We start from the raw sequence: 57,671 nt of genomic DNA on the forward strand, positions 1-57,671 counted from the left end.
CAGGCACCACCCGTGGACATTTGTCCACGGGTGGTGCCTGACACCTTTACAATTTTCAACTGGCCGATGGGAATTTTATTTCAACTTTTGTTCCTAATTTTTCTTTACTGCTAAATGTAATGATGCCCTGGTGTTGTTTTATGATTTTATGGCTAATCATTAGGCCGAGGCCTGTTCCTTTTTCTTTCAATGTATAGAATGGTTCACCTAATCGAGGAAGTAATTCTTCAGGAATCCCGCACCCTTGGTCCTGAATAGAAATAATACATTCATCATCTGGTCCTCTTTGAAGCTTGACGTGAATTTCTCCCCCTTCTTTCATTGCTTCCATTGCATTCTTTAAAATATTAAGAAAGACCTGTTTTAATTGATTTTTCTCACAGGTAATAAAGTAGGATGTTTCATCAAAATCCAGTTTGAATTGGATATTACTCATCATAGCTTCAGGCGCTAGAAGTTCAAGGGTATCTTCGATCAAATCGAGGATATTCGTCCTGACTAATTGAAGCGCTTGCGGTTTTCCCAAAGTAAGCAGTTGGCTGGTAATCGTTTCAATACGATTCAATTCACTTAAGAGCAAATCATCAATCGAACTATCCCCTCTTTTATGAAGCTGCATGAAGCCTTTTATAGTGGTTAGAGGATTCCTTATTTCATGGGCCACGCCTGCCGCTAACTCCCCGACAATTGATAGTTTCTCCGAGCGCAAAAGGATATTTTCTGCCTGCTTTCGTTCAGAGATATCTCTGCTAATAATAACAATATTAGCTATGAGATTATTCTCTCCCTTTACAGGCATACAGCGTGACTCAAATTCAATCCAATGTCCGTCTTTGTGCTTTAATCGGAATTCCATTGATTGTGATTCTTTTTGGTCAAACATCAATTTAACTGTACTTCGAAACCGATTCACATCGTCAGGATGAATGAACTTGCATAATTCGAAACTCTCCAATTCACAGCGTTGAAATCCTAAAACTATTTCGTGTGAAGGAGAAAAGTAACTGATTGCCTGCTCTTTATCCATAACCATTATAAGGTCTGATGTATTCTCAGCGATAAGGCGGTATTTTGATTCACTTGCCTCTACCAGTTTATACATATCTGTTAACCTATTATTTAATCTATGCAGCTTTTCATATGACTCTATGAGTAATGCGCCAATGATCACCCCTAACATCACAAATAATAAATATTGTAAATGAAAGATAGGGTTATCAATAAATATCTTAAAAGTAAAGACCGTAATCCCATAAATCACAATATAAGCAGCAAATATTATGACGATCCTTTTAATCGCCGTAAAGCGTTTAATAAAGAAGTAAATAACTGAGAAACCAAACATCAACAATCCCCAGCCAATAAGAACTGGTTCCCATTGACCGCTTGTCCACAGTCTTGCGAGTAATGAAAACAGTCCTGTAATTAATCCTGCGAGTGGACCAAGGTAAGCAAATATAAGAATAATAGGTGCATACCTGATATCGTAAGAATAGCCTTGCTGCTGGAAAGACAGCATAACGAGAAGTACGGAAACCACCCCCGCATAAACAGATCCCCAGGGGCGAGCTAGTTTAAATGGTTTATGCTTAATGAATGAGGAGATGACTAAAGGTGTACTAACCAATAGTGAAAAGATTGCAAGATTAAAAATATAGTCTAACAAGATCATTGTGCTTCCACCCACTCTAACTGTTCTCGAAATATTCCCTTTTATCATAAACTAGAGTCGTGCCTATTACCATAGTAATGATAAGCTTTTAAAAAAGGAAATTACATCTTGATTCGAACGGGTATTTATTACTATTTAATATCATATAATTTGCACTTTTCATAAAAACTGGTTTTCCCAATTTTAAGTACTTTAGCAGCTTCCTGCTTATTGCCATTCGTTATGTGTAAAGCATTAAGGATTGCTTCCTTTTCCACCTTCGCAAGTATTTCTTTTAATGAAGAAATCTGTAATTCCCCTTTTAACGCCTGCTGATTATTCGAAGGATGGGCTGCAGGAATATAATTATTATCCATTTCCATGTCCCGCAGGTATAATGGCAGATGGGCAACTTCAATCGTTTTTCCATCTAAAACATTAATGGAACGTTCCAATACATTCTCAAGTTCCCGGATGTTTCCCGGCCATGAATGCTGCATTAGTCTTTCTTCTACGTAAGGAGACAGCGCGATCCCTTTACGATAAAATCTCCTCTCTAATTTTTTCAATAGATTTTGGGAAATAAGCGGAATATCCTCTTTTCGTTCTCTTAGGGGAGGGATATCTATCTTGATTACATTTAATCGATAGTACAAATCCTGTCGAAATTTCCCTTCCTCCACCAACACCTCTAATTCACGGTGTGTAGCAGCGATTATCCGGACATCTACAGCTATTGATCTTTGACCACCAACTCGCTGCACCTCTTTTTCCTGCAATACCCTTAAAAGCTTACTTTGCATCGAGAGTGGCATGTCACCAATTTCATCTAGAAAGAGTGTCCCATTATTAGCAATTTCGAACTGACCCTTCTTGCCGCCTTTCTTTGCCCCTGTAAATGCACCATCTTCATAACCAAATAGCTCCGATTCGAGTAAATGTTCTGGAATTGATGCACAATTGATTGCAACAAAAGGCAGGGAGGCACGCATGCTGCTATTATGAATGGCATGTGCAAATAATTCCTTGCCTGTTCCTGATTCCCCAATTAATAGGACGGATGAGTTGCTTTCAGAAATTCTTTCTGCTAGTTTTTTCGTTGCCGCAAAAGCTGGGCTATTCCCAATTAAATGGTTGAAATGGTATTTACTTTTCAACTCTTTTTCAACTTTTGTTTTATAATATTTTAATTCTTCCACTAGTCCTTGTATCTTTGTTTTATACATTTGCCATTCATCTGGTGTGCGAAACATGACTGTTCCCACCGCTCCTACTATTTTCCCATCTTCAATTATAGGGAAACGGTTAGCAATCATTTCACTTCCATTGATGGGATGAAGGGCAGCAAGCTCTTTTTGTCCTGTTTTGGCGACGATGTGCATACGTGAATTTTCAATGACATCCTGTACTGGCCGGTGGACGGAATCTTTCACGGTTGTTCCTAAAAACTCGCAATATGCTTCATTTATATAAAGAATAATCCCTTTGTGATCCACCACAACTATTCGTTCTGCTAATAAATTAATAATTTGCTTATGCCAATTAACAGGGATTCCCTCAAACCCTTCGAACATTCTTATCCCACCTTTGCACATTAGACATTGTCATTATATCAAATAACGACAGAGGATTGAGGAATTGGAGGTATTTCAATAAAAGTGAAAATCCTATTCGAACAATCGAATAGGATTCATTATTTCAATTATTGAGCCGTGTAGCCTCCATCTAGAATGACCGCTTGGCCAGTAACGCCTCTTCCTTTATCGCTTGCTAGAAAGACAGCATAATCAGCAATTTCTGATACCGATAAGAGCCTCCTTTGCGGAACTAGCGGGAAGAGTACTTCTTCAATGACACGATCTAGGCTGACATTTCTCGTTTTTGCCAAATCTCCTAATTGATTTCTGACGAGCGGTGTATCGACGTAACCAGGACATAAAGCATTTACAGTGATTCCATCGGCTGCGCCCTCTAATGCAGCAACCTTGGTTAAGCCAATGACACCGTGTTTAGCACTATTGTAGGCAGCCTTACCTGCAAACCCAATAACACCATTAATGGAAGCCATATTGATGACTCTTCCAAAGCCTTGTTTCTTCATGATTGGGAATACATTTTTAATCCCGATGAAGGGGGCTGTTAACATGATTTTGACAAGTAATTCAAATTTTTCAGTAGGAAACTCTTCAATTGGTGAAACATATTGCATTCCTGCATTATTGACTAAAATATCTATGCTTCCGAAAGTTTGATAAGCAGCCTCGAGACTATTTTTAAATGCTTCCTCATCGGTCACATCACATGGGGCTGCTAGTGCTTCAAATCCTTGCTCCCTTAGTTCAGAGGCCACTTCTTCACTTTTACTAGCATTTAAATCAGAGATAACTACTTTTGCTCCTTCCTCTGCAAAAGTCTTCGCAATTTCTAATCCTATCCCACTTGCAGAACCTGTAATAAACGCTGTTTTTCCATCTAATGCCTTGCTCATCCGAGCATCCTCCTTAATAACTAGAAAACTATGATTCTATATTTACCATTTTTAGATAATTCCAAATAAGGTGTAGAGACCAATAACAAAGAAAACAGCCACTGTTTTAATGATCGTAACAGCGAAAATATCGCGGTACGATTGCTTGTGTGTTAATCCAGTAACAGCAAGTAACGTGATAACAGCACCGTTATGTGGAAGTGTATCCATACCACCGGATGCCATGGCAACAACACGGTGCATTACTTCTGGCGGAATATTTGCCGCCGCAATTGCCTGGTTGTACTTATCAGCCATTGCACCTAACGCAATCCCCATACCACCTGAGGCAGAACCAGTAATCCCTGCAAGGGAACTAGTTGTAACCGCACCGTTAACGAGCGGATTTGTAAAGGTGCTGGAAATTCCATCACTGATTTTTGTAAATCCAGGAAGAGCAGCAATAACTCCTCCAAAACCATATTCTGCTCCTGTGTTCATGGTGGCAAGCAAGGCTCCGGCAATACTTAGGTTTAAGCCTTCTTTAAAGTTTATCTTTACTCGCTTCCAATCAAAAGCAAGTGATGTAATAATCCCAACGACTAGAGCCATTTCAATTGCCCAAATCGCGGCAACAGTCGGAACATCTACTACATACGCCTTTAGACCAATTGCAGAAAAATCAAAACCGTTCGGATACCATTTTGGAATGTATGTGATGAACAGTTTATTGGTAACCCCTACTAAGATAAGCGGTACAAACGCCATAACTTGTTTTAAAACTGATTGCTTAGATGTTAAATCTGGAACCGCCATATCCTTTTGATTGGCTTCAGCCAATGCCGCCGCATTCTCTGTTCCAAACCCAAAGTAACCTTCTCCTGCCTTTGCAGCCTTTTTCCTACGTGTTTCAAGATATAAGAGACCTAGGCCTAATACAAAAATAGCACCAATAATTCCAAGAGTTGGAGCGGCATAAATATTCGTTTTAAAGAATTGAATTGGAATAACGTTCTGAATTTGCGGTGTCCCCGGCAGGGCATCCATAGTGAATGTGAAAGCACCAAGTGCAATCGTCCCTGGGATTAAGCGCTTTGGAATATTCGCTTCCCTGAACATTTGGGCGGCAAACGGATAAATAGCAAAAACAGCTACAAATAAACTTACACCGCTATATGTTAAAATTGCACCTAATAATACGATGGTTAGCATCGCACGTTTTGCACCAAGCCAGCGGACAATCGTCTTCGCAATGGATTCTGCAATCCCTGACATTTCAACCACTTTACCAAAAATCGCTCCTAATAAGAAAACAGGGAAGTACGATTTAATAAATCCGACCATTTTTTCCATGAAGACGCCGGAAAAGAATGGTAAAACATGGATCGGGTCAACAAGTAATACTGCTAAAAGTGCACAGATTGGAGCAAATAAGATAACAGAAAACCCTCGGTAGGCAACAAACATTAATAGCCCAAGCGATAAAAGAATAATAAATAATTGCATTTAAATCCCCCTTATAAGTTTAGATTGAACTTCATTTCATTTCGTAAGCGTTTGCAAATTGAAGTCTACTATTTTAACTGCAAGTTCCATGCCAATTTTGTTTATTAATTTTAAAGAGTATAAATTTTCAGTATTATCACACTGTTATTATACTAAATTAATACGGAAACCACTAAGATCCACCAATGTATCGATCTTTTATTCCGAAATTCTGGAATAATTTACGAATGTGATTCCGGGAATGCGGAATTTTCCGTATTTCAGGAATTTACTTTAAAACGAAAGAACAGTCCCCAACTACAAAAAAGCGAAGAGCATATTCATGTGCTCCTCGCTTTTTTGCGTCATGGTAAATGAGTTTCTAATCCTTAGTTACTTTTATATAACCAATATCTTCAACGATTTCTTGGCCTTGTGGTCCCTGCATCCATTCCAGGAATGGATGGATTGTTTGCATTTTTTTGTTGTCATTCACTGTGATCGCATATAAGGAGGCCGTGAAAGGGTATTTTCCACTAGCGATGTTTTCAGGACTTGGTTCAATCCCATTAATCGCCAACAGCTTGATATCTGTATTTGCCTTCATTCCCGTTGCAAAGAACCGAAACGAAAATCCAATTGAATTGTCATAGTTTCGGTAGTCGGCTACCTGTTCAATAATCCCGCCCATCCCTTCAGGTACATCTTCTTTTAGAGGCTTCATGATAGGCGTATCACCCATGATTTTTTCCAGAAGCGTTTGACTCCCCGAATTTTTAGGACGCTGGAAAGCAATAATTTTTTCATCCTTGCCGCCTAGTTTTGACCAGTTTTTAATTTTTCCAGAGTAAATGCCTTTAATCTCTGAAACAGATAGGCTATCAATCTTATTATCTGGATTTACGAAAAAGACAAATGCTTCCTTCCCAATTGGGGTCATGACCAGTTCTTTACCTGCCTCTTTCGCCATTTGCTGCTGTTCTTTTGATGGCTCTGCACCAAAGTAAATATCGACATCACCTGTTAAAAGCCGCTCATAGGCATAAATGGTATTAGTAAAGGTGACGACTTCCTCATTTTCTTGAACCACCTTTTCAATATTTTCATAGGCTGCATTGGCAAAAGCGGAATACACCGGGAACGCAGCTTCTGCCCCATCTAAAATAGGCATTTCACTTGGGTTTTTAATCGTGAAAGTTGAAGCAGTTTTCAACTTTGGCAGAATATTATCTGGATTATTCACATCATATGGATAAAGGTCTGTACTCGAATATCCTCCTCCATATTCAAACCCGTAGGATGGCAGGACCGTTTTACTGCGATGCCATTGAACAGCGGCACCAGTACCGATTGCAAGCATAAATATCATTATCACTGACAGCAGTTGCTTTTTATTGAAGGCTGGGAGCATTCTCCCCATTAATACGGCAAGCGCTGTTCCTAAAATAAAGGAAAGCTCGTATGCTAATGGTGCCCCCAGAAATAATCTTCCTTCTCCCATAAGCATGGCAATAAAATAGTTTGGCGCGTATACCAAATGAAAAATACTATAAAACAACCAAGCATCTGCACCGTAAAACCCTTTGCTAATCAGCATAAATAGGGCCCAAAGGACCGCCGTATAGGCAAGCGGAACAAGAACAAGGAGCAGATAGTTCTTTATGTATTCCTGCTTCAAGTGCTTCTTGCTTACGAGGAACCCGGTCAAACACCCCGCAACAATTAATCCAGGAAGTGCTGCAAGCAAAGTATTATCAAATTCCGTCATAATCGCGAATGCGAAAAAGCTAAAAACTAGTGGTACGATGCCAAAATACAACAATAAGAACTTTACTATTTTCCCCATGTCTCCGCTCCTTTTTATTGGTTTTTTCGAGATTATATAATAGTGTAATTTTACACTTTTATAATAAAATTTACAACATATAACTTTTGAGGGATATATGAATAAGTGCTTCATGTAAAAAAAGACCCTTCCGCAAGCGGAAGGGTCACTTTAAAAATTTACTCAACTGTACCTATTTTGAAAGCATTGTTAGGACTGTATCCAATAAAACATTGATCCCCTTTTCGCAGTCTTCCCACGTTGTTAATTCTTCCTCACAATGGCTCTTTCCATTAATACTTGGAACAAACAACATCGCAGTAGGTACGAAGCTGGCAATGAACTGGGCATCATGTCCTGCACCCGAAACCATTCTTTTATTGGAATAACCAAGTGCCTGGGCGGACTCTTCTAGTGCCTTACAGATTTCTGGTTCGAACCAGACGGTGTCCCGCCCCCATAATTTGGTTGTTTTTACCTCGCAGCCTTCATTAAGTGAAGTTAAATTTGGGAGTGATTCGATGAAGTTTTTAACTGTACGGACAATTTCCATATCTTTATGGCGTGCCTCAAGGGTAAAGACGACCTTGTTCGGAATGACCGTATGGATGCTTGGGTACACGTTCACCCTGCCAATCGTGAAAACTAAGTCTTCATCTAATCCCCCCAACCGCCTGCGGATTTCATTGATTAAGTTATTTGCAGCGAACAGGGCATCTTTTCTCATATTCATTGGGGTGGTGCCGGCATGATCAGATTCCCCTGTTATTTCAATCTCATAGCAGGCCATTCCGACGACACACTCTACAACACCAATCGAGAGGTCCTCTTTTTCAAGGATCGGGCCTTGTTCAATATGAAGCTCTAATAGGGCCGCGGCCTCTTTCAACCGATTCTCTACTTCCCCCTCGTAGCCGCTTGCCTTTAAAGCCTCACCAAAGGTAATTCCCTCTGAATCTACCTTTTTCAGCATTACTTCCTTATCAAATTTACCAGAGAGCACCCCTGAAGCCATCATGGATGGTTCAAACCGGGCTCCTTCTTCATTTGTAAAATTAACGATCGTTATTGGTATTTGTGGTTTTATCTGATTCTCAACCAACGTCCTAACGACTTCTAAGCCAGCTACAACTCCTAAAACACCATCAAATCGGCCGCCTTTTTTCACCGAATCCAAATGGGAACCAATGAGAATTGGCGGTTTATCCTCAATTCCAGCTAGTGTTGCATACATGCAGCCCATATCATCAATCGTGACGGTCAGACATAATTCCTCACAGCAGGAACGGAAATAGTCCCTTACTCGAATATCCTCTTTTGATAAGGACAACCTTGTGACCCCATTGTTTTGGGTCCGGCCAAAGTTTGCAAATTGTTCTAGTGTCGTTTTCAGTCTTTCTCCATTAATCAATAACTTTTGTCTTTGCATGATTAAACACTCCCTTTTTTTAAGTGAGATTACGTGCATGATTCATTGGTTAAAAAATCTCATGGAGGATTAAACCGGACATTTGCGGAATATGATCATTATGCAGCTCTTAGCCCAAATTTTAGCTTATTTTAAAATTTTATGTAAATATTCAGTCAATATATTCATTATACACTACGGCCAAGCCCTGTCATTAGACAGAACATAAAATCTCACATACAAATTGTTTGATAGTTTGTATGAAAAAAGGTGTCAGGCACCGCTCTTGGACAACTGTCCACGAACGGTGCCTGACACCAACACCATTAAACTTATTTTTTCTTTGCGTGTTTGCGCATGTCGAATGCTACTGCTACGACGATGATAAGTCCTTTTACGATGAATTGGATGTATGGACTTACACCAAGGAAGGCTAGACCGTAGTTGATGATTTGGAATATTAATACCCCGGTTACGACGCCTGGTACAGACCCGATACCACCTGATAGTGATACACCACCGACTACGCAGGCTGCGATGGCATCTAGTTCGTACATGTTTCCTGTATTGTTTGTTGCACTACCAACACGACCAGCTTCAAGCGTACCAGAGAATCCATATAATAAACCTGCAATCATATAGATAATGATCAGGTTTCTTGCAACGTTAACACCTGAAACCTTTGCTGCTTCAGGGTTTCCACCGATCGCAAACATGTTTTTACCTAATTGTGTTTTATTCCAAATAACCCAGATAACTGCAGTTGTTATAATTGCATAAATGACAAGATATGGAAGTTCATAGGATCCAATTGGAATCCCGCGTTGGGCAAATGTTGTAAATTTTTCGCTTAATCCACCAATCGGCTGTGCGCCATATGGCGGGCGGTCAAAGTAAATAGAAGTGATTCCGTATACACCAATCATCATACCTAATGTGGCAATGAATGGCGGCACATGTAACTTGGCTACAATTACACCATTTAATGTAGAAATTAAACCCGTTGCAATCATGGCAATTAAGATTGGGACAATTAACGGCAATTCTGGAAGGTTCGGATACATTTTATAAGCATAATCACCAGCTTGCAGCAAAGATGCAGACACCACAGCTGCTAGCCCAACCATCCGTCCAGCAGATAAGTCTGTTCCAGCGGTAATCAGAATTCCAGCCATCCCAAGCGCAATAATGATCCGGGAAGATGACTGACTTAGGATATTGATAAGATTTGTCACTGATAGAAAGTCAGGAGAAGCGATTACGATTCCAATGACTAGTAAGATTAAAAATACATATATCACATTATCAAAGAGCAACTTGGTTATATTGCCTTTTTGTGTAGCTGATTTATTCATTTGCATCTCCTCCTAATACAAAGCTGCTAAGCTCATGATTTCTTCTTGGGATGTTGTTGCCGTTTCGACAATCCCAGCTGCTTTACCATTACTCATAACTAAAATTCGGTCAGAAACTCCTAGAAGCTCTGGCATTTCTGAAGAAATCATGATAATTCCTTTTCCTTCAGCGGCTAACTCATTGATTAACTGGTAAATTTCGAACTTTGCCCCAACGTCAATCCCTCGTGTCGGTTCATCTAGCAATAAAATTTCCGGTTTGGTTAACAGCCAGCGTCCAATAATAACCTTTTGCTGGTTACCCCCTGAAAGACTGCCGATAGATGTTTTTTGCGATGGGGTTTTTACTTTCATTGAATCAATCACCCATTGCGTATCATCAGCAACTTTTCGGTCCGATAGGAAACCGCTTTTAGTTTTATATTGCTTCATATTTGAAATAATCGAGTTAAAACTGATACTCAAATCAGGGAATATACCCGTTGATCTTCTTTCTTCAGTAACAAGGGCAAAGCCGTTTTTGATGGCGTGTTGCGGCGAGTGATTTTTGACCACCTTGCCATTTAATTCAATCGTTCCTGAGGTTATCGATCTTATCCCAAACAATGCTTCAACAACCTCTGTCCGTTTGGATCCAACTAAGCCGGCAATCCCTAATATTTCTCCTTTTCTTAGTTCAAAACTTACATTAGAAAAAGAAGGTTGTGTTTCTGCCGTCAGATCAGAGACTTTCAAAATGACATCCCCAGGCTTGTTTGCCTTAGCGGGGAAGCGCTGCGATAAGTCACGGCCAACCATCAGTTTGATGATTTCGTCAGTGGTGAGATCTTTCGCGCTTTTGGTCGCAATATACTGACCGTCACGCATGATGGTTACTTCATCAGAAATCTTCAAGATTTCCTCCATTTTGTGAGATATATAGATAATTGCTACATTCTCACTTTGCAGTCTTCTAATGATTCTAAATAGATGATTTACTTCAGTCTCAGTAAGTGATGAGGTTGGTTCATCCATAACGATGATTTTTGAATGGTAAGAAACAGCCTTGGCAATTTCGACCATTTGCATTTCTGAAACAGATAGCGTACTCACCTTACTGCGTGGATCAATATTGATGTCAAGGCTTTTGAAAATCGCTGCTGTATCCTCATACATTTTCTTTTCATCTATGAAAATACCTTTTTTTGGATAACGGCCGAGCCATATATTATCCATAACATTCTGTTGACGAACCTGATTAAGTTCTTGGTGCACCATTGATACGCCATTTTCAAGGGCCTGCTTTGAATTGGCAAAGGAGACTTCTTTTCCATCAAAAAGGATTTTGCCTTCATCCATCGAATAAATCCCAAATAGGCATTTCATTAGTGTTGATTTTCCGGCACCATTTTCGCCCATTAAGGCATGTACTGATCCGGGCTTTACTTTAAGGGACACATTATTTAAAGCAAGTACCCCAGGGAATCGTTTGGTTATGTTTAGCATTTCAAGTAAGTTGGTAGTTCTGGATTCTGACATGAGCGAACCTCCTTGTTAAACCATTTGAAGATAAGACACAGTTTTAGGTGCCTTATATGAATTTTTTATAAACATACGGTGTCCAGCTCCAATTTCGAAGGAGTCTTACTCCGAACGAAAGAAAAGCGATCCCTTTTCCTTCGTTCGAAGAGCGCCAAGGGGCTGTGCAGCCCCTGGACAAGGCGCTTCCACTTTTCTACTTATAAGCGTCTTTACCCACTTGGATATTATCTTTTGTAATTTCAATGTAAGGAACACGTACGGCTTTATTATCATCAAGCTTCCATTCTGTTCCGTCTAATACGTCTTTACCCTTTGCTGCATTTGCTGCAAGATCAATGGTAGCTTTACCTTGGTTTTTAGCATCGTTTAAGACAGTACCAACCATTTTGCCTTTTTCAATCATTTCAAGTGCTTCTGGAATCGCGTCTACACCTACAACTGGCATAAACTTGTCGCCAGAGAAGTAGCCCGCTTTTTCAAGAGAAGCAACCGCACCTAGGGCCATTCCATCATTATTAGCGATGACAAATTCAATCTTATCGCTGTACTTAGCTAACCAAGCATCCATTTTTTCAGTCGCTTTTGTTGCATCCCACATCGCCGTATCCATTGCTAATTCTTCTACTTGGATACCTTTCTCTTTTACAGTATCCACTGCAAATTTTGTACGTGCTTCTGCATCTGGATGTCCTGGCTCACCTTTTAATAATACGTATTGAAGTTTACCATCTTTGTTTTTATCATATTTATCTTTGTTAGCTTCCCAAGCTTTAGCAATAAGTTGCCCCTGAAGAACACCTGATTCTGAAGATGTAGTTCCAACATAGTAAGCTTTATCGTAGCCTTTTAATACGCTGGCATCTGGCTCTTTGTTAAAGAAAATGACTGGAATATTTTTTGGTTTCGCTTTGTCGATAATTGTTTGAGCCGCTTTTGGATCCACAAGGTTAATGGCAAGAGACTTAGCTCCTTTGGCAATAAGTGTATCGACTTGTTCAATTTGTTTTGCTTGGTCGTTTTGAGAGTCGTTCAACATTAGCTTTACATTATCTTTAGCTGAAGTTTCCATTGCACGGCGCACATAAGACATAAAGTTGTCATCAAATTTGTAAATGGTCGCACCAACTGCTGGAAGACTATCCTTGCCTGAACCAGAATCCTTACCACTAGTTGAATCACTGCAGCCTGTTGCTAATAGAATACTAGACGCAACTGTCAAAGATAGAATTAACCCTTTTTTCTTTTTAAACATGTTGTCATTCTCCTTTTACTATTTAGTAAAGACTCTGGTAAGCATCTAATCTGCTTAACTTAGCCTCCATGTAAGCCCTTACCTATATGTTAGCATCGGACGAAACTTTGCAATAGTTCAAAACACTAGCACTAATTTGCGATTACCTAGATTATTTTGCAAACGCTTGCAATCCAAATGTAATATTTGTAAAAAAAGAGACCAACCCATTTTGCGGATTGGTCTTTTAGTAAAATTATTAATTTACAGAAGCCTTACGGAATTCAGTAGGAGACAAACCAGTATGCTTTTTAAAAACACGGCTAAAATAATTCGGATCTTTATAGCCGATTAAATAGCAGATTTCCTTTAAACTTTTTCCGGGGTCTGCCATTTCCGATTTTGCCTTTGAAATCCTTTTCTCTGTTAAATAATCGATAAACGTCAAACCGAACCGATCTTTAAATAATTTACTGAAATAAAAAGGACTAAGTTCCACATATTCAGCAACTTGTTCCAAAGTAAGGGAATCGGCATAGTGAATTTCAATATATTCCTTTGCTTTATGCAGCATTCCTTTGGCATGATTGTTACGCCAGACCTGTACATGCTGGACTACCGCCAACAGATGGGCTTTTCCCTTTTCTACGATCTTCATTGCTTCTTCCGTTTCATCAATAGATGGGAGTTGTTGATAGCTGATTCCTAAATCATGGAGCATTCGCGAAATCAGAACAAACAATTCATCAAAAGACTTTTTTAGCAATGGAGCACTTAATTCATTATTTTCCGTAGGCATCGTGACAAATGAATCAAAAGTTAACAGGACTTGATTCACATCTCCCTGCCGGACGGCATCCAAGAGCTTTTTCTCAACCTCAAGTATCCCAGATTGATCTGGCCGTTCTGTTGATTCTTGTCTGTCCGAAAAAAAGTACCTTTGATTCGGGCTTTTTAGCAGTTGTTCTAATGCCATGACTGCTTCATGGTAGGAATGATTCAGTTCATGTGCATAATGGTAAGGTCGGCCAATTCCAATCCGCAATTGACCTTTGAAAGATTCTTTATTAAAAATCGCAAATAGCCGTTCAATAGTAGACCTTACGATGGATTTAAACTGGCTTTTTTCTATCGTTTTTTGGGATAGGAATAAAACTGGAACTTGGTTGTCCGTCATCGGCCCAAAAATAGCCTCTTTTTCTTTTACCAAAGATTTTACGTTTTCCTTGAGCCACAAATACCAAGATTGTTTTTCGTTTGTCGTTATTTCGCTTTCTTGTATTGGCTGAAAGGAAAACAGCGTTATATATCCACTTGTAATTTCAACACCTAATAATTGTCCCCATTCATCAAACGTAATGTCCTGGACTTGATTTACCAAAAGCGATGATACCCATTCCTTTTGGGCAATGGAAACAGCACGATTAAGATTTTGCCTTAAGTTTTCGTGCTCTTCCCTATGCTTCCGTTCTTCAACGATTTCCTCCGAGACACGGTGTAAGCTTTCAAGAATATCCTTTTTACTGCTCGGCTTTAGGATGTATTCCTTTACCCCCTGCTGCATGACTTCTTTAGCATATTCAAAGGTATTAAACGCCGACACCATGATAAACCGAATACCGGGGGCGAATCTTCTAATCGCTTTTACTGCTTGGACTCCATCAACCCCAGGCATTTTTATGTCCATAAACATAATATCAGGTTGATGTTCTTTAGCCATTTCAATGGCTATTCTTCCATTGGGAGCCTCTCCTATGACCTTGACTGTATCCGAAGAGTTGTTAATAATTTTTGTTAATGCCTTTCTCTCCAGTATTTCGTCATCTACTATAAGTATTTTCAACAAGCTCTTGTCCCCCTTTACCTACCTCAGGAATGGTCAGTCTAAACGTGGTCCCTTTCTTCAATTCTGATTCGATCTCCACTACGTCGTTTCGCTGGTAATAGAGTTGAAGCCTTCTAATTACGTTTTTCACTCCAATCCCATTGGAATGGCCCTTTGACTTATCAGGAACAAAAGACTCTTCTGCTGCTGTTCCTTCCACATAATTGAGAAATCTTTTTTTAGTAGCTTCACTCATCCCTTCCCCGTTATCGATAACTTCCACGTAAATTCGGTCATTGTGTCGGTATACATTCAGGCGGATCTCTGCATTTTCTTCATATTCCTCTACCCCATGAATGAAGGCGTTCTCAATGAGTGGCTGCAAAATTAAAACCGGAATCTCAATATCCAAACAGTCTTCCTGGATATCTGTAATAAATTGGATCCGCTCTCCAAATCTCGTTTTTTGAATATAAAAATACTCACTGACAATTCTCACCTCATCACGAAGAGTTGAGGCCTTATTCACATCTCCGAGATTGTACCGCAGTAATGCCGCAACAGCTTCAATCAATCTGGACGTTTGTTCTGCTTCCTCTAAATAAGCCAGTTTTGAAACCGTATTCAATGTATTGAATAAAAAGTGTGGATTGATTTGATTTTGCAGACTCCGCAGCTCCAATTCCTTTAACAGCTTATCCAATTCCGATTTTTGTTTGATCTCCTTTACCAATTGCCTTAGATTCGTGCGCATTTGGTTAAAGGTTTCCGTTAATGGCTTTAACTCGTCCTTTGAGGTAATTTTTATATCTTCTCCTGATAGATTTCCTTTTGAAATTTCCTTTGCCGCTTTTGATAGCAAACTAATTGGCTTCGTAATCCCGCCGGAAATCCATAACGCTAACAAGGTGCTAAGGAAAAAAGCAGCCGCAAAAAGCGAAATCGACATCAATTTATAATAATGGTTTTGCTGCTCCATCTGGCCATAAAATTTTTGATAATCTGTCAGTTTATTATTTAACAAATCCAGAGTGCTTTCCTGAAGAAAACCATTAATCTTTAAAACCTCATTAAAATGATTCGAATATTTGTTAATCTCGTCCTTTTTAAAAGCCCCTAAAGTTGCATCACTTTCGTCTATAAAGCTATCGATCATATTTTTATAATTTGTAAGATTAATTTCATTTGTATGAATTACTTCATATAATCTATTTTGATCCTTGATTAGCTTCAGCTTTTCTTTTTGAAAATCTCTTAGATAGGAAGGCTGTTTGTCTAAAATATATGCATGCAGCTTTTCCGTCATTAAGTTGGTTCTTTGGGAGATATCATTCAACAACAGAAAGCGTTCAAAACTGTCGTCATATTCCGTTACTAATTTTTCACTGCTGTTATAAAAAAAGAAGCCGACAGAAGATAATAAAACAACAAGCACAATAAAATATAAAAGCAGCTTTGATCTGATACGAAATAACATCACTTTCTTCCCCCCATTCCTCTGACAGGAAGGTCCTCTACACCGATAATTCGAGTATTTGTATGGACAATAGGAGGTACTCTTTTTCCCTCAATAATATTAATCATCATTTCCACGGCACCGTATCCCATTTGATATGGCTCTTGAACGACCGTTGCCTTAATGGTTCCCTGCCGAATGTATTTTATGGTTTCGGGAAGTGTATCGAATCCAATAATGTATATTTGATTTTGCTTTTTATATTTTTCTACCACATGTGCTATTTCAATGCCGTCCAGAGCGCTTGTTCCAAAAAATGCATTCACTTCAGGGTGTTCCTGCATGATTTGGTTAGCCTTTTCTGCAGCTTTCACCCGGCTAATCTCTGATTCTTCCAAAGCAATAATATGAATCCCTTTTTCAGGTTGAACGGCATCCTTAAAGCCCTGTACCCTTTGAATTTGGTGATTCCTAGTAAAGCTGCCGGTAATTATCGCTACATTTGCTTTTCCCTTTGTATCTTTAATTAAGGCCTTCCCTGCCAAAAATCCAGAATAATAATTGTCTGTCCCAATATAAGCCTGCCTTCTGCTATTTGCTGCATCTGTATCAACAGTAATGACAGGTATTCCCTTTGCTACAACCTTATTGATAAGTGGGCTAAATTGGTCATCGCTCAGTCCCTGTGTCATGATTCCGTCCACTTTTGCTGCCGCCGACATTTCAATTGTTTTTAAATGATCGTCCAGATTGGATTGTTTTGGTCCGGCATATTCTAAGAGAACATCGTGTTTTTTAGCTGCTGCCTTTGCCCCTTCTTCAACAAGCTTCCAATAATCATTATCTAACTCCTCTGGAACAAGAATAAAATGGTAGTTATACTTTTTTACTGCCTTTTCCTCTTTGGGCAAATGGTGGGTAACGACCTTATATCCGTAAAATATTGAAAATGAGCAACTGACAAGAAAAAACAAACTTCCTACTGTATAGGCAACGATGGATAACTTGCTCATATAACATCCCCAATCCTCGTGCATTGTTAATGCATATTATACGGAACTTACCAATTTTCGACAATCTCCAAAAAATGAAAATATTTTGACTAGAATCCTCATTTTTACCAAAAGATAAACAGCCTTCATTGACTTTCAATGAGGGCTGCTTATCCATGTTTATTAAAAATTATTTGGTAAGTCGTTCAAAGTCAACTTTAGGCGCTAATGCCTCGTTCACCTTTTCAACGACGATGTCGCGGTCTACCGTAAACGTGACTGTTCCTTTAATGTCTTCTGAGGATGCACCAACTTTTACAGTATAGGTGCCTTTTTCAAGAACCCATGCATTTTTCTCTTCATCGAAGGAGGCAAGGTCTTTGGCATTAAGTTCGAATTGAAGCAGTTGACGTTGGTGCGGCTTCAGTTCTTTTGTTTTATCAAAAGCTTTGAGTTCCACAGCAGGTTTTTCAAGCTTTCCATCCGGAGCGGAAACATAGACTTGAACGACCTCTCTACCGGCTAATTTCCCTGTATTTTCTACCAAAGCTGATACCTTTAGCGTGTCTTTGAATTTCTTGCCCTCGCTGATATTTACATGACTAATATTGAAATCAGTATAGGATAATCCATAACCAAATTCATAAGCAGGCTTTACATTAAACGTCGTGTTGTAACGGTAACCGACATAAATGTCTTCGTTATAGACTACCTGTGTTGGGTTCTCAGCAGGTGTACCAGGGAAGCTATCGGCCGATGCCACATCACTGTATTTTACAGGGAAGGTAGTTGGCAGTTTTCCGGACGGATTGACTTTACCGGAAATCACATCGGCAACCGCATATCCTGCTTCTTGACCAGGCTGCCATGCTAAGAGGATTGAGTCGACCTTATCCCGCCAGCTGGCTACCTCGATCGGTCCGCCAATATTTAGAATAACCGCTACTTTTTTGCCTTGCTTATGGTATTCTGCGGATACGTTCGCAATCATGTCTTGTTCAGCATCACTCAGTAGGTAATCCCCTTTTTCCACTTTACGGTCTGCACCTTCTCCAGAATTTCGGCCAATGACAATGACACCAACATCCGTGGCCTGAGAAGCTCCAGAAATTTCGTCATCTGCTAGAGGCTTTTCAGGAATAGCTGGAATTAACTTACCAAAATCTTCTCCCCATGGACTTGGTTTTATTTTGTATTGCTCCTGCGAGCGAAGTGTATCGATATATGTTTTATATTTACCTAATTCATTTTGGTTTAACTGGTATCCAGCACTCTTTAGACCATCTACAATCGAGGTGGTGTAAGCCGCATTAACATCTCCGCTTCCTGTTCCACCTTTAACGGTTTCAATTTGGGTATTACCAAATAATGTGATCTTCTGATCCTTGCTGATTGGTAAAGGCATTTTGTCGTTCTTTAAAAGAACCATCCCTTCAGCAGCCGCTTTTCGAGCTGTTTGGGCGTGGGCCGCTAAGTCTGGCTTGTCTGTATTTTGGTACTTTTTAAACTCAGGCGTTTGGATGAGGACGTTCAGAATGTTCTTGATATTCCGATTTAGCACCTTTTCGTCTAAACTTCCACTTTCAACAGCCGTTTTAATTAAGGTTGACTGGTTTGCCGCACCTGGCATTATCATGTCATTTTGTGCTTTCATTTGTTCAACAGGATCATTCCCGCCAAACCAGTCAGTCATTACAAAGCCTTTATAGCCCCAGTCATTACGTAAAACGGTTGTTAATAGGTCTGCACTTTGGGATGTGTATGTTCCGTTTAGTTTGTTATAAGAACTCATTACGGACCATGGATTAGATTCCTTAACAGCGATTTCAAATCCTTTTAGATAAATTTCGCGTAATGCTCGTTCTGAAACTACCGTATCAACGTTCATCCTATTCGATTCTTGGTTATTGGCTGCGAAGTGCTTGATTGTGGCACCGACCCCGTTGGATTGTACCCCATTCACCATCGCTGCAGCCATTTTTCCTGAAATTAAAGGATCTTCTGAATAGTATTCGAAGTTTCGGCCGTTTAATGGATTACGATGGATATTTAGCGCTGGTGCTAATAACATATCGACACCATATTCTTTTACTTCATTTCCTTGAGCTTTACCAATAGCTTCTACTGTTGCTGTATCCCAAGTAGAGGCCAGCGATGTTGCGATTGGGAAAGCGGTTGCATAGTAGGTTTGAGTTTGTCCTGTTCTGGTTGGTCTGATTCTCAGGCCTGCCGGACCGTCGGCAAAACGCAGTTCAGGGATTCCTAACCGAGGAATTCCATATGTACCACCTACTGCTCCAACTACATCCTCAAAAGCAGGCGTTCCAAATCCAGGCATTCCTACCCCTACAACGAATTTTGATTTTTCCTCGAGGGTCATCGCTTGAATCACACGGTCAATCGATGCCGCATCTGTTAAGTATGGCGTTGATGTCTGTTCAGTAGAAGTTAGAGCTTGCTTTACGGATGTTGGATTTTGACTTTGAGCGGATGCAATGTCATAGGTGAGTCCTGAGAGAAGTAATGAAGATGTAAGAGTAAATGCTAGAAATTTTGACTTTTTCTTTTTCCTTAGTTTTTTTAACATAATGCTAATTCCCCCTCAAATTAGTTTAACCTTTTTACACAAGAAAAATCGAAACGCTTACATTTGCTAGTTTAACTTAAACAAACTTTCTGACAATTAATAATCTTCTGGATTATATTGCGAATATCTTCACTATTTTGTTTTACTCAAAAAGTGTTAGAATGAGCCTCCTTTACCGTTATATCAACCTATATCTAAAGTCCTGTCGGAAAATGTCTAACAAATATGTAGAATTACCCTTGATTTTTTATTAATTTATTGAATATTCAGTCAATGACAAATTAATCTAGTAAATCACAATTTTATGCTACCTCTTCTAACTTATCGAATGATATTTTACATGTTAACTTTTTTGTTGTAAGGGTTTTCATTTATAAAAGGAGTGGTTAGGTTTGAAAAGTTATTACAAAGTTCTAAGTTCATCCATGTTTAGTTTAATGCTATTGTCATCAGGTATTTCAGGCGTACAAGCAGCGGAACAGCCACAATCGCAAGTTAATGGCGCGTCGGTTACTACAGACAATAGTGCTGTACAAACCAGTGCTGTACAGGAGCAAACACCGATGTTAGTAGACCAAGCTTCCATTCCAGCAGTTATTCAGGCGATGACGCTGGACGAGAAGGTCGATTTGATTGGAGGAGCTGGAGCGGCAGTAACAGGGGCTGCTGGTGGAACGTTTGCTATTCCAAGGCTTGGTATTCCAAAGCTTACTTTTGCTGATGGTCCAGCGGGGCTCCGGTTTGGATCCACAGCCAATAAGTCGACAACCGGTTTCCCCATTCCCTCGGCATTATCTGCAAGTTTTAATAAGGATCTAATGTACCAGGTTTCTAGTGCGATGGGAAAAGAAACCCTGGATTACGGCATTGATGTCATCTTAGGACCAGCATTGAATATTCATAGAGATCCAAGAGGCGGAAGAAACTTCGAATATTATTCAGAAGATCCACTCTTAAGCGGTGAAATGGCAGCTGAGTTTACAAAAGGGGTCCAAGACCAGGGTGTTGGCGTAAGTATGAAGCACTATGCAGCAAATAATCAGGAAACCAATAGACAATCAGTCAATGAGGTTATTTCTGAACGCGCCTTAAGAGAAATTTATTTAGCTGGATTCGAGCGGGTAGTAAAAGAAGCGAACCCATGGACAGTGATGAGTTCCTATAATTCTATTAATGGACCTTTCTCTGCTCATAATTCTTGGCTGTTAAATGATGTTTTAAGAAGCGACTGGGGCTTTAACGGTATGGTCATGACCGACTGGGGCGGCTCTAAACAAAATGGTATAGCGATGTTAAATGGCGGAAATGACTTGTCGATGCCAAGCTTGAATGCCGTTGGTAAAGCGGCGGTAAAAGCAGCCATCTTAGATGGTACACTTCAAGAGGAGAAACTTGATACGGCCATCGAGAATATTCTTAATTTAGTCGTTAAGTCACCGACATTCAAAAAATTAAGTACCGTTGATGATACGAAACAAAGTGTAAGTTCTGACCTTGCAGCAGCTAATGCAAAACTTTCACGAGAGGCAGCACCGGAAGGCATGGTTTTATTAAAGAATGGAAATAAAGCACTTCCTTTCGATAAAAAAGTGAAAAAAGTCGGTTTAGTCGGCAACTCCTATACCATGCCAAGCTGTGGTTTTGGTACACCTGCTTCTGCATGTACAACAGATAATGCCGCTTCAAAAATGTTCTTGATGGGAACCGGAAGCGCCTATGTAACACCAACCCATTCCGTACAACTTCCAGAAGGCTTGAAAAATGGTGGATATATACCTGTTAACACAAATGCCAGCGGTGCTGAAATGAATGAAAATCTTACCGCTGAAGATGCTGCATATATGGCACAGAATTCAGATATTGGTGTGATTGTGATTGCTAGAGGATCTGGAGAAGGGGCAGATGGAAATTCAACAACCTTTGAACCGTCAGAAAAAGAATCACAACTAATCGAAAAAGTTTCTGATGCCTATCACGCCGTTAATAAAAAGGTTGTCGTGGTCTTGAATGTCGGAGCTCCATTTAACACCGTTAGCTGGAGAGATTCTGTCGACTCCATTTTATTATCTTGGCAGCCAGGTATGGAAGCAGGTAATGCCCTCACAGATGTTCTTTCCGGTAAAGCGAATCCATCAGGGAAACTTCCGGCAACCTTCCCAGTAAAATTAGAAGATTCGCCAAGTTATGCGAACTTCCCAAGCTCGGACGGTAATTCAAACTTAGTAAATTATAAGGAAGATATTTACGTTGGTTACCGCTACTATTCTACCTTTAATGTTAAACCAGCTTACGAGTTTGGTTATGGACTATCCTATACAACGTTTGATTATAGCGACTTTAAATTAAATAAAGATACGTTATCGAATAAAATTAAAGTCCAGTTTAAAGTGACAAACTCCGGTTCACTGGCTGGAAAAGAGGCACCACAACTATATGTAAGTGCACCTGACGGTAAGTTAGAAAAACCAGCGCTTGAGTTGAAAGCATTCGGAAAAACCCGGGAGCTTAAGCCAGGTCAAAAAGAGACCTTCAACTTCTTTATCGATCCAAAGGATATTGCTTCATTTGATGAGTCTACTTCCTCTTGGATTGTTGAACAAGGAACCTATCAATTCAAGATTGGCGCTTCTTCTTCCGATATCAGAGGGACGCTGAATTTTAAAGTGGACAAAGATATTATTGCCGAAGTAGTTAATGACAATGGTCCTGATGTGCAATTAGAAACACTATCAAAATACAATCAGTAGAGTTATATGAACATCCCCAAAAATAACAGTGTGGAGGTAAAGGAAGATGCTTAAAAAAATGAAAAAAAGAGCAATGGTAGCCGCAATGGCTGCAGCCATGACTTTATCACTCAATACAAATGTTTTCGCTAAGGAAATCAATACTCAGCCAACATCCTATCAAACCGTGACAGAAATTGAAGATTGGGGAGCCGCAACCACCAAGGTAATTGTCAATATTGGGAAACCGATTCCAAAGGACTCTGTTACAACAGATACCTTCAACGTACATGTGGCCAGAAGCGATAAACGGTTAAAAACATCGTTCCTAGAGGAAGGGAACCGAACCATTACGAAAGCATACGTAGCAGATAAAGACGGCAATCCTGCGGTCCAAACAGGGAAATATGTGGTCTTAGAAATGAAAATTGGCCCTGAAGTATCCCTAGGTTCCCCTCTTAACTATGATTGGGCGACTACTGGTTTTAATGATTGGGTTGATATGAAATATACCATCACACAGCAAAAAGATATTGAAACAAGTGCAGGAACGATTTCAGGATTAGTTGTCGACCAATTCGCTGGGGAAACAAGAGAACTGGTAGATGATTTTTCAACGGGGAAAGCAACTTATGAAAATGTTAGTTTAACATACGCTGACTATACTCCGGCGAAAGACAATCATAAAAACCCATTAATTATCTGGCTGCATGGTGCTGGAGAAGGCGGATCAGACCCAACGATTGCAATCTCTGCCAATAAAGCAGCAAACTTTGCTTCAAAGGATATTCAATCCTACTTTGACGGTGCCTACGTTCTGGCTCCTCAAACACCTACTTTTTGGATGGACGGTTATACCGGAAGAGGGGATGGAACCTCCAAATATGAGGATGCTTTAATGTCCTTGATTAAGGATTATGTAGCTAATCACAAAGATATTGATTCCAGTCGAATATACATTGGCGGAGACTCTAACGGTGGGTATATGACCATGCTGATGGCGAGGGATTATACCAATTACTTTGCTGCTGCATTCCCAACTTGCGAAGCATTAAAGGACACGTTAATTACAGATGCTGAAATTCAAAAAATGAAGGATCTCCCAATGTGGTTCATTGCCGCTAAAACCGATCCAGTAGTTATCACAACACAATATGTTGAACCTACGTATCAACGCTTAGTTGACGCTGGCGCAGACAATGTCCATTTATCATTATTTGATAAGGTAGTCGATACATCCGGTTTATACACTAAAGCGGACGGAACTCCTTATGAATACAACGGACACTGGTCTTGGATTTATGTATACAATAATGCTCCAACAGACATAATCAACGGAAAAACAACTACCATTATGGAATGGCTGGCAGCTCAGTCTTTAAATAAATAAATGGTGTCAGGCACCACAAAAAGACAACAGACCGATTTTTCCACCACAGGTGGACAAATCGGTCTGTTTTAATTTTTTCTTAGGTTAGAAGCTGCTGTTACGAATGATTAGTTCGGTGGCGATGAATATTTTCTTGGCTGTTTTTCTGCCTGCGATTCTTTCCAAAAGTGTGTCAACGGCGGTTTCACCCATGATTTCGGTATGTACCTTAACAGTGCTTAAGGATGGGAAAACATATTTAGAGATACTGATATCATTGACACCTATGATGTTCACACGATCAGGAACGGAAATCCCTTCCTCCAACAGCGCCCTTAATGCGCCAACCGCAAGTGAATCATTACCTGCAAAGAAAGCCGTCGGTAATTGATCCCCCTGTTCGTGAATCGCCTTCTTCATCAACGCATGGCCATCATCAGCAGTAAAGTTACCTACATACATATACTCTTCATTGGGCAGTCCTTTTTCTGCTAAATAGCGCTTGAATGTCACCTCTCTTGGGTCTTCAATCATAGAGGTTTTATCCTTAAACACTTCTCTGCCGCCGATATACCCGATTCTCTCATGACCCTTTTGAATAAAATGATCGAGCACTTTTTTTGTAGCACGTTCAAAATCAATAACAATCGAATCAAACCGATCTTCATCTGGTGAGGTATCAACAAAGACAATATTTTTGGTAAACTTAACGAGATCATTCACTTGCTTCCTGCTAAATTTTCCAATCGCAATCAGCCCTTGAATATCGTCATCTTTCAGATCACCATAGTTGTCTTGAAAATATTTATCGATCTGAATCCCATGCTGCCGGCATTGGTTTTCAACACCCAGCCGGATGGACATGTAATATAAATCTTCCAGCTCTTCTTTTTCCGTATACCATTGTAAAAGAGCAATCTTACCCGAATCCTGCTTGCGGACTGGTTTCTTTTTATATGATAGTTCCTCTGCCACTTCGAAAATTCTTTTCTTCGTTTCATCACTGACAGAAAGTGTAGTGTCATAATTTAAAACACGGGATACCGTTGCAATCGATACCCCTGCTATTTGTGCAATATCTTTGATGGTAGCCATGAATCAGTCTCCTAATGTATTAGCAAAAAAACGATACACTGTTCTAGAATGGTATACTTCCTCTGGATTTAAAATGACAGAAGGAAACTCTGGATGGTGAATTGCATCAGGAAATCCTTGCGTTTCCAGACAAACACCCAAATAATTCTCCGCTCTGACACCTGAAATTGAGTAAGGACCTTCTAGGAAATTCCCTGTATAAAGGACGACGCATGGCTGATCGGTCGTAACAAGGAGCGAGCGGCCGCTTTCATCATCGCTTAGGATCATCGTATTTTCTCCCTCTTGTCTAAAAACAAGCGGGTGGTCGTAACCCTTCCCGACAAGCACGTTTTGGGGATAAGATGAATTCAGCCCAGAACTCAACCTTCTGCCATGCTTGAAATCAAAGGGAGTATTTTTAGAATCAATCAACTTACCAGTAGGAATAAGATCGTCTCTCAACTCTAAAAATCGATCACTATCTAATTTAAGAATGTGCTCCGAACAATCTCTTTTTATATTTCCGCTTAAGTTAAAATACGAGTGATTTGTTAAGTTGACTAACGTTTTTTGATCCGTTTCGCTTTTATAACTAATATCGATTTCATTTTTATTGTTTAGAATGTACGTGACAGTGGTGTCTAAATTACCTGGATAGCCTTCTTCTCCGTCTGGACTATGGTAAAAAAACTTCAACCCGACAGCATTTTCTTTCTCAATGATTTCAGTTTTCCAAATCACAGAGTTAAAACCCTTCTTGCCTCCGTGCAGATGATTAGGGTAGTTATTGTCTGCAAGCTGATATTCTTTACCGCCCAATTCAAAACTTGCACCGCCAATTCTTCCAGCTACCCGGCCGCAAACTGCTCCGAAATACGGTGACCATTCTGTGTAATCTTCGAAGTTATCAAAACCAAGTACTACATTTTCAAAGTTTCCACGGCGGTCAGGGACGATGATTTTAGTAATTACACACCCGAAATTCAGACAAGAGACCTCCATGCCATAATCGTTGACTAAGGTATATTCTGTAACAGGCTCTCCCTCGTAACTGCCAAATATTCTATCTAATATTTTCATCGATATCACTCCATATTTTTACAAAGAATTAATAAAACGCTGGAACCCAGCTTGCCCTGCTTCGTCCCGCTTGAACACTCCTGCATCTTCCAAGACTCTTAAAAATTTCCTTCCTACTTCTTCTCTTACCAGGCTTTCCACATTCGCATCATTGGCAACATCTTGATAGCGGGATTTTAACACTTCCGCCCATTCTAAATGGTATTCGGCAATATCTGCCTCTTTACCGAGGATGTACTTCTCCACTTCTCCAAGTTCAGCCTTTAATCGTGCAGGTAAAACTGCCAGTCCCATTACTTCAATTAGGCCGATATTTTCTTTTTTAATATGATGTACATCGGCGTGAGGGTGGAAAATGCCCAGTGGATGCTCATCACTTGTTCGATTATTACGAAGCACCAAGTCCAGTTCAAACACATCCCCATTTTTCCGTGCAATCGGCGTCACTGTATTATGCGGCGTCTCTCCAGTTCTCGCCAAAATTTCAAGCGTCGCATCACTGTAATTTTTCCATTGCTCAAAAATATGTGAACCTGCTTCAACCAACTCACTAATTTGAGAAGAGCGAAGACGAATGACGGACATTGGCCATTTTACAACAGAACACTCAACATTTGGATGTCCAGCCATTTGAAATGTCCAATCATCTCCTGCTTTCGCCATCGCAAATTGATAATTTCCACCTTGATAGTGATCATGGGTTAAAATTGAACCGCCGACAATTGGCAGATCCGCATTAGAGCCAACAAAGTAATGAGGAAATTGCTCAACAAAGCTCAATAACCGTAAGAAAGACGTGGCACTAACGACCATATCGGTATGTTTTTCTGATAGGACAATACAATGTTCATTGTAATATACATACGGTGAATACTGGAGATACCATGGCTGATTTAATAGATTGACGCGAATCATTCGGTGATTGGAGCGTGCAGGGTGTCCGACTCTGCCTTCGTAGCCTTCATTTTCAACACAAAGTAAGCATTTCGGATAATCCGTTTTTTGTACCGACCGCTCAAGCGCGATACTTCTAGGATCCTTTTCAGGTTTCGATAAATTAATGGTAATGTCCAGTTCACCATAATCTGTGACGGTTTTATACTCAATATTGTTCCGAATCCGCTTCATTTGAATGTAATTGCTATTTTTACTTAACTCATAAAAATATTCTGTTGCTGCTTTTGGATTCTGTTTATATTTTTCATAAAACACATGATTGATCGTCGATGGACGTGCGATAAAGCAGTTCATTATTTTACTAGAAAATATCTCTTTTTCATCAAATAATTCTTCTATTATCCCTTGATTGCATGCATAGTCCACGATTAAATCGAGTAAATCAGGGATTTCAAAGCGGCCGCTCTCCGCCAGATTTACTTCCTTAAACTCGGCTAGCTTGAGCAATGCCAGAATTTGATTGCGCACATAGATTTCATCTTCCCGCTCAATAAGTTGAGTGGCAATCGCTTGATTAATTAATTGTTGTATTAGTTGATAAATCATTATGATCCCCTCTATTTCTGATATCCATTAGGGTGATGCTGGTGCCAGTTCCAGGCATTGCTGATAATTTGATGAATCGATGTTCTCGTAGGATTCCATCCCAATACCTTTTTGGCTTTTTCCGAAGAAGCTATTAAGGTACTCGGGTCTCCCGATCGACGTTCACCGATTTTCACAGGGATATCAATACCTGTCACTTCTTTAGCTGTCTCAACAATTTCTTTTACCGAGAATCCTTGACTTGATCCTAAATTAAAAATATTACTTTCGCCGCCATTTTGCAGATAGCGGAGTGCTAAGATGTGGGCATCAATTAAGTCCTCGACATGAATATAATCTCTGACACAAGTGCCATCAGCTGTATCATAATCCTCCCCAAATATCGTCACTGCTGTTCTTTTCTTTAATGCCGCTTCGAGGACAACTGGAATCAGATGGGTTTCAGGATTGTGGTCCTCACCAATTTGCCCGTCGCTTCTTGCCGAAGCCACGTTAAAATAGCGAAGTGATACAAAGTTAAGATCAAATGCCTTTTCACACCAAGACATCATTTTTTCCATTGCCAGCTTGGTTTCGCCATACGTATTCGTAGGAATGGTTGCGGCCGCTTCTGTAATCGGCACCACTTTTTGCTCTCCATAAACAGCTGCTGTTGAAGAAAATACGATGTGCTTGACGGCAAATTCTTTCATCATTTCAAGGACAATTTGTGTTCCGTATACGTTGTTATCAAAGTATTTTAATGGTTCTACCATCGATTCACCGACAAGAGAATTGGCAGCAAAATGCATAATCGCGTCAATACTTTCTTTTTCAAAAACAGAACGCATAAACTCGCGGTTGCGGATATCACCTTGATAAAAAAATGCATTTGGATGAACTGCATCCGCGTGGCCAGTTTGCAAATTATCAATGACAACGACTGAATACCCCTGATCAATTAACTGGTATACAGCGTGTGAACCGACATAGCCCGCACCGCCTAATACAAGAATGCTCATTTAAATCGTTTCCTCCAATCGAATTTCTTTTGCCCCATCACCAATGCTCGCTACATAAAATTCAGCCTCGTAGCCAATCTTGACAAGATAAGCTGCTCCTACATTCTCAATAAAGTTATCAACTTCTCCATTTCTAACAATCGCAATTGCACAGCCGCCAAATCCTGCACCAGTCATTCGCGCACCAAGAACGCCTGGCTGGTTCCATGCGGCCTCTACTAAACTGTCCAGCTCAATTCCAGTAACTTCATAATCATCACGTAAGGAAATGTGTGATTGATTAATGAGTTGTCCAAATGCTTCTAGATTACCTAATTTAAGTTCTTCGAGCGCCTTAATTGTTCTCATGTTTTCGTAGACTGCGTGCTTTGCCCGTTTACGAACAGTTTCATTAGTAATTAGATACTGATTTTCATCAAACTCTGCTTCAGATAATTGACCAAGCGCATCAATTGGCAGCTTTTGCTGAAGCTGCACGAGTGCCTCTTCACACTCCCCTCTTCTCTCGTTGTATTTCGAATCGGCTAATTCCCTGCGTTTATTTGTATTCATAATTAAAATCTTGTAATCTTCAAGGTGAATCGGTGCGTATTCATATTTCAATGTTTGACAGTCCAATAAAATACCTGCATCCTTCATTCCCATGCCAATCGCAAACTGATCCATGATTCCACTATTTACACCAATAAATTCATTCTCTACCCTCTTGCCAATCTTGATGAGATCTAGGCGCGGGATTTCTAAATTAAATAGGCCATTTACAAGCACTCCGGTTAAAAGCTCAATGGATGCTGACGAAGAAAGTCCTGCACCATTCGGAATATTCCCCTCGATTACACAATCAAATCCGAATGGAATATCATATCCCGCCTCGAGAATATAACGGATCATACCTTTGGGATAATTAGCCCAATTATGGTTCTTCTCATAGTCTAGTTCGCTTAAGTTAAATTCGATGATTCCTTTATCAGGAAAGTTGGTGGAGTACAGGCGAATCACTTTGTCCTCCCGCATCCTTGCTACAGCATAGGTACCATAGGTAATCGCACATGGAAACACGTGCCCGCCATTGTAATCTGTATGCTCACCAATTAAATTAATCCTTCCAGGAGAGAAAAAGGCTTGCTTGGGCAATACTTGAAACATATCTAAAAATACTTTATTAAGTGTGATTACGTTCATTTCAAATTCCTCCAGTAGTCAGGGACTTGGTAGTTAACTTTTTATTTTCATCATAATTTTACTACCCTTAGTAAAACTCTTCAAGTATTTTACTAAAAGTTTACTTAAAAATCACAAATATATTATGAGTATAATATGGTATTAGGTACTTTTCACTTGGTATTTGTGTTAAAATTAATAGTAATAAATAAGAAAATAATACCTTTTTAAACAACTGCTTAAGGGTACTAATGATAAAAAAGGCGTGATGTCATTTGAGTTTCGACCCCAAAACTGGAAGTTTCGAAAAAATGAAGTTACTTAATCAATCAACCGTTTTAAACATGATTCGATTAAAAGAACCAATTTCAAGAGCAGAAATTGCCAAATTAACAAAATTAACCCCACCAACTATAAGTTCATTGGTTGCTGAATTGATTGAAAAAAATCTTCTAGTAGAGGAACAATCAACAAGCGCAACGTCAGGCGGGAGAAAGCCCATTCTACTCCGGATTAATTACTCCGCTTATTATATAATCGGAGTTTATGCCGCAGCAGAGGTAATTCGTGTTATTTTAACCACAATGGACGGAAAGATTGTAACCGATTTCAGTAGAGATATTACCGAACTGCCAACTAAACCTGAATTTATGACCATGATGATAGAGTGCATTCATCATGTGCTGCAAACTAAACATATAGATAGAGAGTTAATCCTTGGTATTGGCATTGCCATGCATGGACTTGTTGATTCAGAGCAAGGCGTGGCCATTTTTTCTCCACACTTACATTTGGAAAATATACCTCTGAAAGAAAGAATAGAAGAAGAATTCAATATCCCTGTTATTGTCGAAAATGATGTACGAGCATTAGCAATTGCTGAAAGCTGGTTTGGGCAAGGGAAAGGCGTCTCCGATTTCATCTGTATTAGTGTGGGACGAGGGATTGGTTCTGGAATCTTTATAAATAACGAAATTTATAAAAGCACTTTTTATACAGCTGGAGAAGTCGGACATACTATTTTAGATGTGAATGGCCCCCTATGCGAGTGCGGTAATAATGGATGTTTAGAGGCCTATGCATCTGAAGTTGCTATCTTAAAAAAAGCTAAGGAAGAACTTAAAAATCATCAGGATACAATTCTCACAGAATGGTTGAAAAATAGCAGTACTGAGCTCTCCTTAAACATGGTCTATAAAGCTGTTAAGGAAGGGGATCCATTTGCTATATCGCTATTAGAAAAGGCCGGTCAATCCCTTGGACTAGCCGCAGCTAATATGATTAATATTTTAAAGCCTTCGAAAATAATAGTAGAAGGGGGTATTTTCGAAGTAGGAGATTTTGTTTTGTCCCAACTAAAAAAAAGGATAGAGAAATATACTTTTAAAAGCTCTCATGAAGAAATTAAAGTGGTTTGTTCCAAATTAGGGAAAACCGGTATGGTATTAGGGGCCGTGACATTAGTATTAAAGAAACTATTTAAAGCATAAGGTTAATAAAAGAGTTGGATCATAGGATTCAACTCTTTTTTTGTTCAATTTGTAAAAGTGTATTTAGTAACGGAATAGTATAACTGATCCTTTTCTAAAATTGCAGGTGGGAAATGTGGATGATTGAGCGAATCTGGAAGACCCTGTGTTTCTAAACATAAACCAAGGTACTTTCTTGAGGTAATACCTCGAATTGAAAAATCGTCTGCTAGCTGATTACCAGTGTAAAGAACGACAGCAGGCTGATTCGTTTCAATCATTAATCCTCTTCCACTCTCTTCCTCATACAGATAGATTTCCTTATTTTGATTATCCTCTAGTAGAAAAGGATGGTCATATCCATTTCCTGCAAGTATATTCTGAGCGTCATTTGTAGCAGTTCCATCGATAATCTTCCGTCCGAATCGAAAGTCAAAAGATGTATTTTCTACAGATAGAACCTCCCCTGTCGGTATCAACTCCTCATTCAACTCAAGGAATTGATTACTTTTTAGAGTTAACTTATGATTAAGAGCGTCTCTTTTTAAATTGCCGCTTAAATTAAAATAAGAATGATTGGTGACATTAACTACGGTTTTTTGATCGGAGACACCTTCATAAGATATTTGAAGCTCATTATTGTTATTTAAGGTATAGGTTATTTTCATCTTTAAATTTCCAGGATACCCTTCTTCCCCATCCTTGCTTAAATAAGTAAATACAAGGGCCATAGAATCTTTTTCTTCAATTACCTCTGTATCCCAAATCACCTTGTCGAAGCCTTTTATCCCGCCGTGCAAATGATTATCGTAGTTATTCTTTGCGAGATGATACGTGGTACCATCTAATGTAAATTCAGCATTAGCTATTCTGCCCGCATGCCTGCCGACCACAGCACCGAAATATGGAGAATGCTGCTGATATTCTTCGATTGTATCAAAGCCCAAAACCACATTTTCAAGTGTCCCGTTTCGATCAGGAACGAGGATCTTGGTAATCGTGCAGCCATAATCGATGGTACTTACTTCCATACCCTGATCATTAATCATCGTAAAAGTAGTTATTGTCTGTCCTTCAAGTTCTGCAAATTTTTCTTGTAACAAGTTCATTATTTAAACTCCCTTCGTTCCCGATGGTATAAAGAAAACTCGCCGACTGGCGAGCCTTCTTGAAATAATTTTATAAAAGCAAGCAGAATAACCTAACTTAAGCTTTCACAATATTAGAATGCCACATATCATTTATTTCTCTAATTTTTGCTAACTCACATTTTGGTTCTCTGTTATAAGATAACAATCCGTTGATTTCCTGCTCTACATCTGTTAACTGTGTATAACAATAGCCATGTAGACTCTTAGAAGCATAGACCGCTTCCATTACTCTGCGATAATCTGCAATAAACTCCTGTTCATCCTTCACAGATGTATAGCCCCATCCACTGTCTTCACCAACTTTGAAGCCAATTCCTCCGAATTCTGTTAATAAGATTGGTTCACCTTTATGTTCAAATCCGTCCGCATAGATTCCACGGCCAGCTGGTTTTGAGTTTAATAGATTCTCTTTTGTGAGCAAGGACTCTTTAAAATCCTCATATTTTACCTTTTCATCATTTGATCCATGATTGTAATTGTGAATCGCACAAATATCCGTTTCTGTAAGCTCCCATCCATCATTTGAGATGACTAAACGTGTTGGATCAAGAGAATGAATAAGGTGGTACATCGCTAAAGAATGGTGCTGCTGCTGTTTGTTAGCTTTAATAAAAGGCACTCCCCAGCTTTCGTTGACAGGTACCCATGCGACGATAGATGGATGATTGTAATCCCGTTCAATGATTTCAATCCATTCTTTGGTTAATCGAGAGGCAGCGTCCTCGCTATAGGACGGAAAGGCTGCACATTCTCCCCAAACCAGAAATCCTAATTTATCTGCCCAATAAAGGAAACGAGGATCCTCGACTTTTTGATGCTTTCTGCAGCCATTAAAGCCCATTTCTAAAGCTAATTCAATATCCTTTTTCAAATCGTCATCCGTTGGAGCGGTTAATAATCCTTCTGGCCAATAGCCTTGATCAAGAACTAATTTTTGATAATAGGGCTTATTATTTAAATAAACCATTCCATTTTCAATATGGATCTTTCTCATACCGAAATAGGATTCCACTTCGTCTAAAATTACCTGATTATCTTCATCTTTTAAAATGAATTTAATATCAAATAAATTTGGATTCTCTGGTGACCAATTCCAGCCGATAAGGTGAAAAGAAGTTCTGAAAATTTGGCGATTATATAAATTAATTGAACGCTTATTATACGGTTCAAATACCTCAATCGTATCCTTTGCTACCTTTTCACCCTGAAAACTAATTTCGATGTCTGCTTTTTTGTTAATAAATTCACCTGAGACCTCAAATTCTACAATTATATCTCCACGGTCAATGTCGGGTGTTAATCTTAATTTTGAAACATGTGTAGGACTAACCGGTTCAAGCCATACGGTTTGCCATATCCCCGTCGTTCTCGTGTACCAGATCGAATCCGATTGTTCAATCCAGAATTGCTTTCCTCTGGGAATCGTCTCATCGGTAGATGGATCTTCGACTCTTACAACAACCTTTTCATTGCCCCATGTTAAATGATCAGTAATGTCGACAGAGAAAGAAACGTTGCCGCCTTCATGAAAACAAGCATACTCTCCATTGACATAAACCCATGCACGGTAATCTACTGCCCCAAAATGCAGGAGAACTCGCTGATTATTCCAGCCTTTAGGCACAGTAAAATCTCGGGAATACCATACATAATCATGGAATGATGGATCATTAATACCGCTTAGTTTTGTCTGATAGGCAAATGGAACATTAATTTTCCGATCAAAAGTGTCCCCATTTTGAAACCACTTTTCCTTTAATCCAACATTGTTATCGTCAAAAGCGAAGTCCCATTCGCCATTTAAATTAACCCAATCTTTTCTGACCAATTGCGGTCTTGGATATTCATTACGAGGTACTGACATGCTGTTCTCCATCCTTCCTAATAAAATAATCCTATTTAATTCCCGATTGATTCACGCCTTTTATAAAGGAACGTTGACCAATGATAAACAGTAATACGGCTGGTATGGTTGCAATGGACGTTAAAGCCATTAACCTGCCCGGTGATGAAACGAAACTTCCTTGCTGCATAATGGCAATACCAGTTGTAATAGTTCTCATTTCTGGAGAATTTGTAGTTACAAGCGGCCATAAGAAGTCATTATATATACCCATAAATGTAAAAATAGCTAATGTCCAAATAACTGGTCGTGCAGATGGCAGAACGATTTTTACAAATACCTGCCATTTATTTGCACCGTCTAGGAATGCTGCCTCCTCTAGTTCCTTTGGAAAGCCTCGAAAATATTGATAGAGAAGAAAGACACCAAATGAATTTGCAGAATATGGAAGAATTAGTACTGCATAGGTATCTAATAGACCGAACTTATTAAACTCCATATATAGTGGTAAAAACGTAATAACCCACGGAATCGTCATTGATCCAATAAAGATGCTAATTAACAATTTTTTAAAAGGAACATCTAAACGGGCCAGACCGTATGCTGCCAGTGTATCTACAACAAGAACAATTAGAGTTCCAATAATCCCAACAAATAAGGAGTTGCCCATCCATTGTAAGACAGGTGTATCTGAATTTCCTCCTAAGCTATACTGATAATTTTCAAGAGTAAATACTTTCGGAATCCACTTTAGACCTGCCGTGAATGCTTCCTGATCTGTTTTAAAAGAAGTAGCCAGCATCCATAAAATTGGAACGATAAAAATCAAGCCAACGATAATCGCAAGAATAACAATGAAAATTTTAAACGGTGTTTTTTGCACGCTGAACTACTCCTTTCGGTTTGTGATTCGGAATTGCAATATTGAGATAACGATCATAATCAAGGCCATAAGTAATGACATGGCGGCTGCATTCCCTAATTGCCGCTGCTTAAAGGCTTCATCGACAATATTCATTAACAGAACTTTTGTTGAAGTCCCTGGACCTCCCCGTGTCATTAAATATGGCTGCCCGTATATATTAAAGGAGGCAATCGTTGATGTAATGACGACAAATAGCATCGTAGGTTTAATACTAGGTAACGTGATATGCACAAATCGCTGCCAGCGGTTGGCGCCATCAAGAGAACCCGCTTCATATAGTTCTTCAGAAACATCATTTAGTGCATTGATAAAAATAACCATGTTAAAACCAATCGTCCACCATAATGTCGCAATAGCAAGTGAAATCCAGGCCCACGGCATGTCTGTTAACCATGGAATTAATGGCAGATTCATCTTTTGTAAATATTGATTAATTAATCCACTGTTTGTATCAAGAATCCATAACCAAATAATTGCTACGACCGAAACAGAAACAGAATAGGGAATAAAGTAAACCGTACGAAAAAAACCTTTAAATTTACCAGGCAGTGCATTTACTAACAATGCTAAACCTAATCCCACTACAACCAATAAAGGAACACTATATACAACGAATTGGAAGGTGTTTTTAAGACCCTCGAAAAACAGTTCATTAAGATATGAATTAGAGTCAAAGATTTTTGTATAATTCTTAAATCCTACAAATTCATGGACAGGGTTTAATAAATCCCAGTTATGCAAACTTATCCATGCTCCATAGCCAATAGGAATTAAAAGAAAAACAACAAATAACAGCAAGTAAGGGATTACAAAAAGACTTGAAGTCAATTGGGATTTCCAACTTGTATTTCTCATTTACCTTCCTCCTTTCTATTACCTACTAGTGGAAAAACAAGAGACGAACAGGTATTCAACCTACCGTCCGCCTCCTTTAATGATTACTTATTCATTACTTGTTCTGCCTTTTTATTCGCATCATCTAATGCTTTTTGCGGATCCTTCTTGCCTAGAAGAGCAAGGTTAACTTCAGCCCATAGTGGGTCAGACAATTGACCCCAGTTGGCAACGACAGGAGCAAACTTAGCATATTCAAATTCTGAAGCTACGATCGGCTGTTGCTTCATACTTTTAAATTCTTCACTTTGTTCATAAATTGCTTTTGAAGCTGGTGCTTGTCCTGATTTTGCCCACTCCATTGTGTTTCCAGCAACATATTTTAAGAAATCAGTAATACCATCTATTTTTTTAGAATCTGTTACAGTAGCAGGAATCACGAAATTATGTCCATTCGCATAAACCGCTTGTTGTTTAGTGCCTAATTGTGGTACAGGAGCAACACCATAGTTTATTCCAGCCTTATCCCACTGCTCCATCATCCACGGGCCATTTAGGTGCATCGCGTTTTTACCTTGTAAGAATAATGTTACTTCACCATCTTGTTGAACATTTTCAGGAGAAACCTTTTCTTTTTGAATTAAATCACGATAGAATGTTAGCGCTTCAACAGCTTCTGGGCTATTGTAGTTTGGCTTACCATCCTTCATTAATTCTCCGCCATTTTGGAATAATAGAGTTGGGAAAATGAATTGGTTTGGCCATAGAGTTGGTACAACAAAACCATATTGATTCTTACTAGAATCTGTTAGTTTCTTTGCAGCTGCTAAGAACTCTTCACGATTTGTCGGCGCCTTTTCTGGATCTAAACCAGCTGCTTTAAATAAATCTTTATTATAGTACATTACTAATGGATGAATATCTAAAGGAATGGTATAGTGCTTACCACCAATATCGCCAGCCTTCCAAGCAGTTTCAGCATAATCTTCCGCTTTAACACCTGCTTTTTCGACTGTATCAGTTAAATCTTTTAATAAATTCTTATCTGCATAATTTTTTAGCTGATCAGTATGCATGATTAATACATCTGGAGCATTTTTTTGACCTGAAAAGGCAAGGTCAACAGTTTTATAATAGTCAGACTGCGGCACAATTTGGAAATCAACTTGATACTTAGATTGTGATTTATTGTAGTTTTCAACAATCGTCTTCATACGTGGACCATCCGCACCAGAGAAAGGTGCCCAATAAGTAATTTTTTCCCCTTTTCCGCCTTCTGAATTATCTTTGTCCTTCGCACTTGAACATCCTGCTAAAGATCCGAGTGCTATAGCAGCAGTTAAAGCTATACCAAGCCATTTCTTTTTCTTAACCATTTTTATCCCCCTTAGTTAGGTAAAAATTTTTGGTTACTTCTAGGATGAGGAAATATTTACAAATTATGTGCTCCTCATTAGTTAATTAAATTAATTTACTTTCTGGTATTATCATAATATTGTAAGCGCTTTTTGTCAAATACATATTTTTTAAGATTTTAATTTTGTGTATAAAAATAAAAATGACCCCGGTACAGTCCGAGGCCATCTTTCATTATTATGTTAATTTAATTTATCCTCTATACTTCTTATATAAAAGACATGTGATTGGAAGTCTCCCCCACGTTCAAAACTCCCGCCATTGACACCATTAAACTCCGTGGGAAGCTGCAATCCAACCGTCATTAGTTCATCACCATAAAAGCAGCGCTCACAGCCAGCCACCTTGTAGTTTTTTGACTCATCTAATCCACTGAGCCGCAGCAATTGCTGTTTCTTAGGATTCGGAGTTGCTAATACTTTATACCAGCCAACCAATGCCTCCGACTGGTCTTGGCTTACCACCATCCAAGCCGTTTCGTTATTTGAAAATGGATTCAACAAGCGATAGAATTGACCATCACGAATTAACTCTCGATGAGTTTTATAAAAAGCAACCTGCTGTTTAATTTCCTTACGTTCTTCTTCGGTCATTTTGAGTGGGTCCAATTCATATCCAAATGTTCCAAAGTAAGCAGTGTTTGCCCTTGTTTGTAATGGTGTGGACCGTAATGTCTGGTGATTCGGAACAGCCGAAACATGAGATCCCATACTATAAACCGGATATGCAAAGGACGTGCCATACTGGATTTTAAGTCTTTCAATCGCATCTGTATCATCACTCGTCCAAGCCTGCGGTGCATAATACAACATCCCGGGGTCAAACCGTCCGCCCCCGCCCGCACACGATTCAAACAACACATGTGGGAATTCACTTGTTAATCGGTCATAGAGATTATAAACTCCTAAAATATAGCGGTGGAAAAACTCGCCTTGCTGATGAACAGCTAGTTTATTCGAAAATGCTTCGGTAATGTTTCGATTCATGTCCCATTTAATATAGGCTAGGTTTGTTTGTTTAATAATAGCTGACATTTTATCATACAAATAATCCACGATTTCCTGTCTTGAAAAATCTAAAACCAGCTGATTACGCCCCAAAGTATAGTGCTGACCTGGGATACCTACTGCCCAATCTGGATGCTCGTTAAATAATTCACTATTCGGACTGATCATTTCCGGCTCAAACCAAAGCCCAAATTTCATCCCAGTCTCGGTAATTTTCTTGGCCAGACTATCCAAACCATTCGGAAGCTTATTTAAGTCTACGTGCCAATCACCAAGTGAGGAGGTATCATCATTTCGTTTGCCAAACCAGCCATCATCAAGGACAAACAACTCAATTCCGAGTTCACTTGCTGATTTTGCAATCTTCACAAGTTTTTCTTCATCGAAATCAAAGTAGGTTGCCTCCCAGTTATTAATTAGAATCGGGCGCACGGCCTTCCTCCATTGACTTTGAATCAAATGCTCACGGTATAAAGCATGAAAAGCATGACTCATCCCATTTACACCCTTATCGGAATACACCATTACCACTTCCGGGGTTTGAAATGATGCTTGCGGCTCTAAATTCCACTTAAATCCGAATGGATGAATCCCAACCGTAAGTCTTGCCATATCGTAGTGGTCGACTTCTACTTGTATCAAGAAATTACTGCTATAGATAAAATTAAAGCCATATACTTCACCAGTATGCTCCGTCGCCTCAGGACGCCTTAGTGCCAAGAATGGATTATGGTGGTGAGAACTGGCCCCGCGCAGGCTGGAAATAGACTGAATGCCTGTTTCGAGCCTTCTTTCCTTTACATGCCTCTCCCGTGACCATGTCCCGGCTAAATGGGTGAATACAAAATCTTTATCCGGAAGGTCGAGCGATGCTCCCATGAATCGATCTATAACCAGTTCTTCAGAACCCGCATTTCTTAACGAAGCACTTCTCGTGATGACAGATTTATCATGGAAAATTGTATAATTTAACTGCAATTCCGCTTGCAAGAACTCATCTTTTAAGAGGATTTGAAGTGTACTTGCATCATGATTGTCCTCTGTATAAGTGGCTGGGAGACCTTCAAGACGAGGTTTTCCTTCTAGAATCTGATACGATTCATATGTAAAGTTTGGAATATGACTTGCTGTGGATTTACTAACACTGATTGCTGGTTCGCGAAAATCTGAATTTCCGTAGGCAGGGAATTCTTGACGCAACGTCTCTAATCCAAATGCTGGATCGTCAGCATATACATGCGTAGTTGCTCCTGTCGGGACATCATACGTTTGCAAATGGGAAAAATCGTCTCTGTGTCGTAACGCCTTTCCGTAATATAGATGGCCGAGTTGCCCATTTTTCATAACGTGAAAAATATAACTTACTTGGCCATTTGTTAAATGAAACTGCCTTTCCTTTTGATTCACTTGAATAAGCATCGCTTTCTCCTTCACCATTTTGACTTCTTTTCTAATATTAAGGGAAAGAGCTGTAAACCCAGACTCTTTCCCTTGTAAGTGCTAAATATATTGATTAAATTCTATTGATCACAAACTCGAATTCCATGTCTTTGTCAGCATGAATCAGGTGTTCATCATGCACCGGTGCGCCCCAGCTGTCGTCTCCGCCAACGCCCATTTGCTTGCCTGCAACCGTCACAACGGTGTAATGAACATTTGGCAACTCATAATGATGTTGAGCATTCTCGAGTTCAAAAGCTGTATATGGCGAAAAATTGCACTCTAATGGTTCAGCCGCTGCCGATATTTTTATACCCTGTCCTTGTTTATTTGTTACCCTAACGCGACGTACTCCAGTTCGATTGCCAGACTCTTGCGGCATCACATATCCGGACAAATTATCTGATACTTGATTTTTAATGATGCCCAGTCTTGCACCCATAGCACGGTCTGAGTAGTTCTCTTCAGGGCCCATGGCGTACCATTCTAGTTGATCATAATCTGCAGGCACCTTAAAGGATACGGCAAAAATCGGCATCTGCGGAAGATCATTTGCACCATGATACACCGATTTCACACGAACACTACCATCGGCAAAAACCGTATAGCTTATTTTCACTGCCACTTTTTCACTTATTGATAATTTATAAGTAAAGGCAACGGTCACTTGACCTTTGTCATTTTTAAGATCAATAGCAACACATCTTCTGGTCAGACTGGCTGCGTACCAAAGCCCCGAATAGAAACCTTGGGAGTAGCCACGGTCATTATCCGTCGTTGCCCGCCAGAATAATGGTGCTGGCGGTAGAGCAATCATCTCTTTCCCCGCGTAATTAAGAGACACGAGGCTGCCAGCCTGTTTCGAGAACAGGATCGTAAAGTCCCTGCCATGGACACCTATATTGACATCGCCTTCAACGACTCTAAACTCTCCCTGAACAGCGGCAGACTTTTCTTCCGCCTTTACCTGAAACACAAATTGTCCAAACGCAATCTCATAACCAGCTTCAGCCCAGAGTGTGTTTTCCTTTAAGATCAACGAGGTTTGAATACAGTACTCCCCCGAAGCACTCGTGATATCAGCAGGCAGCTTAAATTCAGCTCTTCCTGAACTTTGAGGTCCTACATTAACATCTAGCTTGTTTCGATACAATTCCTTGCCCTCAAGATATAGGGCGTATTCCAACTCATAGTCATTTAGATCAGCGAAAAGGCTGTCATTAATAATCGATACCCCGGTCTGATCTGGGTTTAGCTTAAAGTTTTGATATAGATATTTGACTTCCTGCATCTTAGGTGAAAGTTCTCGATTGGAATAAACGATACCATTTGTACTGAAGCCGTAATCGGTTGGACGGTCGTCAAAGTCACCGCCGGTGGCAAGAAATTCATTTCCATAGCGATCCTTTTTGATAAGCGACTGGTCAATGTAATCCCAAATAAAACCGCCTTGATACATTGGATACTTCTTCTCTAAATCTGTATATTTGTACATCCCGCCAAGTGAATTTCCCATGGCATGCATATACTCACAGCTAATGTATGGCTTCTGGGGATTTGCATTCAAGTACTCCTCAATATCCGCCGGCTTTGCATACATGCGGCTTTCCATATCACTGGTATCATTATATTCGCGGGCATGAAATACACCTTCATAATGAACCAAGCGGCTTGGGTCCACTCGCTTGAAATATTTAGACACGTTAAGAATGACCTCACCTGCATAGGATTCATTCCCGCACGACCATATCAGGATGGACGGGTGATTTTTATCCCGTTCAACCATGGAGACAGCCCGATCCATTACAATATTCTCCCATTCCGGCTTATTCCCGGGAATGTTCCAGGACGGCTCGACTGCTCCCATCTTCTGCCATGAACCGTGCGTTTCCAGATTCATTTCATCAATGACATATACACCATATTCATCACATAAATCGTACCAATAGCTCTGATTCGGGTAGTGCGATGTCCGGACAGCATTTATGTTGTGCTGTTTTAACGTTTTAATATCCCAGAGCATGTCTTCCTTCGTAATCGCACGGCCAGTCCGGCAATTAAATTCATGACGATTCACACCTTTGAATACAATCCGTTCACCGTTAAGGTGCATAATTTTATCGATAAGTTCAAATCTACGGAAGCCCACTTTTTGCGGAATCACTTCTACCAAACTGCCTTTTTCGTTATAAACTTGTATATAAAGCTTGTATAAATTCGGTCTTTCTGCGCTCCATAATTTTGGACTCTCAACGTCCATTGCTGCTGACCATTTTCCGTCACCAGTGTCAATCGTACGGGTAGATACTAAACTGCCTTCTCTATCGTACAACTCTGTTACAATTTTTGAAGGTGAAGAGTTATCAGACAATAGCTTGAGGTCTACTTTAAGCGTACCTTGCGTAAAAGCATCATTCAGTTCTGCACGAATATCAGCATCATAGACATGAATCTCTGGTACGGTATAGAGATAGACATCACGAAATATTCCTGAAAAGCGCCAGAAATCTTGATCTTCCAGCCAGCTTCCTGTGCTTCGCTGGTAAACCTCGACCGCTAATTTATTTTCACCTTCTGTTAAAAATGGGGTAAGCTCAAACTCAGCTGGCGTGAAGGAGTCCTCACTATAGCCGACAAACTTCCCGTTTAGCCACACATAAAACGCCGATTCTACTCCCTGAAAAGAAATGTACACCGGCTTATCGTTCATGTTTTCTGGTACAGTAAACATCTTCACATAACTACCCACCGGATTATGGTCTTGTGGAATTTCTGGCGGACGAATCTCATTAAGGCCATCCCATGGGTACATGGTATTCACATATTGTGGTTTTCCGTAACCCTGAAGCTGGATATGCCCTGGTACAGTGATGTCTCCCCAGCCAGAGCAATTAAAGTCCACCTGGTAAAAATTCTCCGGACGATTGTCCGGATTAACGCTATAGCTAAATTTCCAGTTTCCGTTTAAGTCATGGCGCAAAGCCATGGGAGCAGCGTTTTTAGCTTCCTCGATTGTCTCATAATAAAAATGGTCTGAATGAGCCGGTAATCGATTAACGGCAAACACATTCACATCGGTAAGCCAATCTAGTTTTGGAATTGTTGTCATCATGATCACTCTTTCTTTACATATTTCCAAAATTCTTTTACTTAACAGATCCCATCATACCGGCAACGAAATGCTTTTGCATGATGAAGAAGATAAGAGCTGCTGGCAAGGTAGCAATTACAATTGCCGTCATAATCATTCCAAAATCAGGGGAATAGCTTGAACCTAAGTTTGAAATTAATAGGGGAATCGTCTGGTTTTCAGTTGACTGCAATACAACCAGCGGCCATAAATAACTGTTCCAGCTAGCCATAAAGGTTATGATAGCCGCGGCTGCATAAGTAGTTTTCATTGTAGGAACATAAATCTTAAAGAAACATCCTAATTCCGATAGACCATCAATTCTTCCAGCTTCAAGAATTTCCTTCGGAAACATTTTTGTGCTTTGTCTAAAGAAAAAGATCAGGTAGGCGGTTGTAACCGTCGGTAAAATGACTGCTGCGATTGTATCAATCCCAATGATCGAGAAGGATTGTGAGATAGAAGCAAACATTCTAAAGAGCGGTACCATCAAAGCCGCAAAAGGAATCATCATCGAAACTAGCAAAATATTAAACACAAAATCCTTCGATTTACTTTTATAAATTTCAAATCCATATCCCGCCAAAGACGCAATAAGCATTGCAAGGATGGTTGTTAATACTGAGATTTTAGTTGAATTTATTAATGCAGGCACAAGATCAACGGTGTCCAGCAGATTGCGAAGGTTCTCCATAAAGTGACTGCCAGGAAGCATCCTTCCTTGCGTTACGTCAACAGACTTGTTTGTCGAGCTTACAATCATCCATAAAAATGGAAACACTGAGACAATTGCTGCGATGATTAGGACTGTATAGCTGAATGTATTTTTTAGCTTACTCATTATTATCACCTGCCGCTTTAAACTGAATGATCGAAAAGATGACAATCATAATTACGATTGCATATGAGACAGTAGCTGCATACCCAAAGTCCGGGGTATATTTAAACGATAAATTATAGATATACTGAGAAATGGTCATTGTCGCATTACCCGGTCCTCCCTTGGTAATATTCATGACCTCGTCAAATAACTGTAGTGTACCAATTGTTGAAGTAATTGATGTAAATAGAATAATCGGCTTCAACATTGGGATCGTTATTTTGAAAAATTGTTGAACTGGAGAAGCCCCATCAATTCTAGCTGCTTCATAGATTGACTCATCGACGTTTTGAAGAGCAGATAGATAGAAGATCATGTTGTAACCTGTCCATCGCCAAGTGATCGCCACAATGATGGCAATTTTCGCCCAAAAAGGATCGGTAAGCCATTGAATCGGTTCCGAAATGAGTGCAATCTTCATTAACATCATATTAATTATTCCATCTTGACCAAACAAATATTTGAAGATGACGGAATAGGCAACTAATGAGGTTACGCACGGTAAGAAGATGGCTGTTCGGAAAAAGCCCTTAAACTTTAACGTTTTATTATTAAGTAGAACAGAAAGAAATAAAGCCAGTAAGATCATAACCGGTACTTGAATGATTAGATAAATGACTGTATTTTTTACCGTGGTTAGGAATGTTGGGTCTTTAAATAACCGCGTATAATTATCGATACCTGTAAAGGTTAGATTTGCACCAACTCCTGTTTGAAAAGATAAAATAAGAGCCTGAATCATTGGGTAGAAGTAAAATAAAAAGATCATTACGGCAGCGATAATAACAAAGGACCAGCCAATGATATTATTTTTCAGCCGAATTTTGCGACCGGAATTTGATTTTGGAAGGGCTTGAGTGTGGCTTTCTTTCGCTGATATCAATTTTAGTCAACTCCTTACGTAGTAAGTTCAAGAAAAGAAAACGCCTCAGAAAGTCGCCTGATACATCAGTTAGCTCCAATACAAGAATGGCAGAGCCGGCGAATTTCTAAGGCAAAATCTCTTTAAATCTAAGATTTGTTACTTTCTAGCTTGTTTTGTTATTTAATTTGTTCTTCTGCTTGCTTTTGGGCATCTTCTAATACTTTATCTAAATCTTTACCTTTTAGGTAATCCTGCATGCCAACCGCTAAAATGTCTTCAATTGCATATGTGTGCATACCATAGTTAACTTGAGGAATTTTCTCTGTCCAAGCAGCAAAGTCAGAAACGACTTTTTGTCCACCGAAGAAATCATCTGCAGCTTTATAAGCTTCTCCTTCTGCAGCAGGCTTATAAGTCCCAATCGCTCCCATTTCTTTATTCAAAGTCTGATAAAAATCAGCATTAGAACCAAATGTTTTCCCTAAGAAGTCCGCAGCTTTTTCTTTACCATCGATGTTTAACACGTACCAAGAGCTTCCGCCTAAGTTAGAAGCGTTCACTGAATTTGCAATTCCAGATTGTTTTGGCATTGGAAGAACCGCCCATTTGCCTGCTTGTGATGCTTCTGCCTTGATTGATGGAGTAATCCAGTTACCAGTTGGAACAGTTGCAACGTCGCCGCTGTTGAATCCTGCTACGAATTGACCCCAGTCAGAGACAGGTTTTACTAAATCTGCGTCTAAAATAGCTTTATATGTTTGGAATGCTTCCTTTAAAGCAGCGTTGCCTGCTAAGTCAGGTGTAACGCCGTCGTTCTTTAAGTACCAAGCACCGCTCGTTTGAATCATCATACGAATAAGACCAAGGTCTTTTGGATCCTGAGTAAGCATTGCTTTACCAGTTGCTTCTTTAACCTTTTTACCTACTTCAATGTACTTATTCCAGTCCATGTTTTGTAAGTCTGCAACTTTGTATCCCGCTTTTTCTAAATAGTCAGTTCTTACGTATAATCCTGTAACACCAGTATCGAATGGAAGGCCGTAGTTTTTGCCGTCCAAGCTAGTAGGAGCAATTTTATACTGTGCGAAATCGTCCGCATTAAATGAACCTGTTAACTCATGGAACATATCTGGATACGCTTTAAGGAAGCTTTGCGCACGATAGTCTTCAATCAAGACAATATTCGGCAGTCCTTTTGTTGTCCCAGAACTTAAGCTGGTATTAAGCTTTTGAATAATGTCATCTTGTGCGTGTTCTACTACTTTAATGTTTACATCTGGGTTCTCAGTCTTATAAGCATCTTTTGCTATATTCATCGCTTTAATGTTGAAATTTGGGTCCCATGCCCAAACGGTTACTTCATTTGTTTCTTTGCCTTTGTCGGAAGTCTCATTTTTTGATCCCGAGGAACAGGCAGTTAGCATCAATATACTAACTAAAAAGAGTGCTAGTACTTTTTTCATTGATATTCCCCCAACATTCTATTATTGTAAGCGTTATCTAACCTACACATATTATGTTATCACCTGTTCGAACCTTTTCGTTAGGACGATATTTTTATTGGATGGTAATATCTTTGTAACATGAACACGCTTCCAAAGGATTCATTTGGACTATTTTTAGATATTATGACTATTTTTACTTTATTGAAATCGGAAGCTCTAGTCGAACCTTCGTCCCTTCACCTAACTCACTGGTAATCGTAACGCCAAACGGTTCCCCGTAAATCAGCTGAATCCGCTCATGAACATTCCGGACGCCAATTCCGGAAAACATTTGTTGTTTCCGCTTTGTATTTGGGAGTTTATGTTCAGAAGAGACCTCCATACCATCTCCATTATCAACAACTTCACAGATTAATGTATGTTCCTCCTTCCAAACAAGAACATTGATGTACCCGCCCGGCTTATGGTTGAAGCCGTGGAAGAATGAATTTTCCATAAAGGGCTGTAAAATCAGCTTTGGTACATGGTACTCTATACAATCTGGCGCGATAAAATAGTTCACCTTAATCCGATTCCCGTACCGTTTTTGGTTTATAAGGACGTAGTTTTTTAAATTATCCACTTCTTGGCCAATCGTGTTCGTCTCACTGACATTGCCAATAGTATTTTGAAGCAAGGAGATCAACGCATTAATAGTTGCTTCGGTTTCTTCTTTACTACCTTGCTGCACCATGAACTTTATAGAAGTAAGTGTATTGTACAAAAAATGTGGATTGATTTGCTGCTGCAATGCTGCTAATTCTGCATTACGCTTCTGCTTTTGGGATTCCACCAGCTGGTCGACATACAAATGAAGTTCATCAAGCATGGAATTAAAGGCATTGCCAATTTTCATGGTTTCATAGGTACCGCTTGCAGAAACATATTGGTGGAATTCATGTTTTGAGGCATCTTCAATCTGCTTCACCAGACTTGATAATGAATTGGTCAATCTCCTTGTGGCGAGCAAGACAATGATAAGTGCCACAAAGACGATTCCCATGGAGATCAGCACAATATCTGTTTTATCAATTAGGTCTCCGACTGCTCTTTGCTTGTCAATGATATTAAACAAGTACATATCAAAAGATGGAAGATACTCCATCGAGATAATTTGATCCTTTCCCATAAAGGTATCGATAATATAACGGTCTGAACTCTTTTCAATTTTAGCTGCATAGCTAAGTAAGCCCTTTGGTGCTTGTCCAATGAGCTTTGACTGATTACTAGAAACAATGACCCCCTGCTTATCTACAACAAACACATTATTTCCAGGGCCTGTGTAGCTTGTGAAGAATTTTCTAAATTCACGTTCATCAAACGCAAAAAACATTGAACCATAAACCGTACCGTTGATTCGTTCCATTAGCACCTTTGATGCGACAATGAACTGGCGATTCGTTCCATCATTTCGCTTGTCCAATTGGTATATCAGTTTCTTCGGCTGCTTAAACGTATTACTAGTAAGGGCACTAGTCCTTAACTCTTCTTCTGTAATTGGCCAGTACGTACGATCCGTTGCAAAGCTGAACCCGTTTCGTCCCATAACAAAAATGCTTTCCTCATAGGCATCTAAATTAGTTTCGATCCGCTTTAACTGTTGACCCGTATTAAAATAGGCACTTAGTTTCTCTTTATTGCTGAATTGCTCCGACTTAAGAATCCTTTTAATCGTAGTGCTTTGAAGGAGATTGTTCGATGCAAGAACGACTGAATAGTTAAAGGATTCGAAGCTCTCCTTTACCTGACTCATTACTTTTGAGTTAGTCACGCTAAACTTTTTAATAAAAAATTGCTCCGACATCCGAATCGTTGTCCATGTAATCGTGATCGACACTGTAATAATCATTAAAACCGTAATGAAAAACATAACGATAAATAATCCGTTATGTTTAAAACGTTCGGGAATAAATCTCATAATTCACCATCTCTTATCTTAGTTTTTGCTTTCTTTTGTATTGGCTTGGAGACAATCCCTTGATTTTCTTAAAAACTTTACAGAAATAACTATGATCGGAGTAACCAACCATTCCACTAATTTCAGAGATCGATTCCGTCCCCTCTATAAGCAATTTCGTCGCTTCTTCAATTCGGATTCTATTTAGATATTCAATGAATCCTTCCTTATTATGGGTTGAAAAATAGTTGGAAAGGTAAGATGGATTAAAATGAAAATGCTTTGCCACGCCAGTTAGGGTAAGCGGCTCAGCATAATGGTCTCCAATATACTCCATTAATTTTTTCATATTTAAATCTTCCGGCTCGCTTTGCACAGAAAAGATGCATTTTTTCGCTTCTTCGATAAAATGATCCATTAATTCAACTGTAGCCTTTGCTGAAGGCGCTTCATCAATCGATCTAAAATAGGAATACTTCGCATTGTCCAATTCTGTTACATCATATTTCATATTACTTAGGAGAATGGTGATGTTGAAAATAATGTTGCCAAAGAAAGCTTTATATTCAAAGACATCCATCGTATAACAAGAAGACATGACCTGGATATGTTCTTGTAAATACTGAAAAGCTGAGTCAAAATGTTTTCGCTTTAATTCCTCGGTAAACCAATCCAAATTAAATTTTTCAGGTTTGGAAGGCGGGTTAGGGAGATCCTGCTCCATTAACAATGGTTGATTCGAAAAATAAAAGTGATAATCTAATAATTTTATAAGACTTTCCTTGTACATGTTCCCTACTAATGAAAGATCTGTAAACGTATTCGACAATGCAAGACTGATTCCCGGACTGGCCTGTGCAAACTGGCGGGCTAATTTAATGACCTCGGGAAAATTGTCCATATTCACATTCATTAAGTATCCGATGATATTTTCTTTCACACGTATGGGCTCGTGAACAACTTGGCTTAAGCTATTCTGAAATGCCTCCTCGATTTCCCCCTGGATTCTTGTTTGAAATTCTGCATTTTTTCTGGATTGGTGGTGGTTTCTCAAATCTAAGCCGATTAAACAAAAGTGGCTATACGGAAAAGCCTGAGATACTATATCAGGATCATAATTTACTTCATATCCTGAAATGAGCTTATCGATAATCTGCCCCATTGGGAGATTTCCTGTTAATTTTTGATCCATCTTCTGAAAGGCAGGAATTCGGCTTGCGGCTGTTTTCAGTGCTTTTAAAAGGCCTTCTGCATTAAGCTTAGGCTTTAATATATAATCAACCACACCGCTTTGAAATGTGGAACGAACATAATCAAATTCTCCAAAACTGCTTAAAATAATGATTTCTTTATGAGGATATCTTTCCTTCACAATTCTTGTTAATTCCTCCCCATCCATGATGGGCATCACGATATCTGTAATGATAATATGCGGGTCGGTCGCTTCAATTAATTCAAGTGCTTCTTGGCCGTTCGAAGCCTCGCCAACAATCATAAACCCCTCTTGTTCCCAATTAATATAGTGCTTAATCCCTTGTCTGATTAACATTTCATCGTCTACAATAAGTGTTCGGCATAGTTCCCCGACTGTCAATGTGATCCCCCCAGAAGATGACCTGTACAATTAGAATTTTATATATTAATTATACTATAACCCTATCAAATACTTTTTCAAAAATTGTTCCAACCAGGGCTTGCGGCCAACATTCCATGAATCGCAAATGAAATGAATAATCTTCCAGATTGTTTTAGATACTATTTTTTAAGAAGGGGTGTGTATAAGTGAATCTTAATTCATTATGCTATCTCGGATTAGGATTTTTAAGTATAGTTCTGTTGATTTATGTATGTTATAAAAAAGGGGTAAGAAGGAGTCTCCTGCTATTTTTAGCAATGGTCGGTTTGGGGTATATGATTGAGGCAGTTATTTATAATCTTTTAGGTAGTTATCAATATTATCCGAAAATCCTCAAGCATGATCGAATATATGATAGCAATATGGGGGCAATTGCATCCAATGCCTTGGCTTTGCCAGTGTCTGCAACTTTCATTGCCCTCTTCCGTAAAAGCTGGCTTTGGATTGTATCTTTTATCGGGCTATTTGCGGGGATTGAGTGGTTATTTCTCGAACTTCATATTTATTCGCATCATTGGTGGAAGATAGGCTACACATCACTTGGACTACCCTTTTATTTTCTTTCAGCTAAATTTTTACTCAAAAAAATGGATTTCCCCATAAAAGGAAAACTCCATTCCTTCATTTTATTTTTGATTGTTGGCACCTTTACCGGGTCTTTCCACATTCTCCCGATTATGCTTTTCACCAACAGATATTATCATTTAGGCTGGTGGACTAATCAGTCCAAAGATACGACTGCTTTTGGGGCAATTTTTTATTTATGTGCCAGTCTCTTCTATGTAGGGATTACGAAATTCCCCTTATTTCCAAGGTGGTTAAAATATGTGGTCACACCTCTGTGCATGTTTGCGGTCAACATCTTTCTTAGCAGAATAGAAATACTGCACAGCCTAGTCTGGTGGGACCCGTGGTATTATATTATTTTATCTATTATCGCCCTATGGTTTACTGAATCAATGAGCAAATGTATTGCGAAAGGAATATAGGGTGTTAATAGGGTGTCAGGCACCGCTCATGGACATTTGTCCACGAGTGGTGCCTGACACCTTTTCATTCTCCTTAAAAATGTAATTGAATTTTTTGTGCCTCTTCTAGTTTTTCTTGTTGATCATTAAATACGTCACTTGTTAAGATTTTTATCCATTCAATATCTTTACCCTTTGTTTGGTCGACGATGAAACCGAGACTTCCTCGCTTTATTTGGCCTCCTTGGAGCTCCCCATTTAAATGTTCAAGATACATATCCTGTTTCCAATCCATTTTCACTCCCGTATTCGTTTCAAATAGGGCTACTGGGGCGAAACTCCGCTTCTCTTTGGAGTGGTTTTTAATATCAACACTTATTTTGATGAAATCAAATTCCTCTTCCTCCGTTAGCGGGTGGAAATAGTCAATTAAGCTATAATCTGGCCGGTAGTGCAGCAGTTTCATTTCTTTGATGGTGTACTCGATATCTCCAAAATGATAGACCTTATTAATTTGTTTCATTGTTTTTAAAGTAGCCTCTCCTTTTTCATCCGTGACAGACTGGCCTTGTTTTTGTAAAGATGAATCATCGGTAACCTGAGGGCTATTATAATAAGCATCATGATCATCTGTAGAGATCTTTTTGGGTGTTGTAGAAGTGTTCTCTGATGATTTGGTATCAGAATCCTCATGAGTCGTCTGAGTTGAAACAAATGAACAGCCAGTCAATAGGAAAAAAAATATAATAATTATCATTGCCTGTTTCACATCGATTCCTCCTATCAAATTAAAACGTCTTTTTAGCAAGTTATCCCGTTGCTAAAAGCGCAACGGGATAACTCTTGCCAATTCCTCATACACTTTATCGTGAGAAACTTGCCTTACTTGTCTTCAATGACTGTTTTTCTGCTGCCTTTTTCAAGCAGATCAAAGATGATTTTAGCATTGTCTGTATTATCGATTTGCCCGGCAAAACGTTCGCTGGCTGGGCCGAATGCATATACATTTACATCTTCACCCGTGTGTCCTCCAGTCGTCCATCCAGTAAATGAACGGGTATCAATAATTTGTTCAATCGCGTTATCAATATCCACTACTTTCTTCGCAGCAGCTGCATCTTCAACGGACTGAATCTCTTTATCTGTTAAAGTAAGATTGATATATTTATTCAACGTTTCTTTCACACCTGCACCGTTTGCAATCTGCTCCGCCATATAATCCGGCGTACGCTGTGCAGCATTGATAGGGGCACTAAACCAGTTATACTCCCCGCGGGCACCGATTGAGTAGCCGCCAGTTGAATGGTCAGCTGTGGCTACTACCAGTGTATGTTTATCCTTTTTAGCAAAGTCAATGGCTGCTTTGAATGCTTTTTCGAAATCTTCCATTTCACTCATTGCACCAACAATATCATTATCATGGCCGGCCCAGTCGATTTGACTTCCTTCCACCATTAGAAAGAATCCTTTTTTATTTTGATTTAAGCGCTCAATCGCAGAAGTCGTCATGTCTGCAAGGGAAGGCATCTCTGAACCCCGGTCAATCATTTTAGGCATACCGCGTTTTGCAAATAGACCAAGAACCTGGTCATTTTTGTCTTTTTTCAATTCTTGAAGGGTTGAAACATAACTGTATCCGTCCGTTTTGAATTCATTTGTAAGGTTACGATCTTGACGGATAAATAAATCGGAGCCGCCTCCCAAAAGGACATCAATTTTGTGTTTTCCGTTAACCATCTCATTGTAATAATCATCAGCGATGGCATTCATGTTATTACGGTTTACATCATGAGAACCGAAGGATGCCGGGGTTGCATGTGTAATCTCTGAAGTAGCAACTAGCCCTGTGGATTTCCCCTGCTCTTTTGCAGCTTCAAGGACAGTTTTCACTTCGGATTTGTCATTGTCAACGGCGATGGCAGCATTGTAGGTTTTGACACCCGCAGCCATTGCCGTTGCTGCAGATGCTGAGTCTGTTACGTTTTGCTTCGTGTCCTCCGGATATGTAGTCTGTTGTCCAACTAAAAATTTATCAAACTCAGTTGGCTCAACTTTTTTAGTAGAGGGATCGTCCTTTAAATAACGATAGGCCGATGTATAGGAAACGCCCATTCCATCACCAATCAGGAAAATGACATTTTTAATTTCTGCATTGTTTGTAATTGTTTTTTCGGATTTCGCGCTTGCAGTACCAGCTCCAGGTCCGATAAGACTGCTAAATGCCAATGTAGAAAGGACAGCGACTGGAAGGACCTTTTTAATCAGATTTTTCTTAAACAATTGTATTTCCCCCTCAATTAAAGTTGTTATACGACTCTCATTATAGAGGGGGGTTATTAAGTGAATGTAAACCATTGTAAAGACGAATAACTTTTTACATTGTTAATAGATAGGAATTTCGTACGAGAGTATATGGCACTTGTATAAAAAGCCTTATCCTTCCATCATCTTCTCGGACCGCCCACTCCTGAAAAAGGCCTATTTTTCTTTATATTTTCTTAACAAAAATTGAACATTTAAGTTCGAGTAGACTCTCTAGATAAAGAAAAAACTGATTCGATGATTCGAATCAGTTTTTTCTTTATACATTAATCATCATTTTTATCATACCTTCGACAAGAGCTGGAACTTCTTCAAATGCGCTTTTCATATGAAGACGCTCCGTTCGTTTGTGGGCGTCTTTTCCGAGTGGACCGACATTTAAAACAGGGGCCTGGAGTTCTTGCATCGCATCGAATGGGATACTGTAGCTTGTGTCCCATACCGGTGTATTTGATTTGAAAACGGTCCATCCTTCCCCATCGTCCTGATAATTAACATAGCTTAAGTCGCTTATTCCATTAAAATAGTGGACTTGCTGAATAGGCAACTCAAATTTTGCTAGACCTTGCTCTTTCACATATTTCACACATTGTGAAATGAGTTTATCATTTGATGAATTTACTGCTGGATAATAAGGTGGAGCAAATAGTAAAACCATCGCCGGTGCTAGTTCCTGGCATCGAATCATTAAAGCATCGGTAATTCGGATAGATTTCTCACGGTCATCCCATTCTGAATTTGCATGAATGGTGGCTTTGATTCCTTCGATAAAATCCGTCCCAAATTTATTAATCGCATGCTTAAGTAAAGCTTCATAGCGTAATACACGGACTTCACCAACAGGGTCGACGGACTGCTCTTTGCAGACTTCTATGTAGGCTTTATTGCAAGCTCTAGCAGCATTGGATGCAACTTTTTCAAAGATATCCATAATCTCTTCCGCATTCCGCTCCATTAAAAACACATTATATAAGGCGGATGAGCGGTATGGTGTTTGAACAGAGTATTCGAGTTTTAAATCCTTTTGTTGTAGTGTGACCGGAAGTGGGGTTGTTTCTCCCATCACCGTTTCTTGGAGGCTCAAATTCCACTCCATCCTCTGTGTCAAAAACGATGCGATATATGGCGCGGTGATTCCACTGAGTGGTTCACCAACATGAGTCTCTTTCCCATAAAAAAGCGCAGATGGCATAATTTTTCCGATGGAACCTGAATACACATAATAATTTTCATCACCCGGTTCTTGTGAAAATACCGGTTCTCCATTCAAGAAAAGCTTATAGGTGAGATCATGCTTTTCCTTTAGTTCTAATAATTTCGGGACAGCAGCACGCATACCCGCTGAATTTACTTCCTCATCTGGCACGGTTAACAAGAGAAGATTAATCGGCCATTGTTCGACAGTTGCCTTTTCGATTAATCCCATATGCATTACAAGTCCCATTTTCATATCCATCGTACCTCTGCCGAATAAATATTCTCCTGATTTCAGGTCCTGAACCACATCTTCTGGCAGTCCATCCAATCTTTCATGGAGCATGTTGGTTAACACTTCTGGCTGATAAGCAAAAACCTCTAGATCTCCATATTCCTCCGTATTCACTGTATCAAAATGACTAATGAGAACGATGGTTTCTTTCGCTGCAGGATGTTTATATAAAGCAGTTAAAAACCGCCTGCCCTGATCGGCATCGTGAAGAAGCAATTGAGTAGGATTGTCCTGAAAATAGTCCAAGCCTTGCAGTTTCGCTTCTACCTTTGAAGGAAAATTACGTTCACCCTCTGTTAATGTCATGCTTCTCCAGCTCACCACTTCGCACAAAAGCTTACGAAGTGCCTCTGGTGTCCCCCAACTTAGCTGATTCATTACCCATTACTCCTTTAATTAATTTACAAAATGGTGATTCGAAACTGTCCATCGGGGATGGACAAATACAACCAATTGTTCACGAATGGTGCCTGACACTCTATCGATAGTTCACATCGTTATTTGTGCTCAATTTGTCCTTTTTGTTCTTAAAATAATAGGAAATATAGCATACGGCTAAAAATCCTAAACCTACTAGTAAACCGACTAATTGGGTCGGATCAAAGGCCAAGAATATTAAGATCGAAACGCAGAATACGATACAAATAATTGGTATTAAAGGATAGAATGGGACTTTATATTGTAAATCCTCTATTTTTCCACCAGCTTGCAGGTATTTCTTCCGAAACAACAACTGCGAGAGGGCAATACCAATCCACGAAATCGTAACAGAAATGCCGGCAATCGACATTAACAATACAAACACAGTGTCGGCTGCAATGACGCTAGTTAGCAAGGATAATAGAGAAAAAATCATCGTAAATACTAGTGCAGCAAATGGAACCTTGCGTTTTGATAGCTTTCCAAACCATTTTGGAGCCATTCCATCTTGTGCCATTGCCCATAGTAAACGGGTCGACGCGTAAATACATGAGTTTCCGACCGATAATATCGCTGTCAGAATAACAAAATTCATAATATCTGGTGCGAAAGGAATACCCGCCATATCCATAAGGGTTACGAATGGACTTTCCAATAGTCCCAGTTCCTTAGATGGGAAGATGGCCGATAATATAACAATAGAAGCTAGATAAAAGACGATAATTCTAAAAAGGACGTTTCGAATGGCTCGCGGAATGTTCTTTTCCGGCTCCTCGCTTTCTCCAGCAGCAATTCCAATCAGTTCAGACCCCTGATAGGAAAAGATAACATTCATCATTGTAACAAAAAGGATGACAAAACCCGCAGGGAACAATCCTGATGGTGCTAAGTTTTCTAAAAATGGTGCAGGACGGTCAGCCAATGGAATGATTCCAAAAATAGCAGCGAAACCAATAATAATAAAGAAAATAACAGCAACCACTTTAATACCTGCAAACCAATATTCCGCCTCTGCGAATCCCCTGGTTGTAAGAGCGTTAAGGACAAATAACAGGGCGATGAAAACAGCACACCATATCCAGACTGAAACATCAGGAAACCACCGTTTCATTAGGATTCCTGCTGCAGTAAATTCAACCCCAGCCGTAGTGGCTGAACCAACGAAATACATCCAGCCTAACGAAAATCCAGCTGAAGGACTAATAAATTTACTTGCATATGTTTGAAATGAGCCTGTTACAGGCATGTGGACAGCCAGTTCCCCTAGGCACACCATGACCAAGTATAAAATGATCCCACCAAATAAATAACCTATTAATGCACCGCCAGCTCCGGCCTGATTAATAGTATAACCAGCGTTTAAAAACAACCCTGTTCCAATGACTCCGCCTAACGAAAGCATAAACAAATGACGACGTTTCATTGATCGATTTAATTGATTCTGCTGACCCTCTCGTTCAACCATCTCCCACACACCCCTTGTCTATTAGCAGTCTCCAATCCAACGTTCCTTAAAAACGTAGTGACAAACAGCTTAAGCCGCCATCTAACTTACGAAATTCAGACATGTCGAGCTCAATCGTCTGAAAACCTGCCTCGTTCATTTTTTGCTTTGTTTGAGGAAAACCTGCTGGAATGATGACATAGTCATTTACGCGAATACAATTCGCTGCATACTCCTCTTCGGGTGGAACGATAATTTTCGTATAGGAATTAAAAACTGGATGATCAATAAATTCGCCTGCGACAACAACTGTTTGATTTCCAAGATAAGAAATACCAGTTTTAAGGTGGAAAAACTTTTCCAGTTGAACAATAGTTGCTTGGTAATGTTCCAATTCAAGAATTTGCTTTAATTGTTCAGCCCCTTCCAAATTTGTTCTTTCAGAAAGTCCTAAATAAAAATGATTTTCAATTTGTAAAATATCGCCGCCGTCAAGGGTTCCTGGTGACTTGATATAATAGATGTTTTCATAGTGGGACTTTATTGTCGACTCCATCTCGATAATTTCCCCGTTACGTGAAGGGGCACCTGGGTTTGAAATAACCGCAAACTTAGGCGTCAGCACTGCCGTGTCTTCTACAAAGGTGGAGTCTGGGAAATCCGTATGACTAGGCAGGACGGTTACTTCTACCCCACAGGTTTTTAGTGCATCAATGTAAGCTTTATGCTGCTCGAGTGCCTTTTCTAAAATAGGACTTCCTAGATCAGAAGTTGTTAAGCCATGGATATAGCTCTCCCCGGGTGTTTTGACAATTGTATTTTTAAACATATTTTTTCCTCCTTCAATTATGTGCGGATAACAGGGCAGGTGAGACATGTCGGACCACCTGTTCCTAAATAAGAGATTTCATTTCCTTCATATTCATAGACGGTTGCCCCCGCATCCATTAATTTTCGCTTAGTGTAAGGGCTTCCAGAAACTATCATACAAATTCTCGGCGCCAAGGCAAGGACATTACAGCCTAGTTGATGATACTCTTCGTCCGGAACTTCAATTAGCTCAAAGCCTCGCTTAATTAAAATTTGTCTTAAGAAGACTGGCATTAATCTCGAGTAAACAACAGCTAGGTTTTCATCTACGATACTAATAAAAGACATAAGATGTAGACATTCGTCCTCCCCTTGGTCATGCGGAAGCTGGACAACGATACATTCGTCCACTAAACCTTTAGTTATTTCCTTGATTTGGCGGATCGCTTCATCATTCGTTCGATAGCCACGGCCAATTAATAATGTGCGATCATCCAGCCAAACAAGATCTCCCCCGTCAG

Annotated in this window: 40 protein-coding genes (1 of these 40 running past the window's edge); 4 read left to right on the forward strand and 36 right to left on the reverse strand. The window is 39.6% G+C overall.

What is annotated here, in order from left to right:
• Positions 1–55: 55 nt before the first annotated feature.
• From FS608_RS25235 to FS608_RS25295, 13 genes are all read right to left on the reverse strand, one after another.
• Positions 56–1,672, reverse strand: coding sequence for an ATP-binding protein (locus FS608_RS25235; protein ID WP_144555327.1), 1,617 nt, complete (start codon positions 1,670–1,672; stop codon positions 56–58).
• Positions 1,673–1,803: 131 nt separating this feature from the next.
• Positions 1,804–3,225, reverse strand: a complete 1,422-nt coding sequence (locus FS608_RS25240) for a sigma-54 interaction domain-containing protein (RefSeq protein ID WP_144555328.1) — start codon at positions 3,223–3,225, stop codon at positions 1,804–1,806.
• Between the two features lie 128 nt (positions 3,226–3,353).
• Positions 3,354–4,139, reverse strand: coding sequence for a 3-hydroxybutyrate dehydrogenase (locus FS608_RS25245; protein ID WP_144555329.1), 786 nt, complete (start codon positions 4,137–4,139; stop codon positions 3,354–3,356).
• Positions 4,140–4,190: 51 nt separating this feature from the next.
• Positions 4,191–5,624, reverse strand: coding sequence for a GntP family permease (locus FS608_RS25250; protein ID WP_144555330.1), 1,434 nt, complete (start codon positions 5,622–5,624; stop codon positions 4,191–4,193).
• A gap of 361 nt (positions 5,625–5,985) precedes the next feature.
• On the reverse strand, positions 5,986–7,449 hold the full coding sequence (locus tag FS608_RS25255; protein ID WP_144555331.1) for a PstS family phosphate ABC transporter substrate-binding protein: 1,464 nt from the start codon (positions 7,447–7,449) through the stop codon (positions 5,986–5,988).
• A gap of 172 nt (positions 7,450–7,621) precedes the next feature.
• Positions 7,622–8,857 (reverse strand): Zn-dependent hydrolase, encoded by a 1,236-nt coding sequence (locus FS608_RS25260; protein ID WP_144555332.1) that lies wholly within the window; start codon positions 8,855–8,857, stop codon positions 7,622–7,624.
• A 311-nt stretch (positions 8,858–9,168) separates the two neighbouring features.
• Positions 9,169–10,191, reverse strand: a complete 1,023-nt coding sequence (gene mglC / locus FS608_RS25265) for a galactose/methyl galactoside ABC transporter permease MglC (RefSeq protein ID WP_144555333.1) — start codon at positions 10,189–10,191, stop codon at positions 9,169–9,171.
• Positions 10,192–10,203: 12 nt separating this feature from the next.
• Positions 10,204–11,709: a galactose/methyl galactoside ABC transporter ATP-binding protein MglA gene (mglA, locus tag FS608_RS25270; RefSeq protein ID WP_144555334.1), complete on the reverse strand. Its 1,506-nt coding sequence runs from the start codon at positions 11,707–11,709 to the stop codon at positions 10,204–10,206.
• A gap of 196 nt (positions 11,710–11,905) precedes the next feature.
• Positions 11,906–12,964, reverse strand: coding sequence for a galactose/glucose ABC transporter substrate-binding protein MglB (mglB, locus tag FS608_RS25275; RefSeq protein ID WP_144555335.1), 1,059 nt, complete (start codon positions 12,962–12,964; stop codon positions 11,906–11,908).
• Between the two features lie 238 nt (positions 12,965–13,202).
• Entirely contained in the window at positions 13,203–14,789 is a 1,587-nt protein-coding gene (locus tag FS608_RS25280) for a response regulator (RefSeq protein ID WP_144555336.1), read from the reverse strand.
• The gene (locus FS608_RS25285; RefSeq protein ID WP_144555337.1) at positions 14,764–16,245 is read right to left on the reverse strand and encodes a sensor histidine kinase; all 1,482 of its coding nucleotides are present in this window, start codon (positions 16,243–16,245) and stop codon (positions 14,764–14,766) included. Before FS608_RS25285 ends, FS608_RS25280 begins: the two co-directional genes overlap by 26 nt.
• A complete protein-coding gene (locus FS608_RS25290; RefSeq protein ID WP_144555338.1) occupies positions 16,245–17,237 on the reverse strand; it encodes a sugar-binding protein in 993 nt (330 codons plus the stop codon). Before FS608_RS25290 ends, FS608_RS25285 begins: the two co-directional genes overlap by 1 nt.
• A gap of 169 nt (positions 17,238–17,406) precedes the next feature.
• On the reverse strand, positions 17,407–19,803 hold the full coding sequence (locus FS608_RS25295; RefSeq protein WP_144555339.1) for a beta-glucosidase: 2,397 nt from the start codon (positions 19,801–19,803) through the stop codon (positions 17,407–17,409).
• Positions 19,804–20,195: 392 nt separating this feature from the next.
• On the opposite strand from FS608_RS25295, the gene FS608_RS25300 reads away from it, so the two are divergent.
• Together FS608_RS25300 and FS608_RS25305 are read left to right on the forward strand one after the other, a co-directional pair.
• Positions 20,196–22,550 (forward strand): glycoside hydrolase family 3 C-terminal domain-containing protein, encoded by a 2,355-nt coding sequence (locus FS608_RS25300; RefSeq protein ID WP_144555340.1) that lies wholly within the window; start codon positions 20,196–20,198, stop codon positions 22,548–22,550.
• An 85-nt stretch (positions 22,551–22,635) separates the two neighbouring features.
• Positions 22,636–23,919, forward strand: a complete 1,284-nt coding sequence (locus tag FS608_RS25305) for a prolyl oligopeptidase family serine peptidase (protein WP_395947829.1) — start codon at positions 22,636–22,638, stop codon at positions 23,917–23,919.
• An 84-nt stretch (positions 23,920–24,003) separates the two neighbouring features.
• Here FS608_RS25305 and FS608_RS25310 read toward each other — a convergent pair whose 3' ends face one another.
• Genes FS608_RS25310 through FS608_RS25330 form a run of 5 tightly spaced genes read right to left on the reverse strand, consistent with a single transcriptional unit; the run spans position 24,004 to position 29,741 of the window.
• Positions 24,004–24,993, reverse strand: a complete 990-nt coding sequence (locus FS608_RS25310; RefSeq protein WP_144555342.1) for a LacI family DNA-binding transcriptional regulator — start codon at positions 24,991–24,993, stop codon at positions 24,004–24,006.
• Positions 24,994–24,996: 3 nt separating this feature from the next.
• The gene (locus FS608_RS25315) at positions 24,997–26,055 is read right to left on the reverse strand and encodes an aldose epimerase family protein (protein ID WP_144555343.1); all 1,059 of its coding nucleotides are present in this window, start codon (positions 26,053–26,055) and stop codon (positions 24,997–24,999) included.
• Positions 26,056–26,073: 18 nt separating this feature from the next.
• Positions 26,074–27,558 carry a UDP-glucose--hexose-1-phosphate uridylyltransferase gene (gene galT, locus FS608_RS25320; protein ID WP_186328892.1) on the reverse strand — a complete coding sequence of 495 codons (1,485 nt, stop codon included), beginning with the start codon at positions 27,556–27,558 and terminating at the stop codon, positions 26,074–26,076.
• 11 nt (positions 27,559–27,569) lie between these two features.
• On the reverse strand, positions 27,570–28,559 hold the full coding sequence (gene galE / locus FS608_RS25325) for a UDP-glucose 4-epimerase GalE (RefSeq protein WP_144555345.1): 990 nt from the start codon (positions 28,557–28,559) through the stop codon (positions 27,570–27,572).
• Positions 28,560–29,741: a galactokinase gene (locus FS608_RS25330; protein WP_144555346.1), complete on the reverse strand. Its 1,182-nt coding sequence runs from the start codon at positions 29,739–29,741 to the stop codon at positions 28,560–28,562.
• A 290-nt stretch (positions 29,742–30,031) separates the two neighbouring features.
• Here FS608_RS25330 and FS608_RS25335 point away from each other — a divergent pair, with 290 nt between their 5' ends.
• On the forward strand, positions 30,032–31,210 hold the full coding sequence (locus FS608_RS25335; protein ID WP_260871818.1) for an ROK family transcriptional regulator: 1,179 nt from the start codon (positions 30,032–30,034) through the stop codon (positions 31,208–31,210).
• A 44-nt stretch (positions 31,211–31,254) separates the two neighbouring features.
• On the opposite strand, the gene FS608_RS25340 is transcribed toward FS608_RS25335, so the two are convergent.
• The 12 genes from FS608_RS25340 to FS608_RS25395 all read right to left on the reverse strand — a co-directional run bounded on the left by FS608_RS25340 (position 31,255) and on the right by FS608_RS25395 (position 49,655).
• Positions 31,255–32,298, reverse strand: a complete 1,044-nt coding sequence (locus FS608_RS25340) for an aldose epimerase family protein (RefSeq protein WP_144555348.1) — start codon at positions 32,296–32,298, stop codon at positions 31,255–31,257.
• Positions 32,299–32,395: 97 nt separating this feature from the next.
• A complete protein-coding gene (locus FS608_RS25345) occupies positions 32,396–34,204 on the reverse strand; it encodes a glycoside hydrolase family 2 protein (RefSeq protein WP_144555349.1) in 1,809 nt (602 codons plus the stop codon).
• 31 nt (positions 34,205–34,235) lie between these two features.
• Positions 34,236–35,066 carry a carbohydrate ABC transporter permease gene (locus tag FS608_RS25350; protein ID WP_260871819.1) on the reverse strand — a complete coding sequence of 277 codons (831 nt, stop codon included), beginning with the start codon at positions 35,064–35,066 and terminating at the stop codon, positions 34,236–34,238.
• A gap of 6 nt (positions 35,067–35,072) precedes the next feature.
• Positions 35,073–35,963, reverse strand: coding sequence for a carbohydrate ABC transporter permease (locus FS608_RS25355; protein ID WP_144555350.1), 891 nt, complete (start codon positions 35,961–35,963; stop codon positions 35,073–35,075).
• 83 nt (positions 35,964–36,046) lie between these two features.
• A complete protein-coding gene (locus FS608_RS25360; RefSeq protein WP_144555351.1) occupies positions 36,047–37,318 on the reverse strand; it encodes an ABC transporter substrate-binding protein in 1,272 nt (423 codons plus the stop codon).
• Between the two features lie 222 nt (positions 37,319–37,540).
• Positions 37,541–39,784, reverse strand: a complete 2,244-nt coding sequence (locus FS608_RS25365) for an alpha-galactosidase (RefSeq protein ID WP_144555389.1) — start codon at positions 39,782–39,784, stop codon at positions 37,541–37,543.
• Between the two features lie 94 nt (positions 39,785–39,878).
• Positions 39,879–42,914, reverse strand: coding sequence for a beta-galactosidase, LacZ type (lacZ, locus tag FS608_RS25370; RefSeq protein WP_144555352.1), 3,036 nt, complete (start codon positions 42,912–42,914; stop codon positions 39,879–39,881).
• Positions 42,915–42,951: 37 nt separating this feature from the next.
• On the reverse strand, positions 42,952–43,776 hold the full coding sequence (locus FS608_RS25375; RefSeq protein ID WP_144555353.1) for a carbohydrate ABC transporter permease: 825 nt from the start codon (positions 43,774–43,776) through the stop codon (positions 42,952–42,954).
• Positions 43,769–44,638 (reverse strand): carbohydrate ABC transporter permease, encoded by an 870-nt coding sequence (locus tag FS608_RS25380; RefSeq protein WP_260871823.1) that lies wholly within the window; start codon positions 44,636–44,638, stop codon positions 43,769–43,771. Before FS608_RS25380 ends, FS608_RS25375 begins: the two co-directional genes overlap by 8 nt.
• Before the next feature lie 218 nt (positions 44,639–44,856).
• On the reverse strand, positions 44,857–46,143 hold the full coding sequence (locus tag FS608_RS25385; protein ID WP_144555354.1) for an ABC transporter substrate-binding protein: 1,287 nt from the start codon (positions 46,141–46,143) through the stop codon (positions 44,857–44,859).
• 175 nt (positions 46,144–46,318) lie between these two features.
• Positions 46,319–48,082 (reverse strand): sensor histidine kinase, encoded by a 1,764-nt coding sequence (locus FS608_RS25390; RefSeq protein ID WP_260871820.1) that lies wholly within the window; start codon positions 48,080–48,082, stop codon positions 46,319–46,321.
• A 13-nt stretch (positions 48,083–48,095) separates the two neighbouring features.
• Complete coding sequence (locus FS608_RS25395) at positions 48,096–49,655, reverse strand: response regulator transcription factor (protein WP_144555356.1); 1,560 nt, start codon at positions 49,653–49,655, stop codon at positions 48,096–48,098.
• A gap of 188 nt (positions 49,656–49,843) precedes the next feature.
• Between FS608_RS25395 and FS608_RS25400 the strand changes: the two genes are divergently transcribed.
• A complete protein-coding gene (locus FS608_RS25400; protein WP_144555357.1) occupies positions 49,844–50,686 on the forward strand; it encodes a hypothetical protein in 843 nt (280 codons plus the stop codon).
• A gap of 73 nt (positions 50,687–50,759) precedes the next feature.
• Here FS608_RS25400 and FS608_RS25405 read toward each other — a convergent pair whose 3' ends face one another.
• From FS608_RS25405 to FS608_RS25430, 6 genes are all read right to left on the reverse strand, one after another.
• Complete coding sequence (locus tag FS608_RS25405) at positions 50,760–51,434, reverse strand: DUF4352 domain-containing protein (RefSeq protein ID WP_144555358.1); 675 nt, start codon at positions 51,432–51,434, stop codon at positions 50,760–50,762.
• A gap of 113 nt (positions 51,435–51,547) precedes the next feature.
• On the reverse strand, positions 51,548–52,945 hold the full coding sequence (locus FS608_RS25410; protein ID WP_260871821.1) for an alkaline phosphatase: 1,398 nt from the start codon (positions 52,943–52,945) through the stop codon (positions 51,548–51,550).
• A 301-nt stretch (positions 52,946–53,246) separates the two neighbouring features.
• Positions 53,247–54,854 carry a M20/M25/M40 family metallo-hydrolase gene (locus FS608_RS25415; protein WP_144555360.1) on the reverse strand — a complete coding sequence of 536 codons (1,608 nt, stop codon included), beginning with the start codon at positions 54,852–54,854 and terminating at the stop codon, positions 53,247–53,249.
• Positions 54,855–54,954: 100 nt separating this feature from the next.
• On the reverse strand, positions 54,955–56,361 hold the full coding sequence (locus FS608_RS25420) for an amino acid permease (RefSeq protein ID WP_144555361.1): 1,407 nt from the start codon (positions 56,359–56,361) through the stop codon (positions 54,955–54,957).
• Positions 56,362–56,407: 46 nt separating this feature from the next.
• The gene (locus tag FS608_RS25425) at positions 56,408–57,169 is read right to left on the reverse strand and encodes a dimethylarginine dimethylaminohydrolase family protein (RefSeq protein WP_144555362.1); all 762 of its coding nucleotides are present in this window, start codon (positions 57,167–57,169) and stop codon (positions 56,408–56,410) included.
• Between the two features lie 17 nt (positions 57,170–57,186).
• On the reverse strand, positions 57,187–57,671 hold the 3' portion of the coding sequence (locus tag FS608_RS25430; RefSeq protein ID WP_186328896.1) for a dimethylarginine dimethylaminohydrolase family protein. It continues 370 nt past the right edge of the window; 485 of the gene's 855 nt are visible here — the last part of the coding sequence; its start codon lies off the right edge, out of view — the gene reads right to left on this strand; the stop codon is at positions 57,187–57,189.

This window comes from Bacillus sp. X1(2014), from assembly GCF_007678255.1.

Bases quoted from the DNA above. Each gene is read 5' to 3' on its own strand.
- galT (WP_186328892.1), bottom strand. From the start codon at position 27,558: ATGATTTATCAACTAATACAACAATTAATTAATCAAGCGATTGCCACT.
- FS608_RS25415 (WP_144555360.1), bottom strand. From the start codon at position 54,854: ATGAATCAGCTAAGTTGGGGGACACCAGAGGCACTTCGTAAGCTTTTG.
- mglC (WP_144555333.1), bottom strand. From the start codon at position 10,191: ATGAATAAATCAGCTACACAAAAAGGCAATATAACCAAGTTGCTCTTT.
- FS608_RS25295 (WP_144555339.1), bottom strand. From the start codon at position 19,803: ATGTTAAAAAAACTAAGGAAAAAGAAAAAGTCAAAATTTCTAGCATTT.
- lacZ (WP_144555352.1), bottom strand. From the start codon at position 42,914: ATGACAACAATTCCAAAACTAGATTGGCTTACCGATGTGAATGTGTTT.
- FS608_RS25290 (WP_144555338.1), bottom strand. From the start codon at position 17,237: ATGAGCAAGTTATCCATCGTTGCCTATACAGTAGGAAGTTTGTTTTTT.
- FS608_RS25340 (WP_144555348.1), bottom strand. From the start codon at position 32,298: ATGAACTTGTTACAAGAAAAATTTGCAGAACTTGAAGGACAGACAATA.
- FS608_RS25425 (WP_144555362.1), bottom strand. From the start codon at position 57,169: ATGTTTAAAAATACAATTGTCAAAACACCCGGGGAGAGCTATATCCAT.
- FS608_RS25365 (WP_144555389.1), bottom strand. From the start codon at position 39,784: ATGCTTATTCAAGTGAATCAAAAGGAAAGGCAGTTTCATTTAACAAAT.
- FS608_RS25360 (WP_144555351.1), bottom strand. From the start codon at position 37,318: ATGGTTAAGAAAAAGAAATGGCTTGGTATAGCTTTAACTGCTGCTATA.
- FS608_RS25255 (WP_144555331.1), bottom strand. From the start codon at position 7,449: ATGGGGAAAATAGTAAAGTTCTTATTGTTGTATTTTGGCATCGTACCA.
- FS608_RS25315 (WP_144555343.1), bottom strand. From the start codon at position 26,055: ATGAAAATATTAGATAGAATATTTGGCAGTTACGAGGGAGAGCCTGTT.
- mglA (WP_144555334.1), bottom strand. From the start codon at position 11,709: ATGTCAGAATCCAGAACTACCAACTTACTTGAAATGCTAAACATAACC.
- FS608_RS25250 (WP_144555330.1), bottom strand. From the start codon at position 5,624: ATGCAATTATTTATTATTCTTTTATCGCTTGGGCTATTAATGTTTGTT.
- FS608_RS25235 (WP_144555327.1), bottom strand. From the start codon at position 1,672: ATGATCTTGTTAGACTATATTTTTAATCTTGCAATCTTTTCACTATTG.
- FS608_RS25390 (WP_260871820.1), bottom strand. From the start codon at position 48,082: ATGAGATTTATTCCCGAACGTTTTAAACATAACGGATTATTTATCGTT.
- FS608_RS25260 (WP_144555332.1), bottom strand. From the start codon at position 8,857: ATGCAAAGACAAAAGTTATTGATTAATGGAGAAAGACTGAAAACGACA.
- FS608_RS25420 (WP_144555361.1), bottom strand. From the start codon at position 56,361: ATGGTTGAACGAGAGGGTCAGCAGAATCAATTAAATCGATCAATGAAA.
- FS608_RS25245 (WP_144555329.1), bottom strand. From the start codon at position 4,139: ATGAGCAAGGCATTAGATGGAAAAACAGCGTTTATTACAGGTTCTGCA.
- FS608_RS25305 (WP_395947829.1), top strand. From the start codon at position 22,636: ATGGCTGCAGCCATGACTTTATCACTCAATACAAATGTTTTCGCTAAG.
- FS608_RS25335 (WP_260871818.1), top strand. From the start codon at position 30,032: ATGAAGTTACTTAATCAATCAACCGTTTTAAACATGATTCGATTAAAA.
- FS608_RS25330 (WP_144555346.1), bottom strand. From the start codon at position 29,741: ATGAACGTAATCACACTTAATAAAGTATTTTTAGATATGTTTCAAGTA.
- FS608_RS25345 (WP_144555349.1), bottom strand. From the start codon at position 34,204: ATGTCAGTACCTCGTAATGAATATCCAAGACCGCAATTGGTCAGAAAA.
- FS608_RS25375 (WP_144555353.1), bottom strand. From the start codon at position 43,776: ATGAGTAAGCTAAAAAATACATTCAGCTATACAGTCCTAATCATCGCA.
- galE (WP_144555345.1), bottom strand. From the start codon at position 28,559: ATGAGCATTCTTGTATTAGGCGGTGCGGGCTATGTCGGTTCACACGCT.
- FS608_RS25385 (WP_144555354.1), bottom strand. From the start codon at position 46,143: ATGAAAAAAGTACTAGCACTCTTTTTAGTTAGTATATTGATGCTAACT.
- FS608_RS25310 (WP_144555342.1), bottom strand. From the start codon at position 24,993: ATGGCTACCATCAAAGATATTGCACAAATAGCAGGGGTATCGATTGCA.
- FS608_RS25355 (WP_144555350.1), bottom strand. From the start codon at position 35,963: ATGAGAAATACAAGTTGGAAATCCCAATTGACTTCAAGTCTTTTTGTA.
- FS608_RS25285 (WP_144555337.1), bottom strand. From the start codon at position 16,245: ATGTTATTTCGTATCAGATCAAAGCTGCTTTTATATTTTATTGTGCTT.
- mglB (WP_144555335.1), bottom strand. From the start codon at position 12,964: ATGTTTAAAAAGAAAAAAGGGTTAATTCTATCTTTGACAGTTGCGTCT.
- FS608_RS25240 (WP_144555328.1), bottom strand. From the start codon at position 3,225: ATGTTCGAAGGGTTTGAGGGAATCCCTGTTAATTGGCATAAGCAAATT.